Here is a 57,671-nt window from a genome sequence, read left to right as displayed (position 1 = left end):
GCGATACGTCGTAACCGGAAGACGCTTGATGTAACCTGTATGCGTAATGGTAATAACCACATCTTCACGCGGAATAAGATCTTCGTCTTCGATACTTTCTTCGCCTACGGTGATTTCGGAGCGTCGCTCGTCGCCGAATTTTTCTTTAATTTCATTCAACTCATCGCTGATGATGCCCAGAATGAGCTGCTCATCGGCGAGAATTGCTTTATATTCCGCAATTTTCTTCATGAGTTCGGCGTATTCGGCTTCGATTTTCTCACGCTCTAAGCCGGTCAGACGCTGCAAGCGCATGTCCAAAATCGCCTGTGCCTGATCAAGGCTCAAGCTGAATGTCGACATGAGCCCGTCTCTAGCCTCTTCCGTCGTTCTGGACGCACGAATGAGGGCGATAACTTGATCAAGGTGATCAAGGGCAATTCGCAAGCCTTCAAGGATATGGGCTCTTGCCTCCGCTTTACGCAGATCGTACTCCGTTCTGCGGCGGATGACCTCCTGCTGATGCTTGAGGTAGTAGTGCAGCATCTCGCGGAGATTCAGCACCTTCGGCTCACCGTTTACCAGCGCCAGCATGATGATCCCGAAGTTGGATTGCATCGCCGTATGCTTGAACAAATTATTCAAGACAACGTTCGGATTCACATCGCGGCGAAGCTCGATCACAACGCGCATACCGTTACGGTCGGACTCGTCGCGAAGATCCGTGATGCCGTCGATTTTTTTCTCACGGACAAGCTCGGCAATTTTCTCGACCAATCTCGCCTTGTTCACTTGATAAGGTAGCTCGTTGACGATGATTTTTGCCTTATTGTTGCTCTCTTCAATGTTTGTGCGGGCACGCATCGTTACGGAGCCACGTCCGGTGGAATAGGCTTGTCTGATGCCTTCCCGGCCTAGAATAAAGCCGGCCGTCGGGAAGTCAGGCCCTTTGATGACCTGCATCAGCTCCATCGGCGTTACATCCGGGTTTTGAATCAGCATTTGAATACCTTCGACAACCTCCCGCAGGTTATGCGGAGGGATATTCGTCGCCATACCGACTGCGATCCCTGAACTTCCGTTCACAAGGAGATTTGGAAAACGAGAAGGAAGCACAACTGGCTCCAGCTCTTCTCCGTCATAGTTCGGAGCAAAATCAATCGTTTCTTTGTTGATATCGCGCAGCAATTCCATCGCGATTTTGGAAAGCCGCGCCTCGGTGTAACGCATCGCAGCCGCCATATCGCCGTCGATGGAACCGAAGTTGCCATGACCGTCAACAAGCGGATACCGCAAGGAGAAGTCCTGCGCCATCCGAACCATCGTCTCGTACACAGCGGAGTCGCCGTGCGGGTGATACTTACCGATCACTTCGCCGACGATTCTCGCCGATTTTTTATAAGGCTTATCCGGAGACATCCCCAGTTCCGACATCGCATACAAGATACGGCGGTGAACTGGCTTCAGTCCGTCTCTAACATCGGGCAGTGCGCGACTGACAATGATACTCATCGCATAATCCAAGAAAGACGTTCGCATTTCCGTAGAAATGTCAATCTCCCTGATCTGCGATTGTAATTCTTCGCTCATGAACGTTCCTCCTGAAAGCTTACATCGTTAGCAACGCCCAGGCGTCTGTCCGAATAGATGAAAGTGCATAATAAATGATTCGCCGGACAGGCGCACAGGACATTAAATATCCAAGTTTTTCACGTATTTCGCATGTTCCTCGATGAAATCTCTCCGAGGTTCAACATTATCGCCCATCAAGGAATCGAACAGCGTATCCGCTTCGATGGCATCCTCAATCGTCACTTGCAGAAGCGTGCGGCTCTCCGGATCCATCGTTGTTTCCCACAGCTGCTCCGGATTCATCTCGCCCAAACCTTTGTAACGCTGTACATTCACTTTCGCGCCTTCGCCAAATTCCTGCATGATGATTTCGCGCTGCTTCTCGTTATAAGCATAGCGAACCGTTTTGTTGCGTTCCAGCTTGAAGAGCGGCGGCTGCGCAATGTACACATAACCGGATTCGATCAGTTTTCTCATGTACCGGTAGAAGAACGTGAGCAGCAGTGTACGAATGTGCGCGCCGTCGACGTCCGCATCGGTCATAATAATAATTTTGTGATAACGTGCTTTCGCAATTTCAAAATCATCGCTAATGCCTGTACCGAAAGCGGTAATCATGGCGCGAATCTCGGTATTCGATAAAATCCGGTCAAGTCTGGCTTTCTCTACGTTCAGAATTTTCCCGCGCAGCGGCAGAATCGCCTGGAAGTGACGATCGCGCCCTTGCTTCGCGGACCCGCCCGCAGAGTCACCTTCTACGATGTAAATCTCGGAGATGGATGCATCTTTGGAAGAGCAGTCCGCCAGTTTACCTGGCAGCGCGCTGACTTCAAGCGCACTCTTGCGGCGCGTAAGCTCTCTCGCTTTACGAGCAGCCTCTCTAGCGCGTGCAGCTTGAATTCCTTTTTCCAGGATACGCTTAGCGACGGCAGGGTTCTCGTCCATGAACTCTTGCAGCTTCTCAGCGAACAAGGATTCGACGATCCCGCGCACTTCGCTGTTGCCGAGCTTCGTCTTCGTCTGGCCTTCGAACTGCGGCTCCGGAATTTTAACGGATATAATCGCGGCCAATCCCTCGCGTACATCATCGCCGGAGAGATTCGAGTCGTTGTCTTTCAAAGAATTTGTTTTGCGGGCATACTCATTCAAAATACGCGTCAGTGCGCTCTTAAAGCCGGATTCGTGCGTTCCGCCCTCATGCGTATTGATATTATTGGCAAACGAATAAATGTTCTCGGTATAGCTGTCATTGTATTGCAGCGCGATCTCGATGGAGATATTATCTTTGGACCCTTCGACATAGATCGGCATTTCGTTCACAACTTCACGGTTGCGGTTCAAATGCTGAACGAAGGAAATAATACCGCCGTCATACTTGTGGGTATGCGCCGTATCTGTACGCTCATCAATCAAATTGATTTCGATACCTTTGTTCAAAAAAGCAAGCTCGCGAATCCGGGATTGAAGCGTATCGTAATCATACTCCGTCGTTTCTTTAAAAATTTCCGGGTCTGGCTGGAACGTCACCGTCGTGCCCGTTTCTTCTGTCTCGCCAATTACTTTCACGTCATATTGCGGCACGCCGCGGCGGTATTCTTGCTGATGAATTTGGCCTTTATTCTTTACTTGCACAGTTAAATGCTCAGACAGCGCATTAACGACGGAGATACCTACCCCGTGCAGACCACCGGATACTTTGTAACCGGAATCCTCGCCACCGAATTTACCACCCGCATGCAGTACGGTGAGTACGACTTCGAGCGTCGGGCGCTTCAGCTTCGCATTCTCCCCGACAGGGATACCACGGCCGTTATCGATAACGGTAACGCTATTATTTTTATGGACAATCACATCGATCCTGGTACAGAAACCGGCCAACGCCTCGTCAATACTGTTATCGACAACTTCCCAAACGAGATGGTGAAGTCCACGGGCACTGGTTGAACCAATATACATACCCGGTCTTTTGCGAACGGCTTCTAACCCTTCCAGAACCTGAATCTGACTGTCATCGTACGCATTTTGATTCACAGACATGCTATTCTTCACCTGCTTTGTCATAGTCAAAAAAGTTAATTCGTAAGCAACTGATGTGCCCTTTTCTTGAGCGTCGTAGAGGAAATGGGGGAATAATAGACCTTGCTCTTGGTGACGACAAGCGACTTAGGATCCTCTTCGCCGATCAGCTCGGTCCTTTTGTCTTTCACGGCTTGCTGTATGAACTGCTTTGATATTTTCGAAGATTTCTCGATGGAAATATCAAAGATGGCAATGAGCTCGGAAGCTCGAATAATTTTTTCTCCACCCAAATGAATAAACACACTTCTCAGCTCCTGCCGCTTACATTTCCTTTCAAAACATGAAACACAGAAGCATGATCCAGCTGGTCCAGATGAACGCTTTCCAAGCCTGTTGTCGTAATGAAAGTTTGAACTTTTTGCTGAAACGTTCGGATTAATTGTGTTTGTCTATGCGCATCCAGTTCGGATAATACATCGTCAAGCAATAAAAGCGGATATTCGCCGACTTCTTCTTGAATCAGCTCGATTTCCGCAAGTTTCAGGGAGAGCGCCGTCGTGCGCTGCTGGCCCTGGGAGCCGTACGTTTGCACTTCTTTGCCATTTATATAAAAGAGAAGATCATCGCGATGCGGCCCGACTAACGTCACGCCTCTTCGAAACTCCTGATCTTTCACCAAGGATAACTTTATCATAAATTGGTTTAATAAAACAGATTCATCTTCATCCCGGTCCATGTCGAACGAAGGCGCATAACGGATGAGAAGCTCCTCAGTGCCGTTTGTGATGCCCTGATGAATGTTTTCCGCCCATTTTTGCAGCTTCTTAATAAAGTTTTGACGTTTTTTCATAATTTTAACACCATACTGGGCTAATTGTTCGTTCCAGATGTCCAGCATGGGGTCCGGCGTGCTTTTGCCAGGGTAGTTTTGTTTTAAATAATTGTTCCGCTGCATCAGAATTTTCTGATACTGCGACAGGTCGTGGAGATAAGAGGGCTGCACCTGCCCGATCTCCATATCGAGGAACCGTCTGCGGACACCCGGCGTGCCCTTGACGATCTCGAGATCCTCCGGTGCAAACATCACGACGTTCAAAGCGCCGATGAAGTTGCTGAGCTTTTTTTGCTCCATACCGTTGATCTTCGCTTTTTTTCCCTTGTTCGAGATCGTGAGATCGAGCTTGCAGGTACCGTACTTTTTGAGAATCTCTGCCTGCAGCTGCGTCTGCTCACCGTCCCACCCGATAAGCTCTTTATCCTGATGGGTGCGGTGGGATTTCGTCATGGCGAGGACGTAGATGGACTCGAGCAGATTGGTTTTGCCCTGAGCGTTAGGCCCGATGAAAATATTGATATTGCTGTCCGTCGCCAGTTCGATCTGCTCGTAGTTCCGATAGTGGCGAAGCGCCAATCGCTGTAAAAACATGAATCGGTCATCCCCCTGGGTGATGGATCAGGAGCCAACGACCTCAAATTGTCCGAAGCCTTCCACCGTGACAACATCACGCGGAACCAGTTTCCGTCCTCTTCGATTTTCTGCCTGCCCGTTCACTTCAATTTTGTTTTCCACAACGAAAAATTTCGCTTGTCCACCTGTGGATATGCAATCCGCCAGCTTGAGAAACTGTCCGAGCGTAATGTAGTCGGTGTGGATAGATATTTTTTTCATGCTGCGCCGCGCCTCCTAGTTCGTTGTCCGATACGGCAAAATGAGCTGAATCATGTTCGTGCCGTCTTGCGGCTTCATGATGATCGGCTGCATGGCGCCGGTAAATCCGATATGGATCATTTCGGAATCCAACACTTTAAGCGCATCGAGCATATATTTCGAGTTGAACGAAATTTTGAGCAGGTCGCCGACAATATGCTGCAGCTCAATTTGCTCCGTTACTTTTCCAAGCTCGGAGGAGCTGGAGGAAACCTCGATCATCTTATTTTCGAGCATAACCATTTTAACGATATTCGTTTTCTCTTCCTTGGACATCAAATAAGCGCGATCGATCGCATCGGCGAGTTCCTTGGTCGGTACGACCATTTCCGTTTGGAATGACTGCGGAATCAGCTTAGACGTGTCCGGGTAAGAACCGTCCAGAATGCGGGAATAAAACAAAATCGATTGAATTTTGAATAAAACCTGATTGTCCGAAATAACAATATCAATAAGCGTGTTCTGATCAGGCAAAATTTTGCTTAATTCATTCAGCGTTCGGCCTGATATGACGATATTCGGAAGCTGCTGCGCGCTATCGTGATCAACGGTTACCTCGCGGCTGGCCAAGCGATGCCGGTCACAAGCGATAAATTTGAGCTTATCGCCGGAAATATTCCAAAGAACGCCTGTCAAAATCGGCGTCGATTCGTTGGTAGAAACGGCGTAAGACGTTTGTTTGATCATCGTTTTTAACAGATCGCTTGGTAAGCGAAGCATTTTGTTCTCTTCAATTTCAGGGAGCAGCGGATATTCATCCGGATCCAGACCCATGATTTGAATTTCGGAAGAACCTGAACGAATCGTTGTTTGGAAATTGGCTTTCACTTCAATTTCAATCAATTGTGCCGGAAGCTTCCGGATAATTTCGATAAAAAATTTGGCAGGCAGTACAACGCTGCCTGTTTGAATAAGATCGACAATTTTAAGGGTGTCGTTTTCGCTAGGCGTAAAGCTTTGAATGGAAATATCCGTATCGCTAGCCGTCAAGGTTATGCCGCTGATCGTAGCATCTATTTTGATTCCTGTCAGAATCGGGATGGTTGTACGTGAGGAAATGGCTTTGGAAACGTGACCAATGGATTCGATTAAATATTCCTTGAGAATCGTTAACTTCATGATTTCACTCCTGCGGTTCTTTTTTGCTGTGCGTCAGCATAATCATTATATAATAACATTTTTTATTAGTAATAGCAGTAGGGGCTCTGGATATGTGGATAGTGGACAAAACATAAAGCAGATCAAGCCTATCCACATGTGAATAGATTGTGTATAGGCTTGTTGATCAAGGGAAGTTATTAAGATGGGTTTTTGATGCGTTCGGTTAAGTTATGGACGATCTTATAGAGCTCCTGATCTTCTTTCAGCTGCTGAGAGATCTTCTCGTGCGCGTGGATGACGGTTGTATGGTCGCGGCCGCCGAAGTTCTCACCGATTTTGGGCAAGGAAAAGTCCGTTAGCTCCCGAGCCAGGTACATCGCGACCTGCCGTGGAAAGGCGACGGCTTTTGTTCGTTTGCGGGCTTTGAAATCTTCCAGCTTCAATCCATAGAATTCGCCAACACGCTGCTGAATATCCTGAATCGTAATCACTTTCGGGCGGTTGGACGGAATAATATCCTTCAGCGCTTCGGCCGTCAGATGTACGCTAATATCCTGATTAATTAGGGATGAGTACGCAACGACGCGGATCAGCGCGCCTTCGAGTTCACGAATGTTCGTGTCAATCTGATTGGCGATATAAATCATCGCTTCGTTCGGGATTTCCAGGTTCTCGGCCTTCGCTTTCTTGCGTAAAATCGCAATTCGCGTCTCCAGATCCGGCGGCTGGATATCCGTGATCAGACCCCACTCGAAGCGGGAACGCAGCCGATCTTCCAGGGTTGGGATCTCTTTAGGCGGTCGGTCACTGGAGATAATGATCTGTTTACCTTCTTCATGCAGCGCGTTGAACGTATGGAAAAACTCTTCCTGCGTTCCTTCTTTCCCCGCCAGGAACTGAATATCGTCAATTAAGAGCACATCGATGGTGCGATACTTATTCCGAAACCCTTCGCCGCGGTTATCGCGGACGGCATTGATGAATTCATTCGTAAATTTTTCAGACGAAATATAGAGAACGCGTGCGCCTGGATTGTGCTCCAGCACGTAATGACCGATCGCATGCATCAGATGCGTTTTCCCAAGTCCGACCCCGCCGTATAAAAACAACGGATTGTACGCTTTGGCCGGCGCTTCGGCGACGGCCAGGGATGCGGCATGGGCGAACCGGTTGCCGGATCCGATGACGAACGTATCGAAAGTGTAACGGGCGTTCATCATATTTTGAAAATTTTCTTCGACGGTTGTAATCGCCGGCCCTTTGGGCGGAATAACGGCAGGCATGGCTGCTGCGGCGTTCTGCGCTTTAAGCTCTTCCGTCTCCAAGATGAACTTTACCGCGACATGCCGGCCTAAATAATCGTAAATTGTGCCTTCAATTAGCTTGGTATAGCGGCTTTCAAGCCATTCCTGCGCGAAATTGTTCGGTGCGCAAATGACGACTTCCGTATCGTTAAAAACAGTTGCTTTCGTTGATTTTAACCAGGTATCGAAGCTAGGCTTACTGAGCTTGGTTTGTATGATCGTTAGTATTTGCTGCCATAAATCCGTAGAATGGCCTTCCACAGTACGTCACTCCTTTATGAAATCAACATGCGGCTTCGGCCAGGTTAGCTTCGTACGACATGTAAAACGGCTTATCTATGATCAAACTCAAGTTGAGCGGAATGCGGGGTGTTAGCGGATAACGCTTAGATGACCACGCTATATCGTTCCCCGCGGTTGTCGAAAAGAAACGGAAAGCTGCGGGAAAAAGAAGAATTTTTTTGTCGTATTATCCACAAAGTTAAGAATGGGTGTGATAGACTTATACCGATCGAGGAATTTTGTTCACATTGTTATCCACAGGGTGTTGATAATTAAGAGGGAATAACTCATATATCCACAACAGAAACATAACTATCTTATCAAAAGATACCTTGTTAATCAACGGATTGTTTGCCATTATCCACAATCACAACAACTTGTGGGTAAATATTGTTCACAACACAAGATATTGTTGATATTCTGTTAACTTTCGACAAACTGTGCACACATTCGCTAAAAACCATACACAGGTTGTCCTTTCGTGGCGCTTTGTGCGGCGATCTCCGTGGAGAACTTTCCAGTCAGCTGTACGCCCCGGCGTGTTGACTTTCTACAGGTAAAATGCTTTAATGAGTAGTAGAAATTTTGTGGGATGGGAAATCCTCATTAGGTAGGGAGGTGCTATAGATGGGTCCGACGTTTAATCCGAATACGAGAAAACGGAAGAAAAACCATGGTTTCCGTAAAAGAATGAGCACAAAGAACGGTCGTAAAGTTCTGGCAGCTCGTCGTCTTAAAGGAAGAAAAGTGCTTAGCGCGTAAAAAGAGGCTCCGGAAGGGGCTTTTTTTTTTGCAATCGAACAGACGGTTTGGAAAACGCGGGATTTGTCTATGCTAGATAAAATGCCAGGCGCGTATTTCCACTATGAATATGTGTGATCGGTTTGGAGTGTTCGCCTACGTGGAGAAGGAATATCGATTAGCGAAAAGAGAAGATTTCAGCAAAGTGTACCGGTACGGTAAGTCGGTCGCCAATCATCAGTTTGTTCTATATTATTTGCCGCAGCCCAAACTCGAGCATTTTCGGTTCGGGGTTTCCGTGAGCAAAAAAGTAGGCAACGCCGTTGTGCGCAACCGGTTAAGACGGATGATGAAAGAAATCGTTCGATTGAATAAAGAGCGAATGGCACCGCATTACGATTACATTTTGCTGGCCCGAAAGCCGGTTGTGGAGATGCCGTATGCCGAGATGGAGAAGAGCCTTTGGCATGTGGTTCGAAAAGCTTCTTTATTAAAGAAAAATGATTCTTCAAAAAAGTGAAGCAATATTTCCTTGCTGGCTTAAGATGTGATATAGTTTATGTTGGAAAAGACATTTAGGAGGATCTCATTTTGACTCGTCGAATTTATACGCTGCTTGCGCTCTCAGCGGTCATCTTGCTGCTATCTGGTTGTGGAACTTCCAGTGCGGCTTCAGCGCCAATTGATTTGAATACGGCCAATTTTTTCACGAAATATTTAACCTACCCGCTATCCAAAACGTTGGACTGGTTTGCCAATCACTTATGGGGGCAATATGGGCTGGCCATTCTGGTTGTGACCGTCATTATTCGGTTAATCATTTTGCCGCTCACGCTTAAACAATACCGCAGCTCCAAACGGATGCAGGAATTGCAGCCAGAGATGAAGAAGCTTAAAGAGAAGTACAAAGATGATCCGAAGAAACAGCAAGAAGAGACTATGAAGCTGTTCCAGTCAAATGGGGTCAATCCGTTAGCCGGATGTTTTCCGATCATTGTCCAAATGCCGATTCTCATCGCGCTGTATCAATCGATCATGCGCAACGATCACATTCGTGATCATACCTTCTTATGGTTAAATCTCGGTAAGCCGGATCACCTATATATTCTGCCGATTATTGCCGCGGCAACGACGTTTGTTCAACAGATGTTCATGTCTTCCCAAATGAATCAGCAAATGAAGAGTTTGATGTACATTTTCCCTGTCATGATTTTCGTCATGTCGATGAACTTCGCATCCGCACTTCCGCTGTACTGGGTTTACGGTAACATTTTCACGATTGTTCAGTCTTACTTTATTTATGGTTCTCCTGGTAAACAAAAAAAGCCTGGATCTCAAAATAATAAGGGTGGCCTGTCGAAATGAAGAAAATCGTGGTGACTGGAAAAACGGTTGAGCTGGCTGTGAAATCCGGACTGGCTCAGTGGCAAGTTTCGGAAGAACGGGTTCATATTCATATTTTGGAGCAGCCCTCTAAGGGGCTGTTCGGATTAATCGGTGTGAAAGAAGCGAAAGTTGAGCTTGAATTGATACCTGATCCACTTGAGGAAGCAATAGCTTTCTTACAAGATATGTTCGAAGCGATGCACATTTCCATCACCATTGATACGCACAAAGATCGTGAAGGCTACATCTTAAATATGAGTGGATCCGAACTTGGCATTTTAATTGGCAAAAGAGGACAAACGCTGGATGCGCTGCAATATTTGGTGAATATTGTGGCGAACCGGTACGCGAATTCGCATTTCCGCATTATTTTGGATGCGGAGAATTTTCGTGAGCGCCGGAAAAAGACGCTGGAGGAGCTTGCTTTGCGGCTCGCTAACCGCGTGTTGAAGTCAAAGAAGGAAGTTATTCTCGAGCCGATGAATTCGCAGGAACGTAAAATTATCCATGCGGAATTGCAAGGGCATCCGAGTATCAAAACATACAGTAAAGGCGAAGAGCCGAATCGGCGCGTCGTCATTGCTGTGAAATAAGAGAGAAGCTGCAATGACATTGGTTGGTTCTTGTCATTGCTTTTTCTTTAATTTGAGGTGTTTCAATCATGTTAATGGATACGATTGCTGCTATTTCGACACCGCTTGGCGAGGGTGGCATAGCGGTTATTCGTGTGAGCGGCTTGGATGCGGTCCCATCTGTGGAGCGCATTTTCCGCTCGAAAACGAAATTGTCTAACGCTGAGACGCATACCGTGCACTACGGATACATTGTAGAACCTGCTTCTGCCGAAAGGATAGAGGAGGTTCTCGTTACGTTAATGAAAGCTCCTCGGTCGTTTACGATGGAGAATGTCGTGGAGATCAGCTGTCACGGCGGGATTGTCTCGGTGAAAAAGGTGTTGGATTTGCTGCTGCAGCAGCCAGGGGTGCGGCTCGCAGAGCCAGGGGAGTTCACGAAGCGAGCATTCCTCAATGGTCGTATTGACCTCACGCAGGCGGAGGCGGTCATTGATTTGATTCGCGCGAAGTCGGACCGCGCTTTCAAAGTTGCCTTGAAGCAAGTCGAAGGCAACTTATCCAAGCAGATCAAGCAGCTGCGCTATGTGCTGGTTGAATTGATGGCGCATGTCGAGGTGAACATCGACTATCCGGAGCACGATGTGGAAGAGATGACGAATGCGCTCATCAAGGGAAAATGCGAGCAGGTTGGCGCGGAAATCGACCGACTGCTGATCACGGCCGAACAGGGCAAAATCTTGCGGGAAGGCATTGAAACGGCGATTGTCGGCCGGCCGAATGTCGGCAAATCGTCGCTGCTCAATGAATTGGCGCAGGAGAACCGCGCCATCGTGACAGACATTCCGGGTACGACGCGAGACGTGATCGAGGAGTTTGTGAATGTCGGCGGCGTTCCGCTGAAGCTGCTGGACACGGCCGGGATCCGCGAGACGACGGACATTGTTGAGCAGATTGGGGTCGAACGATCGAAGACGGCGCTGGCGGAAGCGGATTTGATTTTGCTGGTGTTGAATCGCAGTGAAGAGCTGCAGCTGGATGAAATCGCGATGATGAAACAGCTGGCAGATCGCCAGACGATTGTGATTTTGAATAAGATTGATTTGCCGCAGCGATTGGACGTCGATATTGTTCGGGGTTATTTTCCAAAGGAGCGTATTGTAGAGCTGTCGCTGATTGAGAATAAAGGTATCGAGCAGTTGGAGAAGGCGATTTCGAATATTTTCTTTGAAGGCAAGCTGGAGTCGAGTGATTTGACGTATGTGAGCAACATTCGGCATATTTCCTTGCTGAAGCAGGCGAAGCGATCGTTGACGGATGCGTTGGAGGCCAATGAGCAATATGTGCCAATCGACATGATTCAGATCGATATTCGCGCAGCGTGGGAGTATTTGGGGGAAATTATCGGAGATTCTGTCGGTGAGTCGTTGATCGATCAAATTTTTACACAATTCTGCTTGGGAAAATGATATTCGACGGCGTTTTCATTTTCCGTTTTCACAAAAGAGGGAGGAAGAGAGTATGGGATACCATGCTGGAGATTATGATGTTATCGTCATCGGCGCCGGGCATGCCGGCTGCGAAGCGGCACTCGCATCTGCACGGATGGGCTGTCAAACGCTGCTGCTGACAATTAATTTGGATATGGTTGCTTTTATGCCTTGCAACCCATCTATCGGTGGGCCGGCGAAAGGGCACGTCGTTCGTGAGATCGATGCACTTGGCGGCGAAATGGGCCGAAACATTGACAAGACGTATATTCAATTGCGTATGCTGAATACTGGGAAAGGGCCTGCGGTGCACGCGCTGCGCGCGCAAGCCGATAAATTTGCCTACCAGCATAAAATGAAAGAAACGATCGAGGCGACGCCGAATCTGACGCTGCGCCAAGGCATGGCTGAGGAACTCATTGTGGAAGACGGCATCTGCAAAGGTGTTGTGACTAAAACAGGTGCGCAGTATATGGCGAAGGCTGTCGTATTAACAACTGGCACGTATTTGCGCGGTAAAGTCATTATGGGCGAGCTCATGTATGAGAGCGGACCGAACAATCAGCAGCCATCTGTGAAGCTGTCGCAATCATTGAAAGACCTGGGGCTTGAACTCGTTCGTTTTAAAACGGGAACGCCACCGCGGGTGCATAAGGACACGATTGATTTTAGCAAAACGGAAATTCAACCTGGCGATGAGGAACCGAAGTTTTTCTCTTTCGAGACGAAATCGGGCTCCAATGAGCAACTGCCTTGTTGGCTGACGTACACGTCGGCGGAAACGCATCAAATTATTAATGATAATTTGCATCGCGCGCCAATGTTCTCGGGTGCCATCGAAGGGACGGGGCCGCGTTACTGTCCGTCGATCGAGGATAAAATCGTTCGCTTCAGCGATAAGCCGAAGCATCAGATTTTCCTGGAGCCTGAAGGGTACAACACATCCGAGTATTACGTCCAAGGGCTTTCGACGAGTATGCCGGAAGATGTCCAACTTGGCATTTTACGTTCCATTCCAGGTCTGGAAAAAGTAGAGATGATGCGTACTGGTTACGCCATCGAGTATGATGCAGTTGTGCCAACGCAGCTCAAACCGTCTTTGGAAACAAAGTTGGTGAGCGGGTTGTTCACAGCGGGGCAAATTAACGGGACTTCCGGTTATGAAGAAGCGGCGGGTCAAGGTATTATGGCCGGCATCAACGCTGCCCGCAAGGTGCAGAACAAAGAAGCGGTCGTACTTGACCGTTCCGAAGGCTACATCGGCGTGCTAATCGACGATCTGGTGACGAAGGGCACGAGCGAACCGTACCGGTTGCTGACGTCCCGTGCAGAGTATCGTCTGCTGCTGCGCCATGACAATGCCGACCTACGTCTAACCCCAATAGGTCATGAGATTGGACTTATTTCCGAAGAGCGCTATGCACAATTTTTGAATAAGAAGGCACTTGTTGAGCAAGAAATTGAGCGCTTGTCTACGGTGAAAGTAAGGCCTGAACCGGAGGTTCAACAGTTGTTGGAAAGCCTGGATAGTGTGATACTTACGAATTCCGTTCCGGCCATTTCCTTGCTGCGTCGTCCTGAAATCGAATATAAGCACATTGAGCAGATGACGCCGTCTCCGCTTGAGCTGGATGCCGACATGAAGGAGCAAGTCGAGATTCAAGTCAAATATGCCGGTTATATTGAGAAGCAAAGCAATCAAGTGGAGCGTCTGCGCAAGATGGAGAAGAAGAAGATTCCGGATGACATTGAATATGCGGATATTCACGGCATCGCGTCTGAGGCGAAGCAGAAGTTATCGAAAATCCGTCCGATCTCGATTGGTCAGGCATCACGGATCAGCGGTGTAACGCCGTCGGATATTTCGATTTTGCTTGTATATCTTGAACATTATAACCGCGTAACGGCGGCTAGAGGGTAGCGATGGAAGAACAATTGCGCTTTACTGAACGGTTGGCGGAGGAGGGCATTGTGCTCTCCGAGCGTCAGCTGGAGCAGTTTGAGATTTATTTTAAAACGTTGGTGCTCTGGAATGAGAAAATGAATTTAACAGGCATCACGGAGCGAGAGCAGGTATACTTAAAGCATTTCTATGATTCGCTTTCACTAGCTTTCAATTTCGATATGAAGAAGGCCGCTTCGCTTGCTGACATCGGTTCCGGAGCTGGTTTTCCGAGCATTCCGTTGAAAATTGCTTTTCCGCATCTCAAGGTGACGATTGTTGATTCGTTGAATAAGCGAATTACGTTCTTGAAAGAGGTCGTTTCGCTGCTAGGGTTCACGGACACGGAATGTGTGCATGGCAGAGCAGAGGATATTGCTAGAGTTGCAAAATATCGCGATCAGTTCGATCTGGTTACGGCACGCGCGGTTGCTAGACTCTCGGTACTGAATGAGTTTTGTCTCCCTTTTGTGAAGAAAGGCGGGACGTTTATTGCGATGAAAGGCTCCGATGTGGAAGAAGAGCTTAAGGATGCAGCTTATAGCCTATCCGAATTGCGCGGTAAGCTTGTGAAGGTAACGCGCATGACATTGCCTGTCGAGGAATCGATGCGTCATTTTATTGTAGTTGAGAAAACGGGGGCTACACCTGCAAAGTATCCACGGAAGGCTGGAACGCCGCTTAAGGAACCTTTGACAAAATGATGAAAATTGTTCCACGTGAAACATTTTGACGAATTGTTCATCTTTGCTGTGGCAGGATTATGGGCATATGTGGAGAATAGTTATATAATGTGGATCTGCTTCATAGATTCAGCTTGTGCTGTTGTTAGATGCTTCGCATAGGTCGAACAGGTCGTCTACCTTACATCGTACTGATGCTTAAACTACGGGAAGAGTTGGTGGTAAGTTTTCCTATGAAAGAACAAATTTCCAAGCTGTTTGGCCTAACGGATCGTTCAAATACGGATGAAGTTAAAAATATCCCCGTAAACAGCATCATCCCGAGTCCTTATCAACCAAGGACTGTGTTTGATGATGATCGCATTGATGAGCTTTGTCAGACTATTCGTACACATGGGGTCATTCAGCCGGTTGTCGTGCGGGTTAAAAATAATACATTCGAACTCATTGCCGGTGAGCGACGGCTGAGAGCGGTGAAGAAGCTTGGCCTGGACACGATTCCGGCGATCGTTCGTGATTTTAACGATGCGCAAGCGGCATCCATCGCGCTGATCGAAAACTTGCAGCGTGAGGGACTCACGGCTGTTGAAGAAGCTGCAGCTTATCAGCAGCTCATTGAGATGCATGATTTGACGCAGGAAAGTCTGGCGCAAAGACTGGGCAAGAGTCAATCGACGATTGCCAATAAGATTCGACTGCTTCAACTTAGCGAACCGGTGAAGATCGCTTTGATGGAACGGAAAATCACCGAGCGACATGCGCGGGCTTTGCTTGCTTTAGATCAAGAGGAGCTTCAACTTAAGCTCCTTGAAGAGATCATTTCGAAGGAATTGAATGTGAAACAAACGGAGATTCGAATCAGTTTCTTGAAGGAAGCGGCGAAAATTAAGAAGTCGCGTCGGGTTTCTTTTAGCAAAGATGTTCGCTTAGCCTTGAATACCATTCGCCAGTCGGTAGAGATGGTGACGAGCTCCGGACTCAATATTGATAAGTCTGAACAAGATCACGAAGATCATTACGAAATTATTATTAAAATTCCTAAAAGATAAATTGTAAGGATGCTTCCTACAACGGCGCAAGCCGTTTTTTTTATTGATATGATTAGGTGAAATCGGCAGCAAGCCGTTGAGCTTTGGGCTCCATCAGACGGGGAATATCCATTATAGATGATTCGGGAGTTAATTGCCGAGCGATTGACGAGAAATAGGGGCTTATTTGAGCAACTTTAGCGCAAATCTATCAAATATTGATAAGGTAACTGCTTGCTAGATATGGTAAGATAGAGCTATTGCTATTTCTATTGCTTTAAGTCGCGATCAAGAAAATAATAGACTCATGTGTTTCCCAAAAAAGCGTAGTGTGTGCATAAATCGGATAACACGAGATTCGACATTTTTAGATCGTGCGTAAGAGTCTGTCCTACGAAACGTTTCCTTCATTGGACTGACTCAAAGGTGCAAGATACACGATTGAGGTGAACAGGCTTTGTCTAAAATTATAGCGATAACGAATCAGAAGGGTGGCGTCGGCAAGACGACGACTTCTGTGAATCTGGGCGCTTCCTTAGCTTCACTCGGGAAAAGAGTACTGCTCGTTGATATTGACCCGCAAGGCAATACGACCAGTGGAATTGGCGTCAATAAAGCCGATGTCTCGAATTGCATTTATGACGTGCTTATTAACGATGTCCATGTGAAAGATGCGACCTTCGACACAAATGTCCCAAATTTGAAAATCGTACCTGCCACGATTCAGCTTGCAGGAGCAGAGATCGAGTTGGTTCCGACGATTTCGCGGGAAGTTCGGTTGAAAAAATCGCTTCAGCAAGTGAAGCATTTGTATGATTATATTTTAATTGATTGTCCGCCATCATTGGGGCTCTTAACGATCAATTCACTTACCGCGGCGGACTCGGTCATTATCCCGATTCAGTGTGAGTACTATGCACTTGAGGGTTTATCGCAGCTGTTGAATACCGTGCGACTTGTTCAGAAGCATTTGAACACAGGCTTACAGATCGAAGGCGTTCTGCTCACAATGTTTGATGCAAGAACGAATTTGGGTATTCAAGTCATCGAGGAAGTGAAGAAGTATTTTCAAACAAAGGTGTACCAGACGATTATTCCACGAAATGTGCGTTTGAGCGAAGCGCCGAGCCACGGGCAGTCCATCATTACGTACGATCCTAGATCCAAGGGTGCGGAAGTATATCTAGAGCTGGCTAAGGAAGTGATCTCAGTATGACCAAAGGCTTGTCCAAAGGGCTAGGGAAGGGATTGGACGCTTTGCTACCTTCTTTACATATTGATGAGAGCGACAAAGTGGTTCAAATTCCTTTGGCACAATTACGAGCGAATCCGTATCAACCTCGAAAAAACTTTAATGAAGACAGCATTAAAGAATTAGCGGATTCGATTAAAGAGCATGGCGTTATTCAACCGATTATCGTACGTAAGGTGTTAAAAGGTTTTGAAATTATCGCCGGAGAGCGCCGTTATCGCGCGTCCCAAGTCGCGGGCATTCCGACTATTCCTGCAGTTGAACGCAATTTCACGGATCAGCAGGTCATGGAGATTGCACTTATTGAGAACGTACAGCGAGAAGACCTAAATGCACTTGAGATTGCCGTTGCTTACCAGGGGATCATTGATCAGTTCTCGCTGACACAAGAAGAGCTCTCGGCCAAGGTTGGGAAGAGCCGTTCTCATATTGCAAATTTCCTTCGCTTGCTGCAGCTGCCGGAATCGATTAAACAATATGTTTCACGTGGAACATTATCGATGGGACATGCGAGAGCAATCGTTGGTGTGAAAGACGATAAGGTGAAGAAGGAACTGGCGGAATCGACGATTTCTAAGCAGTGGAGCGTCCGCGAGCTTGAAGAAGCGATTAAGATGCTAGAGGAAACGCCGACTGGGCAAGAAAAAGAAAAAGCGAAGCCGAAAGAGAAAAATAGAGATCCGTATATCAATCAAATGGAAGAGCAGTTGAGAGACAGATTCCATACAACGGTTAAAATCAAAAGCCAGCAGGATAAAGGCAAGATTGAGCTTCTCTATTATTCCAAGGACGACCTGAATCGTCTGCTAGATTTGCTGCAGCAAGGTAATATCTCTTAGAGTGAGTGTTCAAAAAGTCGGGTTTTCAGTACCGAGAAGGTTGCGAGTAGCTGAAGGAGGAGGAGGAGCGGAGTGTAGGCAAAACCTACATGAGCACCGCACTTCAAAGCTGAACGCAAGATTCGATGCCGAGTATGCTTCCTGAATGACTTCGTGATCAAAAGACGACTTTTTGAACTACCTCTTAAAATCGCTAGCATACCTTTGGTTTTCTTTCGGACAGAAAGATCAAACTAAGGTATGCTATATTTGTGAGGAGGGGTACCATCCGTGAATGATGTCCTATATTTTGATCAGGCTGCAACCTCTTGGCCAAAGCCGCCGTCGGTTATGGAAGCGATGCTGCAATGCATGCAGGAGTACGCGGCGAACCCCGGCAGAGGCAGCCACCAGATGGCCGTGAAATCAAGCCGAATTCTATTCGAGGCTAGAAAAAATCTTGCAAAGCTGTTCGGGGTGAGAAACCCGAATGATATATCGTTTGCTTTAAATACGACGCATGCGCTAAACCAGGCGATCAAGGGATTTGTGAAGCCGGGCGACCATGTGATCTGCACGAATGTAGAGCATAATTCGGTTCGCCGCCCGCTGGAAGATTTGAAGGCGAAGGGGTACATTGAGCTGACGTATTTATTGCATGATGCGGAGGGCAATGTCCGCATTGAGGATGTACGAGACGCGTTGCGACCGAATACGTCGCTCGTTGTCGTCAACCATAGCTCGAACCTGCTCGGTTCGATCATGCCGGTTGGCGACATTGGCGAGCTGTGCAAACGCCATGGCGCCAGGCTGCTTGTAGACGCCGCTCAGAGCGCCGGTGTCCTGCCGATTCATGTCGGGGATATGAATATCGACATGTTGGCTTTCCCGGGCCACAAGGGGCTCCTGGGGCCTCAGGGAACGGGTGGGCTTTACATCCATCCGGATCTGGAGCTGGAGCCGCTGCTGCACGGCGGCACGGGCAGTCAATCCGAATCGATCGCGCAGCCGACGGTTCGGCCTGATCGGTATGAGGCGGGGACGCAGAATACGCCGGGCATTGCCGGGTTGAACGAAGGCGTCAAGTTCGTGCTTGGCGAGACGGTGGAGCGGATTCATAAACGGGAGTGGGAGCTCACGCAGCTGTTGATGGCAGGCCTTCTGGAAATTGAAGGGATCACGATTCTTGGCCCCAAGCTTGGACAAAATAAAACAGGCATCGTTTCCTTCAATATCGAGAACGCAGATTCGTCCGAGGTTGCATTTATTTTGGACCAGTCGTTTGGCATTGCGGTGCGTTCGGGCTACCACTGCACGCCGCTTGCGCATGAGACCGCGGGTACACTGGCAACAGGGGCGGTTCGGGCGAGCGTTGGCTATTTTACCAAAGAGGCTGAAATCAAAACGTTGCTTGAGGCTGTCAAGGAGATTCAAACGCAGTATGTCTAGTAGAAAGAGGGATAGGGGATAATGGGGGAACTGTTTGGCTTGGATGCGGAAGTTGCCGGCGTGATTCTGCTGGCTTGCATGGCCTTAATTTTGGTTTTGTTTATTTTGGTTATTATCATTTCTGTGCGGCTGTCGAAGCTGCACAAGTTATACACACGAATGATGAACGGATCGTCGGCGGAAAATGTGGAGCAACTGATTGGCGAGATGCAAGAAGCCATTAACGCTCAAAAGGCTGAGTCCCAACAGACGTCAGCCCAGCTCGTATCAATTCGTGAAACGATGGCGAAAATGAAGTCCAAAGTCAGCATTCATCGATATAATGCTTTTAATGATCGCGGCAGTGATCTGAGCTTCTCGCTCGCGATATTGGATGATGAGCAAGACGGCATTGTTATGACAGTCATACATAGCAGAGAGCAAATGTACGTATATGGGAAGCCGGTAGAGAAAGGGCAATCTACGTATACGCTCAGCCCGGAGGAGAAAGAAGCGATTACTCAAACTTCACGTTCAAAGCAGGTGTAACACCGGATGAATATGTTTGAGCGCGCCGAATCGCCGCGTGTAGTGCTTCGCCAATGACGGTGGCCATGTTCATGACTAAGCTGAGCCGTGTATTTTGCAGAACGAAATATTCCATGAATCCGCCTACGTTGACGATGCCGGTGACGTGAATGTCGCCGACGGGCGGCAAGTCTTTGTTGACGCCGGCGCCAGGCTTGAGGGGACCGTGAGCGACTTGAATGCAGCCGACACTTGCAACTTGGCCTAAACAGGCGTCTACGGCGACGACGAAAGGATTGTCGAATTGCTCGCGAATTGTTTCCATCGTTTCCGTTAAATTCATCGCGTGCACAGGTTCATCGAGCGTTCCGAACAGATGGAGATTGCGCAGGGATGTGATGCGGTTCAGATGAGAGCCGACGAGGGGGCCCAAGGAATCGCCGGTGGAGCGATCGGTTCCAACACAGATAACAACGATAGGTTGATAGGATGGTAGTTTGCTGAAAATGGACTGCAGATGCTTGGCGAGCACATATGGTGTATCGGCATGTGTATGTTGAATCTTCAAGGGCTCCTGGGTTTCTTGCTTATCGCCGTCAAAACCAAATTGGAATTTCATGAGATCCCTCCAGGTTGTGAATCTTTTTTTACTAGTATATGGAGAGAGAGGGACATTTATACGTAGAAGAGAGGGATTACTTTGAAAGATTCGATCATGCTGATTGCCTTCGATTCTACGCAGCAGGCGCTTAGAGCAGAAATGCTGCTAGAGTATGCCGACATTGACATCGACATTCGCCCGACGCCGAAAGAGATTACAGCAGGCTGCGCGCTTTCGATTGAATTCCCCGGGGAGGACGTGCAGCAGGTTCAGGCGATTATCCGGTCGGAGCAGGTAGAGATTCGGGGAATCTATTTAAAACAAGAGGAAGGCTATGTTACCATAGACGAATAGAAAGGAGAGCGGTCTATGAAGCTGAAAACGCATCTTTTCCAAGATTTAATGACATGGCTCAAGGAGCATTTCGGAAATCCCGAGACGTTAATGACGCTGGTATGGATCGTTGTGAAAATTGTACTTATTTATATCATTGCTAGAATTTGCATCAAAATCGCCGACAAAACGATTTCTCATATGGTCGCTGCGAGAGAAAAATCTCCGCTGAAGTTTGATAAGCGCAGATCCGATACGATCGGCAAGCTCATTCATAATTTGATTGCCTACACCGTGAATCTGGTCGCGATTATGCTCATCCTGGGGCAGGTGGGGCTTAATCTGGGTCCGCTTCTAGCTGGGGCTGGTGTGCTCGGACTTGCGATCGGGTTTGGCGCACAGAGTTTGGTGAAAGATGTAATTACGGGCTTTTTCATTATATTCGAGGATCAGTTCGGTGTGGGCGATGTCATTCAAATCGATCAGTTCAAAGGCACGGTGGAGGAGATCGGCATTCGCGTGACGCGTATCAAGAGTTGGACCGGCGAGGTGCACATTATCCCGAACGGGAACATCAAGCAGGTAACGAACTTCTCGACCTACAACTCGATTGCGATTGTAGACGTTGCGATTTCCTACGAGTCGGACATTGATCGAACGCTGAGCGTTTTGAAGGAAGTCGTGGGGCACATTCATGAGCATACGAATAAAATCGTGAAGGAACCCGAAGTGCTGGGGGTACAAATGCTGGGCACCTCTGAGCTAAAAATTCGTGTAATCGCGGAATGCCTGCCGAATACGCAGGGTGAAGTTGGACGGATTATGAATGCGCAGATTAAAAAGCAGCTTGACGCCTACGGCATTGAAGTGCCTTATCCGCGGGTGGTCAACTATATGAAATCGGACAGAGGGGAGGGCGCTTAGTTGGACAAAAAGGAATATCAGCTCGGCGATATTGTGCAGATGAAGAAACCCCATCCGTGCGGAACGAATGAGATGGAAATTATCCGTATGGGGATGGATATTCGGATCAAATGCGTAGGCTGCAAGCACAGTGTCCTGGTGCCGAGAACGAAGTTCGAGAGCAAGCTGAAAAAGGTGCTGCGGAGCACGGCGAAGCCCGAGGGTGATACTGCGGACGAAGCCTAGAAAAAAGTTTGGACAACCACTTGCGAGAGACGGACTTTTTTGCTACAATAAGTCCTGTTCTCATTTTTCTTGGAAAGGTACCCAAGAGGCCCAAGGGGGCTGACTCGAAATCAGCTAGGCGTCGCGAGGCGTGCGTGGGTTCGAATCCCACTCTTTCCGTACTGATGATAAGAGAGCGAACAAGCCGTTAGTATCCGAATGGATGCTGGCGGCTTTTTTAAGTTTCGAAAGGCAATAGTTGTTTAGCGTTGCTCCCTTTTGGGGATATAAATAAGTGAAAGAGGTATCCTATTCTTTATGTTATGCAGGAAGGAGAATGTGAAAATGAAAGCATGGATCGTGATGGTCCTAGCCGCCGCGCTAGCCGCTTCTGGATGCTCCAAGAAGGGCGAAGAGCTCGCAGCCAGTCCAACACCGGGTGTGAGCGCACAGCCCTCCACAGGGGCTTCTGCTTCGCCTGGCGCGACGCCCAGCGCATCGCCGGGGGCAGCGGGTGGGGGAGGCGGCACATCCGCGGCGCCGACGGCGACAGCCGGCACCAATGCGGGCACGCCAACGGCCAAGCCTTCTCCGCTCACGAAGGAGCAGGTTGACAAGATCGCGATGACTGCGACGTACGATGATGTTGTGAAACAGACCGGGGCCAAAGGCACGTTGGTCAAGGACGAGAACGGGAAGAAGACGTACGAGTATGTGATTACGAACCAACCGGGGTACTACGCCGAGATTGTGTATTTCAGCGATGGAAAAATTTCCGAGAAGCGAGTTTATCAGAAGTAAGCTTCATTCGTCGGCGAGAGCATGGATAAAAAAAGCAGCGGACCTTTATAGGCCTGCTGCTTTTTTCTATAAATAAGAGGTAACCGTGTCGGCCCCTTTATCGATGATTTTGTCGCCGTTGCGCTCACCGTAATTGCCGAGCATGATGTTCTCGCCGCAGCGGTTGTCGGCGATGCGAATAGGCGCTTTGACGCTGTCGTTCACGCTGTTGTGGGCAATTTGATTGCGGTCGCAGTAGGAACCTGCGTCTTTGCCGGAAGTAGCCAGTGCGATGCCGTCAGCGGCGCTTTCATGAATGCTATTGTGGCGCAGCTGATTGGCGTAGCTGTTGACCAGGGATATGCCGGTACGACCGGCAGCCCGAAGGACATTATTCGCGATATGATTATGATGAGGGCGTTCTTTCTGGTTGGCGGCTTGTCCTTCCAAGGCGATCCCAACGTCTTCAATATTGTAAATTGTATTGCTCTGAATCTGGTTGTCCATGCAATAGCCCTGAAGGCGTATGCCGTAGGTGTAGCCAGTTTTGTTGGAAGGGTTCTTAAATTTCTCAATGAGATTGCCGGAAATCGTATTGAGCTCACAAGGTTTTTCATCCGGCTTTGCTGTAAGCAGGACACCGGATTGGTAACAGCCGGTCATGTTGTTATTCGCGATGAGGGAGCGGGTAGAGCCTTTGCTTAATGTGATGCAGGGCTGGAACAACATATTGAAGCGATTGCTTTCCAAATGATGTCGGCTCGCTTCGCTGCACCAAATCCCGAATCCTTGCGTGTCTATGTCAAGTGTGCCGATGAGGCTGTCGAATGTACAGTTGGTCACATAGACTTGATCGGAGAGGGAAGAGACGACGCCGTTGTCGATCTGGGAGAAAACGCAGTCCGTGATCTGCACGTCGACAGCCTGCTCCAGAGCGACGCCGCACTCCATACGCGGCATACTGTAGTTGTTGAAGGCACCGGTGCCCTGCAGGGCGAGCTTGCTGATCGTCACATGCTGCGCAGCCATGACGCTGATCAGCGCGAACTTGTTCATGGCCGCGCGAAGGATGCTGGAGCTGCCCGCGCCGAGCAGCGTCACGTTGGAGCGCGGACGCAGGGGCGTGCGCAAGAAGTACATGCCCGCGGGGATGTACACGATGCCGCCATAGGCCGCGGCCGTATCGATCGCGCTCTGGATGGCCGGCGCGTCGTCGAAGTCATAGCGTTGGCTGCCGCTGGCGCCAAAGTCTTTGACATTATACAGCGCTGTGTTGGCAGGCGCTTGTGCGTCTGCTTGCTTTGGTGCAGTAAGCAGCTCGCCGCCTGTGGCGATGGCGAGACCGGCGGCACCCAGCGCTGAAAGTAATTTTCTGCGGGATAGGGCCGACTTAGGAGCGGCTGTATCAGCCGATTCCATGGAAGCTAGCAGCGATGATTGGGGTGAAGTTTGCAAATCGGGTTGATCGTGAGAACGCGGATCCATGGTTAGCACCTCTTTTTCATAGAAACTGCCCTGAAATGGTAGATACCGTAAATTATAAGGCAATTCCGTTCAGGGGGGAAGCCGGAACCTATTGAGCAGTGGATCGCTCGTGTAAACGAAAAAAATGTAAATGCAGTTCGAAAGAAACGTCAACTTCGCCCGGCCGGCGATTGCTATAATAGGAGCAACGGAATGGAACTGCATGAATATGAATCCGGTTTACAAAGCCGATACCCTAGTTGACGAAAAGGAGTCCAACAAATGAAATTTGCGGCGTTCAGCGGTGTGTTAATTGACCACAGCATACAAGAGGCGATGCGGCTTACGAAGCAATTGGGCCTGGACGGCATCGAGATTACCGTCCGAGAGCACCATTTGTCGCCGAAGACGAGTAAAACCCAACTCAACGAATTACAAGCTTTATCCGAAGAGCTTCAACTTGCAATCCCCGTCCTGGCCACCTATACAGGCAGATTCTCAACGGCAAGCGATCAGGAAGCGTCCGCGACTTTTGACGACTTCCGGCGACTGTTGGAGACAGCCGACCAGTTAGGAGCCTCCATGCTGCGCGTATTGACAGGAGGGCCGAACGCATTTCTGGCGCAGGATTATCATTATGCGAAGACCGCTTATTGGCTGGAACGTTGCGCCGAAGAAGCGAAGGCCCATGACAAGGACGTGCTGGTGGAGTTGCATAACGAATCCCTTGTCGAGACCGCGGACGATGCGTTAAAGCTCCTCCGGCTCGTGAACAGCGAGCGGATCGGTTTTATTCACGATGCTGGCAACATGTACATCGCGGATACGGATTACGGTTATGAATCGGTGCGGAAGCTTGGCAAGCATTTGAAACACGTGCATGTCAAAGATGAGCGAAGAACTGCGGATGACAGAGAGCCGGGCGCTTTCATGAACAGAACCCACAGAGGCGTGGAAACGTTCGTACCCTGTCGATTGGGCGAGGGGGGCGCCGATCACGGTCCTTTATTTGAGGTGCTTAGGGAAAGTGGATACAACAACTGGGTGACATTGGAATGTCACACCCCAGAGTCCGGGATCGAGCGCCTAAAGCATGATTACCTTCATGTTCGTAAACTCGCTGTTGGCCGAGCATGACGAATATCCAAGCATCGAGGCTCCTTAGGGCCACGATGTTTTTTCTTATATAAGAAAACGTCATGTTTAATTTTGCTAGAATTGTTCAGCTTTTCGAATGTATACTGGGGAAAAACTAAAGTGGTTCGAAAGGGTGTACATGAAACGAATGGAATGGTTTTGGCAAGGAATTACCTTGATCAGAAACATGAAATTGCAAAGCAAACTGATGGTCGGGTACCTGCTGGCGTGCGTCATACCGCTGCTTGTTGTAAGCGTTAGCATCTATCGCCAATCGGCATCAGCCCTGGAAGATTCCTCGCAGGAATTCGCTGCATTATACACGTCTCAAACGGAATTATCCTTAAACAAGCTTATGGTCGAATATGACAAAATGACAAAGTCAGTATTGGTGGATAACGAGATGATCAATCGAATCGGCAAGGAGCATGAACCTACCATTGATGAGTTGGCTGCCCGTAATGAGTCGATTCAACGGGTATTGCTCCGTGTGGCGCTTCTTAAACCGGAAATTATCAGCCTGATGATGATCAGCCATGACGACACTGTCTACCAATACACGAATACGACGAATGTTATTGATGGTGCAACCTTATTAGCGCAACCCTGGTACCAACGTTCTCGCGTATCGGAAGAAACGTTCTTCATCACAGGTTTACATGACCGTTCCTATTACAGGGAAAAAAGGGAGGAAGCTGTCGTTACGGTAGGCAGAATTTTATTCCGTTCCGATGGCGCATACGCGGGGGTATTGCTAATTGATCTGGACCCTTCCACTTTGCTGGAATTGAACCCGGATTTCGACACGGCCCTAGATAAATATGGCATCAGTGTCATTATCAGCAATGCATTAGGAGAGACGGTCTATCATTCGGATGCTGCCAGCGGGCGGTTAACATGGAACGAAGTGCGGGAAACAGCAACGAACTATACGGAAGATGCCAGTAACGATGAACGGATTGTTGTTTCCGGCAGCACGCAATTAGGCCACTTAATTGTGAAGACGGAGATTCCTCGTGACAAGCTCCTTCAGAAAATCGGTAAAATCAAAGTGGTGACCGTGTCCGTTTTGCTGGCCGGCATTCTGATTCTGTCTGCCTTCTCCTTCGGTTTGAGTTATACCGTTACGCGCCCAATTAAGGCGCTGCGCAGGAGCATGAAACAAGCTGAAATCGGACACTACATGCCCATCGATAAGGTGCAGTCGAATGATGAAATCGGAAATTTGGTCCTCAGTTACAACAAAATGATTATCACCATCCGAGAATTGATTGAAGATGTCTATCTGGCCGAAATCAAACGACGGAAGGCCAAGTTTTTGGCACTGCAGAACCAAATTAACCCTCACATGCTGTATAACACGTTAGAGTCGATCCGAATGAAAGCATTGGTGAAAGAGGAAGAAGAAATCGCGAATATGATCAAAATTCTTGCCAAAATGTTCCGTCTCGCGCTGGGAAAGGAAGGGACTCGGCATTTGATCAAGCACGAATTGGCCTATACGCAAAATTATTTGCAGCTTCAAAACATTCGCTTTGACAACCAGTTCCAGCTGGAAATCGGGCTGCCAGAGGAAATGATGACATGCAGCATCATCCCGCTGGTATTCCAACCCATTGTCGAGAACAGTGTCAATCATGGGTTTCAAAACTATGGTCGTATGCTGCATATTCGAATTGAAGGAGAATGGGAGGAAGGGGATTCGATCCGAATCCGTATTTCGGATAACGGCGTCGGGATGCCGCCTGACAAATTGGAGGAGCTGCAAGCCATTTTGGAAGTCGCAAAGTCGGATAAATACAAGGTGGAGCAAGAAGATGAGTCCGCAGGTAAGGGACTTGGATTAAAGAATATAGCGGAGCGTATCAATCTGCATTATGGCGAGCGTTATGAATTAACTGTCCATTCGGACTTCGGAAGTGGAACGACGGTGGAAATATTCATCCCCAAACTCGAGGGTCAGGGAAAGGAATGATTGCCTTGTGAAGATATTTCTAATCGATGATGAAAAAGGGTTAGTGGAAGGGCTTACGAAATTAATCGGGCGCTATATCCCGGAGTGCGAAGTCGTAGGTCATGCCTACAACGGCGTCGAAGGCGCAGCGTTAATCATGGAGAACCAGCCGGACATCGTCCTGACGGATATTCGCATGCCGCAGGCGGATGGGTTGGACATGATTCAATCCTTGAAAAATCAGGGTTGTCGGTCTAAGTTCATCATTCTCAGCGGCTATGCTGATTTTGAATATGCTCGCAAAGGCATTCAATTAGGTGTTCAGTTTTATTTGAACAAGCCTGTAGAAGAGGATGAGCTGCGCGATTGTGTGTATCGGGTGATGGCTGCTATTCACGAGGAACGGGCCAAAGCTAGGGAAGTGGATACCCTTAAGCAGGAGGTCCACAGCCGTTTGATGGAAAGTCTACTACGGGATCTATTGGATGCAGGAGGCGACCCTTCCGATCACGAGGAGGAGCTGCTGCGACTAACCGGAATACCCCATGATAAAATGAAGTACGTGTGCGCGTTACTGGAGTTTGAACGCTACGCCTACGGTGCGCTGCCGTCGTCGAGTGCTTTTAAAGAATCCGAGTTGGAGCCCGTTTATTTGCAAATCGATCAGGTTTTAGAACAATATAACGGTGTATACCGATTCCGATATGCCCCTACGCAGCTTGCTGTCATGGTGATGCAAAGGGACAGCATGCTCACGATCGATGAACTGCATCATTCCTTTGATAGGTTAAAAGAAACGTTGCATCGTGAACAGAAACTCAATGTTACAATTGGTATCGGAACTGTTCAGGGATCCGCGGCTGGGATCAGCACTTCCTTCGAGGAAGCACGCCACGCCTTGAGCTATATGCTTATCAATGGAAAGGGGTCTGTGATCCCGTACTCGGAAGTGCTGCACGTGGTAAAACGTCGTCTACCTGTCCCAGAGGAGACCCTGGTCAAGTTGGAGAGCAATCTGGACAAAATGGATGAGCCTGGCTGCATTGCGGTTATCCAAGATATTTTCCGTCAAATGTCAGTCGAGCATGGATTGAGTCCAGCGGATTTTAAAATGCAGTGCCTGAACATTCTATTATCCAGCATCCGACAAATGTCGTTCCAGCCATGGCAAATGGACGATTTTTTGGGGCGCCACATTCCTTCGTTGGATGAAATGTCAAAGTTTCGCACACTCACCGAGCTGGAGGCGTGGATGATCGAGGTCGTCCGTGCGATATTGGCACTCAAGCAGGAGTTCAACATTCCGCAGAAAAAAGATGTGATCGCCGAAATCAAGGACTATGTCGCGGCGCACTACAGTGAATCCATCAGCTTGGCCGAGTTGTCGGCACGTTTTTTTCTCAATCCTTATTATTTGAGCCAGTTGTTTAAACAGAAAACAGGGGATACGTACCTGAATTATTTGGCACAGATCCGCGTCAATAAATCTAAAGAGTTATTAGAGAAAACGGATCTAAAAGTGTATGAGATTTGTGAGAAGGTTGGCTACACCGACACGCAATATTTCTCCAGGCTATTTGAGAAAATGACAGGCGTCAAGCCCAGCGAATATCGCAAAAATCTATATCGGTCCTGATCATAAGATTGTCCTTTCGACAGCATTTGGCGAAAGGGCTTTTTGTTTCCCTATAAAATGACCTAGCATAACCTTAAATTTGTCCCTTTGAGCGATTTTGGCACCGATAGTATAGTATTTGTAAGCGCGATCATTACCAAACCTCAGGAGGAAAACTAGGAGGTAAGACTATGTTTAATAGGCTATTGTCAATTGTAATTGGGCTATGCTTGTTGTTGTCGGGAGGCAACATGGCTTTAGCGGCAGCCCCGGCAAACTTCAAAGTTGTCGGTTATGTATTTTCAAATGCGGATGCCAATCAAGTTCCGTATGCAAAAGTAACGCATATTAATTATTCTTTTGCTCGTCCTACGGCAGACGGGGGATTTAATATTGATGAACCCCAGAATTTTGCGGCTATCGTCACAAAGGCACGTGCCGAAGGGAAAAAGATTTTTCTAGCGATTGGCGGCGGGCAGCAAGCAAGTACGAATAACTTCGCAACTTTCGCTGCAGTTCCCCAATACCGAACGGATTTTGTCAACAATTGTATGAATGTCATTAATCAGTATGGCTTAGATGGCATTGATATGGACTGGGAATTCCCGGCCGGCGGCGATAATCCGGCAAACTTTGCCGCGTTGATCAGTGAATTAGGCACGGCTATCCATAATGCCGGAAAGCAGCTTACTGCGGCAGTTAACGCATACGGCCCTAATGCAGATGTGATTCTGAGTTCAACCTTCAGCTATTTTGACTGGATTAATATTATGGCTTATGACAAGGGCTCGGATCCTGCCACGAAAGCCAATTATCAGGTGGCGACGACTGCCTTGAATTATTGGGCGGGTCGCGGGTTGCCGGCAAACAAAACAGTGTTGGGCGTACCTTTTTACAGCACACCAGGTCTTGTTGCGTACAAGCAGTTAGTTGCCAATGATCCAGATGCCCCAAATAAGGATATGACTACGTTCAACGGTCAAGTCGAATATTATAATGGCAAAGCTCAAATTACTTCCAAAACCAATCTTGCATTGAGCAAGGGCCTTGGAGGCATGATGGTCTGGGAATCCATGCAAGATACGACGGACGCCAGCACATCGCTGTACTCAGCTATGAATAATGCCATGGATGCCTATAATGGTATCGGTGTTGAGAAAGCAACCAGCTATCCGGTAACAGCAGATAGCTACGTAAGAGGTGGCATCTATGCAACTCAAAATTTTGGAATCGCAACGACAATTGAAGTAAAAGATGCCTCCGAGGATTTCCTGAGAGAGGGGTACGTGAAATTTACTGCAGCCGGCTTATCCAATGTATCCAGTGCAAAGCTTAGGATTTACGGAAATGCAGATTCGAGTGCAACTGTAAATGTCTATGGTGTTGATGAGACCAACTGGACGGAGACGGGAATTACTTACAATAATAAGCCATCTGTGTCCACGATGTTGTCTACCAATACGGTAACTTCTACACCCATGTATTATGAATTTGATGTAACCAATTGGATTCAAGCGAAAGCAAGCGCTGGAAATAGCGTATTTTCATTTGCATTAACAGGACCTCATACAACGCAGAATGTCGGCGTTCATTTCAACAGTAACGAGAATGCTTCCAACAAGCCGCAATTGGTCATTACATCGCCAGTGGCGGCAACCGGTGTGAGCTTGAACAAGGACACACTCGCCCTGACGGTCGGCGGGAAGGAGACGCTGACGGCGACGGTAGCGCCTGAGGATGCAACGAACAAAGGCGTGACGTGGACGTCCGAAAACGGGGCGGTTGCAACGATCGATGCGAAAGGTGTCGTAATGGCAGTTGCAGCAGGTACAGCAGTTGTTAAAGTTACAACGGCTGACGGCGGTTATACAGCAGCAGCAACTGTTACGGTGGCGGCAGCGCCGCTCGCCCAAGTGCCGAATGCGCCGACAGGATTGACGGCAACGGCGGCGGGCAAGACGAGCATCCAACTGAACTGGTCACCTGCGAATGACACGGTAAGCTATGCGGTCTATCGCGCGACCTCGCAGACGGGAACGTACACACAGATCAACAACGATCCTGTCTCCCAGACGACCTATACCGATACGGGTCTCACGAGCGGTACAAGTTATTACTATAAAGTAGCGGCAATCAATGCGGCCGGCAAGTCCGAATTATCCGCGATCGCATATGCGACGACTGAGAATTCGGGCACAAGCACGGGAGGCGGAAGCTACGGTAGCAGCAGCACAAGCAGCAATACGGACAACAACAACAGTGCGCAAGTAACGGGAAGCACGATTATCGTTAAGGCGACAACCGGCGCGAATGGTGCCATTCAGGCGACGCTAAAGGCTGAAGCGATGAAGCAGGCCGCAGCAGCCGCTTCGGACGGCAAGCTGAACATTCAGGTTCAATCGGATGGTTCTACGCCTGCCAAGACGCAAGTGACGCTTCCACTTCAAGATGCGCTCGCTTCAGGCAGCATTTCGCAAATCGCTTTGAGTGCCTCAGGCGCTACGCTGACCTTCTCAACGAATCCCTCCGACGGTCTGCTTCCGGCTGGGGCAAAGGAGATGTCGGTGAACATCTCGAAGGTCGATATCGCCACGCTTCCGGCCGGCGTACAAGCGCAAGTTGGCAGCCATCCCGTATTCGACTTCGATCTGACGGTGGACGGCACGAAAATCAGCCGTTTCGACAGCGCGGAATCGGTGATGGTCAGCGTCAAGTATGATCTGCAACCGGGCGAGAATGTGCATGAGATCGTCGTCTACTACATTGGCGACGATGGCAAACTTGCGATCGTCAAGAACGCGAAATACAACGCGACCAACGGAACGATCAGTTTCGCACCGCAGCACTTCAGCCGCTATGCGATTGGGTATAACCATGTAGGCTTAGGCGATTTGGGGCAGGCATCCTGGGCCAGAACGATGGTCGAATCGCTTGCCGCCCGAGAGATTGTTGCGGGAACAGGCACCGGCGTTTTCGAGCCGAACCGATCGATAACGAGAGCGGAATTTCTGAAGCTGCTGCTCGCTGCGCTCGATCTGAAAGCCGAGCGGGCGGCATCGAGCTTCAAGGACGTCTCGTCCGAGGCGTGGTACTACCAGACAGTCGCGACAGCTGAGAAGCTGGGTATCTTGAAGGGCAAAGAGGACGGCACGTTCGGCGCGAATGAAACGATTACGAGGGAAGACATGGCGGTCATGTTGTCCCGCGCGGCGGCGGCTGCAGGCGTGAAGCTTGGCGGAACGGGCATGTCCACGTCGTTCACAGACAGCGCAGTGATCGCGGCTTACGCGGCGGATTCGGTGAACGCTATGCAGCGGAGCGGTCTGATCGACGGCTTCACGGACGGTACGTTTGGACCGAAGCAGCAAACGACGCGCGCGCAAGCAGCGACGGTTATTTACAAGCTGCTAGATCAACATTAATAGGCCTGAAGCAAAGCAAGCCTCCGATTAGCCGGAGGCTTATTTGCTTTGGAAATCTGCCTCAAAAGCCTGGACAGAGATGAGCTGTCATTGTGTCATTTTTTATCGAAAAAGGGTTGTTTCATCTTCCTATAAAATGACATAGTAAAACCTTAAATTCGTCCCTTTGAGCGATTTTAACACCGTGCGTATACTTGAGTAGTAAGCACAATAATTGCATCAGGAGGAAGTAAGGTGAACAAAAAACAAAGGTATGGGATGAAGGTGTACTGGCCACTTTATGTGATGGCCCTTCCGGGGATTGCCTTTCTACTTATTTTTAAATACGTACCACTTGCCGGATCTGTAATCGCTTTCAAGGATTATTCCGTATTCAAGGGCTTTATCGACAGCCCATGGGTGGGCTTGGCCAACTTCAACAAATTGTTTGATTATCCGGATTTCAACCGAGTATTTACCAACACAATGATTCTCGGTTTACTGCGAATCGTGATTGTGTTTCCGATCCCGATTGTGCTGGCCATTATGCTCAACGAAATCCGTAAATCAGCCCTGAAAAAGGGGATTCAAACAGCGCTGTATTTGCCGCATTTCTTATCGTGGGTCATCGTCGCCGGCATCGTGTTTGATTTCTTTTCCCTTCAGGGATTGTATAACATCATAACCGGATGGTTCGGGCATGAACGTTCCCTTATTATGCAAGAGAGCGCTTACTTTCGCCCTGTATACGTGCTGACGTCAATCTGGCGGGATGCAGGGTGGGGAACCGTTGTGTACATGGCTGCGATCAGCGCAATCGATCCCCAATTGTACGAATCTGCGATGATGGATGGGGCCTCGAGATACAAACAAATTCGGCTGGTTACGTTTCCGCTGCTCCTGCCAACTGTGCTTGTGCTTTTCCTCTTGGAAATTGGAAACTTTCTCGATTTGGGATTCGACCAAGTCTTTAATCTGTTAACGCCAATGACGTATAGTGTGGGGGATATTCTGGATACCTACGTGTTCCGAACAGGCATTCAGCAAGCGCAATATAGTTTTGCAACAACTGTTGGCCTATTCCAGTCTGTCATTGGATTCGTCTTGGTCTATCTCTTCAATCGATTGTCGAAAAAAGTGTCGGATGGGGGGTTGTGGTAATCATGTTTGAATCGAGAGGGGAAAAAGTATTTCGAACTGGCGTGACGGTTGTACTGATTATCCTATCCGTTATAGCCATCATACCGCTTCTGAACGTCGCTTCCACATCATTGAGTTCCAAGAGTGCAGTAGAAATGAATCTGGTCACGATTTGGCCGCAGCAATTCACGCTCTCTTCCTGGGGCTATATCATGGATCGTCCTGACTTATGGAAATCGTTCTTTCTTACGCTGAGCACCACAGTAGTTGGTACTATATTGGCCCTGCTCGTTACCGCTTTAATTGCTTATCCATTATCCAAGCCGGAATTTCGATGGGGTCCTGTGATCATGATTGGCGCAGTCATCGCCATGATTTTCAAGGCGCCGATCGTACCCTACTTTTTAACCATACGCAGCATTGGGCTGTACAACAACCCGTTGGTTTTAATCGTGCCGCATATCTTGAATCCGTTTAACCTGATCATCATGCGAACGTTTTTTAAGCAATTTCCGAAAGAGCTAGAAGAAGCGGCTCACATGGAAGGGTGCGGATACTTTCGAATGTTGTTCCAATTCGTATTGCCGCTTTCCAAGGCCGTGCTGGCTACGTTGACCTTATTCTACGGTGTTGTGTTATGGAATCAGTTTCAACATCCGCTCCTCTTTTTACAAGATCCGAACTGGTTTCCGCTTCAGATTAAAATTCGACAATTTATTACGGACGACAATGTTTTACATATAGGCAGAGCTTCGACGGCCAACCTGACTTACAATGACCAAACCTTGCGCTCAGCCACTGTTATCTTTGCCATGCTCCCGATTATCGCCGTATATCCATTTCTTCAAAAATATTTTGTCAAGGGAGCCATGTTGGGCTCTGTTAAGGGGTAAACACTGTTCGGTTTTAAGGCTAATTTAGCTTAAACATATAACACTATTACTAAGGGGGAAACAAGGCATGGCCGTCAAAAAACTATGGGTGCTGCTTGCTGTAAGCGCGCTGAGCGTATCAGCTTTATCTGCTTGCACCGACAAATCGAATGCTCCAACTGCATCTCCATCAGCCGCAGCGCAACAAAATCAAAGCACGTCGCCCAAAGCAGAGGAAATCGTCGATCTTGAGGTGTGGTATACGAACGTGGGCTTCAAACCGATCTCTAAAGGCAGCAAAACGTATGAGTTTTATAAGAATTTGCTCGGCGTCGGCGTCATTCATCCTTACGTGGAATGGAACGGCGGCACCACGTACCTGGAGCAATTGAATCTTAAAATAGCAGCCAACGAAATGCCGGATCTGTTCCTGCCTGTTCAAGGTATTGAAAGCAATTTGGCCAAGAATGGAGCGATTGCCGATTTAACGGAACTGCTCCCGAAATATGCGCCAAACTTGTGGAATCTGATACCGAAAGATGTGTGGGACGTCGTCAAAGCGAACGATCCAACGGGTCAGGGAAAAATTTACTATATTCCAAGCATCGTTGATTATGAAAGAGAAGCGGGCCTCATTCGCAAAGATTGGCTCGACAAGCTCGGATTACAAATGCCTAAAACGCAAGATGACTACGTAAAGGTGCTCGAGGCATTCCGGGACAAGGATCCGAACGGCAACGGCAAGAAGGATGAAATTCCGACCGGTGGCCGGCAACAATTAACGTGGATGAACCATTTATTTGCTATGTACGGGGTCGCAATGTCCGGGGGCAAGCAAGATTGGGATATCTATGACGGTAAGTTAACGTATTCCGCCGTAACGCCGAACATGAAAGCAGCTTTGGAATTCGCGGCAAAGCTTTACAAGGAAGGACTTATCGATAAAGAGTCCCTGCTGAACGACAAAGCGAAGTGGGAGGCGAAAATCGATACTGGCTTGGTCGGGAACTACTACCATTGGGAAGAGACTGTTTTCGAGCGCCTCGAGCCGATCTATAAGAATACCGGTGTGAAAGGTGATTTTTCTGTACTTCCGCTTCCTCAAGCCCCAGGCTTTCAAGGCTATTATTCCATCAGGAAAATACAGAATCCGGTTTGGGTAGTTAAAAACACGAAAGACCAAAAGAAATTGATGGCTGTCTTGAAATTGCTGAACAACATGTACGATAAGAAAAATTGGAATGCGCTTTATCTGGGCGTAGACGGTATGCATTCCACGACGAAGGACGGCAAATCCGTAAGACTGCCGCAAGATAAAAGCACACAGGAAAATCTTCCGCTCGTGCCATATGAAGACATAGCAACGGCAGACTTCTCCGGTCAATTGCTGAAGAGCACGGCTTCCGACGATCGGATGTGGGCGATTGATCAAGGTATCCGAAACATTACGGAGGCCCAAAAATACGCCAAAGTCATCGCGGGCGACGGCATGCCAGCCAGCGTCTACGATAATTATCCTGACATCAATAACCGTACTTTATTTGTGGAATACGCATCTAAAATCATTCTCGGTGAGTACCCAATCAGCAAATTCGACGAGTTCGTTGACAAGTGGAACAAGTCCGGCGGCGAAGAAGTCACCAAACGCGCTAGAGAGTGGTACGCAAAGGTGAAGAAGTAAAGGAAGGGACACGCTAGCAGAAGATCTATTCCGTTCGACACGCATGACCAGCTTGCCATCGGCACAGCCGGGGATGCGGTCGAAGCGGGGTAGTGCTGGCGATTGCCCCATTTGACGTCATATGAAGGAGAACTGGCAATGACAGAAATTCGATTGGTGGCGGCGGAGGAAATGGAAGCTGCGGTCCGCGGGTCGGACGCCGTCTTCCGCGATGCGGAACAAACGTCGATGGGGATTGCTTTTCCAGCCGTTTTTTCGGCGGCTTTCTCGCAATCGTTCGGTGCTTATGAAGAAGGCAAACTCGTTTCATTCATGGGGCTTGTCCCGGCTGATCTGCGCATCGGCGCCGCACGGGTGCCAATGTTTTCGATTGGCTCGGTCTTTACGCTGCCGGCGTTTCGCGGCCATGGGTACGCCGGCGACCTGCTGCAAGCGGCCAAAGCGCATATTCGCGCGTCCGGTGGGGTTCTCGTTTACATTTCCGGCGAACGCTCGCTATATATGCGCAATCAGTGCCACCTGTTTGGCGCGATCAATCGCTACACGATCGGACCGGAGCATGGGGAGCAGCTGCTTCAAGCCGGAGCCGGATTCGCTATTCGCGAGCTGTCGCTGACGGATTGGCTTCATGTGGCCGAACTAGCTGCTGCGCGTCTTGTCGCCTACGAACAAAGCGTGCGCGAGCTCGCTGAGTTGATCGCAAGTGAAGCGTACGCAAGCTGCCTGAAGCTGCGCCATCGCACGCTTGTCGCGACGCAAGGCGGCCGCATGGTCGCATTCGCCGTTGTGGCGACGCCGGATGCACGCGGCAGCGGGCGAACGCCTTTCGCTGTCGAATGGGCGGGCGCTGCCGACGCTTTGGCCGCGTTGTTCGGCAATGCCGTCGTTGCGTACGGCTTGCCGCAGCTCGATGTGCCGGTCGCCTGGCACGAGCAGGCCCTGATAGAAGCGCTCTCGAGCGTGCCGTCCACTGCGTGCCGGAATCTCGGCACGATCTACGTCGCTGACGCGGAGCGGCTGTTCGCGTTGCTGGAGCCGTACTGGCATGCGAACACCGCCAGTGCTTTGCCACGCATCCGCACGCTGGCGGATCACCGCTATGGGCTGACGGCGGCAGACGGCCAGACGTTCGAGCTTGATTCCGAAGCGCTGGTTTCGCTGCTGTTCGATCCAATGCCCTCGCTGCCTGATGCGCAGGCAGCACGAGCTGCGCTGCACGATCTGTTCCCTGTGCCGCTGCCCTACGCCGGCGGGTTGAATTATGTCTGATCGATTGTAAGAAGGGGGGTGATTACGCACGATAAAGCTTTGCCTCTAGAGCATGCAGCCAATGATAGCCCGCAGGATTGATCTGTACGGATGTGCATCGGAAAAGTGAGCATGGAAATTTCGAATTAACAGGAGGTAAGTTTATGATGAGAAGGTTACTGTCAGCCCTATTTACGTTCTGTCTGTTGTTGTCCTTAAGTAGTATAGCTGCTGCTGGAGCTCCAGCGGACTTCAAGGTTGTCGGTTATGTTTTCTCAAGTGCTGATGTGAACGCGGTTCCCTACGCGAAGGTAACGCATATTAATTACGCCTTTGCTCGTCCTACGGCAACCGGAGGATTTAATATTGATAATCCTACAAACTTTGCTTCGCTCGTTTCCAAGGCACATGATCAAGGGAAAAAGGTGTTTCTATCCATTGGCGGCGGGCAGCAATCAAGCACAGACAATTTCGCAGCTTTTGCTGCAAATGCCTCATACAGAACGGCTTTTGTGAATAATTGTATCAGTGCCATAAACCAGTACGGCCTGGATGGCATTGATGTCGACTGGGAATTCCCCGCAGGGGGTAACAATCCGGCGAATTATGCCACGTTGATCGGCCAATTGGGTACAGCTGTTCATAATGCGGGCAAGCTGCTTACGGCTGCAGTGAATGCATACGGAGCAAACGCGGATGTTATCCAGAGTTCAACATTCAGTTCTTTTGACTGGCTGAATATTATGGCTTATGACAAGGGGACGGGTGCAGCAAATTCCCCATATCAAGTTGCGGTTGACTCAATCAATTACTGGAATGTTACGCGTGGATTGGCAGCAAGTAAAATTATTTTGGGACTGCCTTTTTATAGCTCCCCTGGTTTAGTCGCCTATAAGGATTTAGTTGCTAATGATGCACAAGCTCCTAATAAGGATTCGTCTACGTATAATGGGGTAGTCGAATACTATAATGGCAAAGCGACAATTACATCCAAGACCAATCTTGCGTTAAGTAAGGGGCTCGGGGGCGTTATGGTTTGGGAATCGATGCAAGATACGACGGCCGCGGGTACATCGCTCTATTCAGCTATCAACACAGCAATGGCTGCTTATAGTGGTGGCAGCGGTGGGGGATCAACGACTTATAGTCCAATAGCAGATACTTATGTAAGAGGCGGAGCTTATGCATCTCAAAATTTTGGAACAGAAACGACGGTTGAAATTAAGGATGCCTCAGGAGATTACCAACGAGTGGGGTATGTGAAATTTACTGCAACAGGCTTGACCAATGTAACAAGTGCAAAGCTTAGACTATACGGGCTGGCCGATTCAAATGCAACCATCAATGTGTATGCCGTTGGGGACGATAGCTGGACAGAGACGGGGATTAATTTCAACAATAAGCCTGCTGTAGCCACCCTGCAGTCTACTAAGACAGTAACGTCTACATCCCAATACTATGAATTTGATGTGACCAATTTTGTCCAGTCTGAAGTAAGCTCTGGTTATCAAATATTTTCATTTGCTATAACGGGGCCCAATACAACACAAAATATAGGTGTTCATTTCAACAGCAAAGAGAATTCCGCTAACAAACCGCAATTGGTCATTACGAATTAGAGTTAAAGAAGGGGGCTGGCTTCCCTAAGCCGCCCTCCTTTTTCTTGTAAAGGCAAGTTCCCTAGACATCCTTACGATGCCACTTGCGATTATGATTGCTCGTTGCCGGGAATTTGTCTCCCTTTTTCAACGTAACGGTCTTGGGATTGTTCACGCCCATATGAACGGAATTCTCGCCGACCTCAATATAATTGCCGTCGTTAGGAACGTGGTCGCCCTCATTAAACATGGTCCACTCACCCATTCGTATCACCTCATTCGTTGGAATAACGTTCGTTATTAATGTGGCCCCGCGGCATGCGATGCATACAGGGTGATCGTTGCCAGCTTCCACCTGTGTATGGCGTTAAGAAAAACTTGAATTGTGATCCGTGATTTGCTATAGTATTCAGGTGCGAGTTTTGAAAGAGAATCCTCGCTCCTTGCTCCCTAGCTGCAGAAATGCCAGCTTACTAGGAGCCGCTTAGTCCAAAAGGAGGTGACATACATGCGCAAATATGAATTGATGTTTATCATTCGTACAGACATTGAGCAAGAAGTTGTTCAATCTACGGTAGAAAAGTTCCAAGCTATCATCTCGAACGGTGGAGGCGAAATCGCCAAAACGGATCTGATGGGCAAACGCCGTCTTGCGTATGAAATCAATAAGTTCCGTGACGGGCACTATGTGCTGGTTAACTTCAACGCAGAACCTGCTGTTGTAAGTGAGCTTGATCGCGTACTTAAGATTTCTGACGAAGTGATTCGTCACTTGATCGTTAACGACGTAGCTTAATTGCAGAACCAGATCTTCGTCAGGAGGGTGATTTCATGTTGAACCGTGTTATTCTGATCGGTCGCTTGACCCGAGATCCAGAGCTTCGCTATACACCCGCGGGTGTAGCCGTGACACAATTTACACTTGCTGTAGACCGTCCTTTCACCAGTGGTGGTTCCAAGGAACGGGAAGCGGACTTTATCCCGGTCGTGACGTGGCGGCAGCTTGCCGAGACGTGCGCGAACTATTTGCGTAAAGGCCGTTTGGCAGCGGTGGAAGGCCGAATTCAAGTGCGTAACTACGACAATAACGAAGGCAAGCGTGTTTACGTCACCGAAGTTATTGCCGATAACGTTCGTTTCTTGGAATCAGCGAACAGCGGTAACCGCGAAGAGGGCGGATATTCAGGTGCTAATGCCGGTGGAGCCAGTGGCGGAAGCTACGGCGGCGGCGGAGGCAATCGCAGCGGTGGATCGCGCGGACAGCAGGATCCTTTCATTGATGACGGAAAACCGATCGATATTTCCGATGATGACTTGCCATTCTAAAGTAGAAAGGACTGAGAAGACACAATGGCTTTCCAAAAAAGAGACAACAATGGTGACGATCGTGCAGATCGTAAATTTGCTCCTCGTGGCAAAGGCGGTAAAGGTAAACGCCGTAAGGTTTGTTACTTCACAGTAAACAAAATCAAACACATTGACTATAAAGATACGGAAACGCTGAAGAAGTTCATCTCCGAGCGTGGAAAAATTCTTCCTCGCCGCGTGACTGGCACTTCCGCGAAATACCAACGTGCACTGACAATCGCGATCAAACGCGCGCGTACAGTGGCATTGCTTCCTTACACAACGGAATAAGCTTTCAACAAGAACAGTCGGGAAACCGGCTGTTTTTTTGTTTTCTGGCAAGCATCGGATGCGCTCATTACCGAATGGTTCTGCAACTAGGAGTTTATACTTTGTTAATAAATGATTTAGAGGGATGCAATATGCTTGGTTTACAATAAGACATAAGGAAACGTTTCCCCTAATTATGGTTTCAAAGGAGAATGGACATGAAATTAAGTAAAAAAGGATTGACCGTCCTCTCGTTCACTGTCGGCGCTTGTCTCTTCGTCTCCACGGCGTTCGCTGATTCGCTGCTGGGTTCCGGCTATGACCGGCTCAAGGATTCTGCCAAGAAGACAGCTTCGATGATGGAGGGCGGCTTGGGCAACTACACGGTAGAGTCGCTTTTTACACTCAAAGATAATGATAAGATTCTCGAGCAGTCTTCTGCAACGCAGAAATTCGACACGTCCGGTAAACGGAAGGAAAACATAACGGTTTCCACAGGAAGAGACGGCAAAACGTCGACCAACTATTCGTATGAGGATTCGACAATTTCCGCATGGAAGAATAGTGTGGAAAATAAGTACTATGTGACGGAGTATCCGTCTGACTTTGGACGTCGTACGCCTGGCGAGTTCAAAAATCCTTTTAATGAAAACGGAGCCTCCGAGGTTGAAAAGATTGTCGACGCCGTCGTTGGCAACCTGAAGGATTATGTACAGGTGGAAGAGGGAGCGAACGGCAGCAAGGTATATGCGGGAAGCTTGTCCGAAGCGCAAGTACCTGCCTTGGCCAATGCGGTGGCGTCCTTCGGCTTTAAGCGCAGCCTCCACGATGATTCAGACCTTGCCGTGGTTCAGAGCGATATTTTTGTGAAAAAGGTGGTAGGATCCGCTGTTGAGAACAAAGCTGGCTACCTAGAGAACGTGACTGGTGATATTACGTTATCAGGGAAAGACAAAAATGGCGTGCAGCATGAACTGACGCTGAATGTGGTAGCCAAACTCTCGAACGTCGGCTCGACGACTGTCGTTAAACCGGATTTAACGGGTGCCGAGGTGCAAAAAGCGAACTACAACGGCCTCAGCAGCAAATATGTCGGTACCTACAAAAACAACATCATTATGGAGAAAGACGGCAAGTTCGTTAAAATTGGCGAACGTACCCTTCAAATTACGAATATCGATGGGGACAAAGTAAAAGGCACTTTTGCAGAAACGGTACTTCCAGGCTTCGAGAAAGATTATCCGGACAAGGATCAGTTCAGCTTCGAGTACACACTGTCCCAGATGAATCAGGCGTTTACATACACGAACGCCAAAGGTGAGACGAAAAATGGCATGATCCACCCAAGCGGCACAGGCAAAGTTTACGTCGAGCTTAACCTGGAGATGAAAGGCAACAATTCGTACCGATCCGAAATGAAGCCTTTCTACGATAATGAGTTTAATCGCGCATTTGAATAAGCAAGGAAGCGTCAGGAGGCTGCGATAAGCAGCTTCCTGCGTATTTGTGAGGAGGGTGCAAGTTGACCGTCAAGGCGATAGAAGTTAGCGCATTAACCAAGTCGTTCAAGAACGGCCGGGGTATCAGCGATTTGAATTTAGATGTAGATCAAGGCGATGTGTACGGCTTTCTTGGGCCCAATGGTGCAGGGAAAACGACTGCGATGAAGATGATCACCGGGCTGATGAAGCCGGATCGCGGCGATGTGAAAATTTTTGGCGCGAGCGTTACGGAAGATTATGTTGGGGCGATGAAGCATGTCGGCTGTGTCATTGAGACAGCGGAGTCGTATCCGTATTTAACGGCGAATGAGAATCTCAAGCTGTTTGCGCGTTACTATCCGGAAGTCGATCAGCGAAGAATTGATGAATGCCTGGAGATTACGGGCATCTTGAAATATAAAAACGAGAGGTCCCAGAAGTTCTCACTCGGGATGAAGCAGCGCTTAGGGATTGCCGCGGCCATTCTGTCGAAGCCCAAGCTGCTGATTCTGGACGAGCCGCTCAACGGGCTGGATGTCGAAGGGATGCTGGACATGCGGAAGCTGATTAAGCAGTTGTCCGCTGAAGGAACAACGTTCTTCATTTCCAGTCACTTGATTCACGATGTAGAGCTGACCTGCACCCGCATCGGCATCATTTATGGCGGCAAGCTGGTGAACGTGGAGTATACAAGCAACATTCTTTCGTATTACTCATCGCTCGAGAATTATTTTGTAAGCGAGGTGGATCGCAATGGTCGGGTTTAAAGCCGCATTCCTCAATGAAGGGGTGAAGCTGCGTAAAAAGAAAAAGCTGCTGGCGGCCGTCATTTTGTCCACGTTAGCGGTCATGATCGGGCAAATTGCTGTGACCACAATCAAGCATGGGCTGGGTTTGCGGATCGTCGGCAGTGTGGAGTTCCCGCTCGTCGTGCTTCAATTTTTCTCCTATACGATTCTGCCGCTGTTTGCGACGTTTGTGGCGATCGATATGTTCAATGGCGAAACCTCGTCGAACACGATGAAAATTACGCTGCTCAGGCCGGTGAGCCGATTCGGCGTTTTCAGCGCGAAGGTGTTGAATTTGGCGCTTTTTATCGCGGGTATGCTGCTGTTTGTGATGGTCATTTCGCTCCTGGCGGGGCTAATCTTTAACCCATCGACGGCAAGTCTCAGCGGGATTTTTAAGGTCATTCTGTCCTATATCCTAACGTTTTTCCCGGTCTTTGTGTTTGCGCTGATCGTCGTGCTCCTTGCCAATCTCATTCAGGGCGGATTAGCGGTCTTTTTCTTATCGATTCTCGTGTTTATTGCGTTTAATTTCCTGGGGATCATCTTCTCCGCGTATTCGAGTTTCTTCGTAACGTCGATGTTCGATTGGTACATGCTTTGGATCTCCGAGACGACGAATGTGTTTAAAATCTTCCGGGAAGTTCTCATTATAGCCGGATGTGGTATCATGTTATTTACAACTGGGTATTATCTGTTTGACAGGAAGGATCTATAGAGAGGCGTTAGCTATGAACTTCACAAAACGTTTTTTTACGATGAATGCGTTGGCGCTGCTGGCCACGATCGGCCTTACGCTGCTAGCTGTCGTTATCTTTATCGCTGCCTATACGCGCATGTTCGGACAAGAAGTGCAGACAAAGGAGTTCCAGCGCGCTTTCGAGGTTCGAGCGGCCATTAGCGATATTCAGCAGCGAGCGCAAGCGTTGAGCTTCGATCAACTGCTCGACAAGCAGTATCAGACGGATCTGGCGAGGCAAATGAGCGCTTTGGGAGCCAGTGCTGTCATCGTAAAGAACCGCGAAGTGATCTATGCGACAACCAATTTCACCAAAATGGACATTGAAAAAAGCTTGATTCTCTCCAGCCAGCCATCGGGTCCGAGTACGCTCGAGCTGCATGGGGATAATTATCAGCTGGCCCGCGTTGATTACAAGCTGCCATTGGGCGAAGCCGGGGTGCTTCTGCTGTTGGCGCCGATCAAGATGAACACAGCATTTTTCTGGCTGCTTGGCGGGTTTACGCTCGGATTCTTCACGCTGGTGTTCCTGGCGATGAATTTCTGGGTTTCGTACCGCTTTGCCCGCGGGATCGTTTCGCCGATCTCCAGGTTGAAAGACGCAGCGAGGGCGATCAGCGAAGGCGACCTTAGCCGCGGCATTGCCGAAGAGGGCGAAGGGGAAGTACGCGAGCTGTGCCGAACGCTGGAGCTGATGCGCATCAAGCTGAAGGAATCCGTCTATTTGCAGGAAAAATATGACGATAACCGCAAGTTTCTGGTGTCCAGCATTTCACACGATTTGAAGACACCGGTAACTTCGATTAAAGGATATATCGAGGGTATTATCGACGGGGTGGCCAAGTCGCCGGAGAAGCTGGCGGAATACTTGGACATCGCCCGGTCGAAAGCGATTCTGGTCAACGCGATGATCGATGACCTGCTGCTGTACTCCAAGCTGGATCTGAACCAGCTGCCGTATCATTTTGAGAAGAGCGACGTGGTCGCCTATTTCGAGGATTGCATAGCGGATTACAGATACGAGTTTGAGAAAGCCAATGTGGCGATCGAACTTATTAATGAGCTTGAATCGCAGGTAGCGGTACGGATCGATCGGGAGCGGCTGCGCCGAGTCATTCAAAATATTTTGGACAACGCGCTCATGGTTGTAGAGAAAGACCGGGGCCGCATTGCGATCATTCTTCGCGAGACGCGGACTTCGGCGATTATAGAGATTCGAGATAATGGAAAAGGGATACCGGAAGCGAAGCTGCCTTACATCTTTGAACGCTTTTATCAAGCAGACCCTTCAAGAAAGAGCGGCAGCGGATTGGGCCTGGCCATCGCCAAGCAAATTGTGGAGGGGCATGAGGGGAAGATTTGGGCGACGAGCCAGGAGGGCGAGGGCACCCGGATCATGATTTCCCTGAAAAAGTTGTAGCGTGTGGGGAGAGTTAAGGATGAAAACAATTCTTATCGTGGAAGACGATCAAAGCATCGCCAATCTGCAGCGGGACTACCTGGAGCTGAGCGGCTACGCGGTGAAGATCGTAAACAGTGGAGAAGAGGGACTGAAGGCGCTGGAAGCGGAGACGTTCGCGTTGATTCTTCTGGATATTATGCTGCCGGATATGGACGGCTTCGAGGTGCTGCGAACGGTGCGGGAGCGGGACGATATTCCGGTGCTGCTCGTGTCGGCGCGGGCGGAGGAGATTTATAAAATCAACGGACTGGGCCTCGGCGCGGACGATTACATCACGAAGCCGTTCAGCTCCGGCGAGCTGGTCGCCCGGGTAGGGGCGCATCTCAAGAAGTTTGAGCGGATGAAAGAGCGGTTCGGTAAGGATCACGAAGGCAGCAAGCTGCAGGTGCGGGGGCTGGAGGTTCATAAAGATGCCCGCCGGGTGTTCGTGAACGGGCAAGAGGTGTTTCTCGCGCAAAAGGAGTTCGACCTGCTGCTGTTCCTGCTGCAGAACGCTAACCGGGTGTTCGGCAAAGAGGAGCTGTTCGAGCGTATCTGGGGCCTCGACAGCTTGGGGGATGCGTCTACGGTCACCGTCCACATCGCCCGCATCCGCGAGAAGATTGAGGAGACCCCGTCCAAGCCGCAATATATCGGAACGGTGTGGGGCTCGGGATATCGATTCATCGTATAAGCAGGACCACATACAGAGGGTGAGAGGCAGCCGGAGACGGCTGTTTTTTCTTATTTTCGAAGCGGCATATGGCGGCTTTGTAGGGACTTTCTTTTCTAGTCCCTTTTTGTGGTATAATTGATCATAATGTCAGGGGACATGAGGAGAGATGACGGGTGCTGAATCGGGAGAAAGAAGTTGACTTAGCCAGACGGGCCAAAGTGATTGAGTGGCTCAAGACCGAAGTTGTCGATCACGTTGCTCATCTGCTCAAAGGCATTTGGGAAGGAAGCCATGCGAAGATTCTCGATGGATTGGCGAGCTTGATTTCAAGCGGCTATATTTTAGGCAGAAGACTTGGCATTTCTTATAAACAGCTAGACGAAGCCATCGTCGAGAAAATGAAGCAGCACCGCCAAGAGGGACATCAGCTTGAGGACTGGTACGGCGACATTTCCTCGCTCGAAGAACATTTACGTAAGAGGTGAGCCCGGTTGGGGAAACGAGGTTGGCAAAGCATCATATGGAGCGCGGTAACGGTACTTTTTCTGCTATCCTTTATGACGCCTTTTATTGTATTCACATTTAGTTTTTTGCTTGTGCCGATGGTGATGCTGTTTGTCAAATCGAGTACGAAGCGCTTTATCATCAGCTATGTGGTCAGTCTGCTCGTGATCGTGCTGTTGACCCAGTGGCATAGTTGGTTTCTGATTACGCTCTCGCTGCTCATGCTCCCGACGGTGCTAGCGATGGGCACGCTGTATAAGCGGAAAGCTCCGGCCCGCTCGGTACTGACGGCGGGAATTGTCACCATCATCGCGGAGGCGCTCCTTGGCCTCGTCTGCGGCTACTTGTTCGGCTTCGATCCCGTGGCTCGGTTCAAAGATTTCATGCAGTCCAGCATCGATACGATGCCGCCTGCCATGAAAGAGCTGCTGCCGACCGATATGGAGGTCTACCTGAACTTTATCGTGCAGGTGATTCCGCTGTATTTGATTTTCTTTGCGCTGTTCTACGCGTTTGTTACGCATGGCGTCAGCCGTTGGCTGTTGAACAAATCCGGGGAAGGCATTCCCGGGCTGCGGCCGATGCGGGAGTGGATGCTGCAGAAATCGCTCGTCTGGATTTATTTGGTCGCTTTTGTGCTGGATATGTTTACGACGCCGGATGCCAGCTCGCTCATTTCGACGCTGCTCATGAACGCGATGCCGCTCTTGATGCTGGTGTTCGCGGTGCAGGCGATCGGGTTCCTGTTCTTCGTGTCTTACGCGAATCGCTGGAAACCGGTTCTGCCGATTATCGGGATCGTAATTCTATGTGTGATGCCGCCACTCTTTCTCGTATACAGCTTATTAGGGGTATTTGATGTTGCGTTTCCAATCCGTGAGCGGTTCAAGAAAAATCTATAGGATTAGGAGCTAGTTCGAATGCCGAAGTTCCTTCTAAAGCGGTGGCACGGTCAACACATCGTGTGGATGTTCATTCTGCTTTTGTGCTTGACGATCCTCCTGTATTTGTTCAAATGGTGGCTGGGCCTGACGGCTTTCCTGCTGTGCGGGGTTATGGCATACTTCACGCTGCAAGCGGAGGCTGCGTTCCGCCGCGATTTGAATACGTATGTCGGCACGATTACGCATCGGGTCAAAAAGGCGGGCACCGAAGTGATGAGCGGCCTGCCGATCGGTATTATTTTATATAATGAGGAAAAGCGCATTGAGTGGCACAACCCGTTCGTCGCCAAAATGCTGGAGCAGGATTCGGTGATCGGGGAGCCGCTGCTGGAGTTTTTTCCGGATTTGAAAAATAAGAAGGAAAAGACCGACAAGCTCGAAATGACGATCGGCAAGCTGATTTATCAGGTGTGGCACCGTCCTGAAGAGCGGCTGCTTTTCTTCCGGGAAGTGACGGAGCAGGCGCTGCTTGCGAAAAAGTACGAGGATTCTAAGGCAGCCATCGGCATCGTGATGATGGATAACCTGGACGAGGCGACGCAGGGGCTGGACGATCAGACGCGCAGCATCATGCTCGCGAAGGTCACGGGGGAGATTACGGAGTGGGCGCAGAAGCACCAGCTGTACCTTCGCCGGACGGCGTCGGACCGTTTCCTTATTCTGATGGATCAAAAGGGGCTGCGCCAGCTCGAGCAGACACGGTTCGAAATTCTGGATGACGTGCGCGACCTCACGATCGAGAATAAGCTGCCGCTCACGCTAAGCATCGGGATCGCCTCCGGCGCCGAGCAGCTGGCAGAGCTCGGTCAGATGGCGCAGATGAGCCTTGACATGTCCTTGGGCCGCGGCGGCGACCAGGTGACGGTGAAGGTCGGGCAGCGGCTCTCCTTCTACGGCGGTCGGACGAATGCAGTCGAGAAGCGTACACGTGTTCGGGCAAGGGTCATTTCCCATGCGCTGCGCGATCTGATGAAGGACAGCGACAAGGTCATCATCATGGGCCACCGGTTCCCCGATATGGATTCCATCGGCGCCGCGATCGGCGTGCTGAAGGCCGTCCAGGTCGTGGGCAAAGAGGGGTACATCGTGCTGGAGGGCGTCAATCCTTCCATTCAAAAGGTGATGGAAACGATCGCCGCCGACGAGCGGCTGCACCGTTGGTTTATCACGCCGGAGCAGGCGATGATTATCACGACGCAGCGCTCTTTGGCTGTCGTTGTCGATACGCATAAGGCGTCGATGGTGGCGGAGCCACGGCTTCTGCAGCAGACGCATCGGGTCGTCGTCATCGACCATCACCGGCGCAGCGAGGAGTTCATTCACGATGCGACGCTCGTCTACATGGAGCCGTATGCGTCCTCGACGTGCGAGCTTGTGACCGAGCTGCTGCAGTATTTGAACGATAAGCTGTCGATGGAAGTACTCGAAGCGACGGTGCTGCTGGCGGGAATCGTCGTCGACACGAAAAGCTTCAGCTTGCGCACCGGTGCAAGAACGTTCGAGGCTGCGTCGTACTTGCGGCGGAACGGTGCGGACTCCGCGCTGATTCAGCGCCTCATGAAAGAAGATCTCGACTCGTACATTGAACGAGCCGAGGTCATGAAGCATACAGAAACGCTGTATGAGCATATCGCGCTTGCGGTAGCGGAGTCATCGCGCACCTATTCGCAGTTGATGATCGCGCAAGTTGCTGATACATTGTTGAATATGACCAATATCATGGCTTCCTTCGTGATCGCGGTGCGGCCGGACGGCCTCATCGGCATCAGCGCCCGCTCGCTCGGACAGATGAACGTGCAGGTCGTCATGGAGCGGATGGGCGGCGGCGGGCATTTGACGAATGCCGCAACGCAATTGGAAGGCACCCTCGAGGAAGCCGCAAATCGATTAAAACAAGTCCTAGCAGACATGCAGGAAGAGGAGGGACTTTTCGAATGAAAGTCGTATTTTTGAAAGATGTGAAGGGTCAAGGCAAAAAGGGCGAAATCAAAGAGGTATCTGAAGGCTACGCACAGAACTTTCTGATTGCACAAGGGCTGGCGGCTCCGGCCACGCAAGGCGCGGTGAAGACGCTGGACAATCAGAAGAAAGCGGAGCAGCGCCGCAAGGATGAAGAGAAAGCGGCCGCGCAGGCGCTCGGCGCGAAGCTTGCGGAAATGACGGTTCAGATTAAAGCGAAAGCCGGCGAGGGCGGCCGTTTGTTCGGCGCGATTCCGAGCAAGCAGATCGCCGAAGTGCTGGAGAAGCAATATAAAATTGCGCTCGACAAACGCAAAATCGTGCTCGACGAGCCGATTCGGACGCTGGGCGTCACGAAGGTTGTCGTGAAGCTGCACACCGATGTCACGTCGAGCTTGAACGTGCACGTGATTGAAGAGAAGTAAGCCGCTCGGTTGACGTCGGCTGATCGAGGAGAAGAGCCCCGGGAGGGGCTCTTTTTGCGGTGTTTGTCCCGAAGCATGCGAGCTGGTAGATAACAGCATTCGACAAAAGTAATAGATTCGAGCGCGGCGGAATGGTAGAATAGATTGTCTAAGACATAAGAAAGGCGGGCTATAAGCATGGCAGGAGATAATATGTTTATGGATCGTGTACCGCCTCAAAATATAGAAGCGGAGCAGGCCGTACTGGGTGCGATTCTCATTCACAGCGACTCCCTGATTACGGCTATGGAGCGCATCACGAGCGATGACTTCTACCGCGGGGCGCATCAGCGCATTTTTGAGGCGATTGTGGAGCTGGCGGAAGAGCAAGAACCGGTGGATCTCATCACACTCACGGCACGCTTGCAAAACAAAGCGCAGCTCGAAGAAATCGGCGGCGTCACGTACTTGTCGGAACTTGCGAACGCGGTGCCGACGGCCGCCAACATCGACTACTACGCGGCGATCGTCGAGGAAAAATCGATGCTGCGGCGGCTCATTCGCACCGCCACGCAAATCGTCTCGGATGGCTATGCCAACGAGGATAATGTGGGGTCAATGCTGAGCGAGGCGGAAGCCAAAATCCTCGAGATCTCGCAGCGCCGCAGCTCGACCGGGTTCGTCGTCATTCGCGACGTCCTCATGGAAGTCTTCGAGAAGGTCGAGACGCTCTACTCGAACAAGGGCAGCTCGACGGGCGTGCCTTCGGGCTTCATCGACCTTGACAAAATGACGTCGGGCTTTCAGCGCTCCGACCTCATCATCCTCGCCGCGCGGCCTTCCGTCGGGAAAACCGCCTTTGCGCTGAACGTTGCGCAAAATGTCGGCGTTCGCGCGAAGGAAACCGTCGCGATCTTCTCGCTCGAGATGGGCGCCGCGCAGCTCGTTCAGCGTATGGTTTGCGCCGAGGCCAACGTCGATGCGAACCGGATGCGGACGGGGATGCTGGAGGGGGACGACTGGGAGAAGCTGACGATGGCGATCGGCGCCTTGTCGGAGGCGAACATTTATATCGATGACGCCGCGCAGATTACCGTCGCCGATATTCGGGCGAAGTGCCGCCGTCTCCAGCAGGAGAAGGGGCTCGGCATGATCCTGATCGACTACCTGCAGCTCATCGCCGGCCGCGGCAAAGGCGACAACCGTCAGCAGGAAGTTTCCGAGATCTCGCGGACGCTGAAGCAGATTGCGCGTGAGCTGAACGTGCCGGTCATCGCGCTCTCGCAGCTCAGCCGGGGCGTTGAGCAGCGGCAGGACAAGCGGCCGATGATGTCCGACCTTCGGGAATCGGGTTCGATCGAGCAAGATGCCGACATCGTCGCGTTCTTATACCGGGACGATTATTATGATAAAGAATCCGAGAAGAAGAACATCATCGAGATTATCATTGCCAAGCAGCGGAACGGCCCGGTCGGGACGGTGGAGCTGGCGTTTTTGAAGCAGTTCAACAAATTCGTGAATATGGATCGCACGCATCAGGAAGCAGCCGGGCATTGACGCCGCGGCTGTTTTTGCGATGGTATTGGAGGGCGGTCGTATTGCAGGTTGTAGGCGAAGCGGTCGGCGCCGCCGCAAGATTATTGTTCCGCAGACAGGGGACGATGACATATTTCTCTCCGCCCCTGGGAACCTTAGGAAGAGATTGGGTTTGAAAGACCGCTATGCACCTGCAAGGCAACACTCGCCCAGGATTCGTGCGGGTTGGAACGTGGGCGGTGCAGTCAACCGCATCAGGGCTGCTGTTCAGCGGACAGGTTTCTGCGCGAACCGCACAATCCGGGGCTATTCGCGTGTTCAGGAAACACTTGGAACAACGCGTTTTGTTTTTGCCTAAATTCCGAACATTCATACATACCCTCTTATAATCGTTCGCATTTCATTGACTTTGCCAAGGGTGACTGCTAAACTAGATAGGGCGGAAAAACCTTGATCGAGAGGCTCTTGAGGAGTACTTGAGGGAAGCGCGTTTTCGTACAACGAAATGGATATTCTGGAAAGTAACTCCATGACGCCAGTCTAAACGCTAACGCTTCTGATAGAGCGGTGAAGGCGTTTATCTTTGTGCCGTGGGCGACTTAACTCTGAACACTTTAGTGCTTTAATGAAGTCCAACTGAGTTCTGTGGATTTACAGCCAATATGGCTTATTATGGGTGAACTGTCACCGTACGGAGGTCGTGCATTATGTCAACGGTTGTTGTTGTCGGAACGCAATGGGGAGACGAAGGAAAAGGGAAAATTACTGACTTTCTCGCGGAATCTGCTGAGGTGGTCGCTCGTTACCAAGGCGGTAACAATGCGGGCCATACGATCATTATTAGCGGGAAGAAGTATAAGCTGACGATGGTTCCTTCGGGCATTTTTTATAAGGATAAAGCTTGTGTAATCGGCAATGGCATGGTCATCAACCCGGCTGCACTTATTGAAGAAATCAATTACATTCACGATAACGGTTTTACAACGACGAATCTGCATATCAGCAACCGCGCGCATGTCATCATGCCGTATCACCTGGTGCTGGACGGTCTGGAAGAAGACCGCAAAGGCGACAGTAAAATCGGCACAACCCGCAAAGGGATCGGCCCTTGCTATATGGACAAGGCGGCTCGCAACGGCATCCGCATCGCGGATTTGATGGATCCGGAGGAGTTCGAGCTGAAACTGCGCCGCATTATGGCGGAGAAAAACGTGCTCATTCAACAGGTGTACGGCTCCGAGCCGCTTGACGTTGAGCCGATTCTGAAGCAGTACCTGGAATTTGCGGAAGTGCTTCGCCCTTACGTGAAGGACACATCCGTCATCCTGAATAACTACATTGACGAAGGCCGCCGCGTGCTGTTCGAAGGCGCGCAAGGCGTCATGCTGGACATCGACCAAGGCACATATCCGTATGTAACGTCTTCGAACCCGACGGCAGGCGGCGTATGTATCGGTTCCGGCGTAGGTCCAACGAAGATCCACAACATCATCGGGGTCGCAAAAGCGTATACGACACGTGTCGGCGACGGTCCGTTCCCAACGGAACTAAACAACGAAATCGGCGACTGGATCCGTGAAAAAGGCTTCGAATACGGCACTGTAACCGGCCGTCCGCGCCGCGTGGGCTGGTTCGACAGCGTCGTTGTGCGCCACGCTAGACGCGTGAGCGGCATCACGGGCTTGTCTTTGAACTCCATCGACGTGCTCACCGGTCTTGAGACGGTGAAGATCTGCACAGGCTACATGTACCGCGGCGAGCTGATCGAGCACTATCCGGCAAGCCTCAAAGCAATCTCCGAGTGCGAAGCGGTGTACGAAGAAATGCCGGGCTGGTCGGAAGACGTGTCTGAAGCACGCACACTGAGCGATCTGCCTGAGAATGCGCGGCACTATGTGGAGCGGGTTTCCCAGCTCACAGGCATTCCGATCGCCATCTTCTCTGTCGGCCGCAACCGCGAACAAACGAACCTGGTGCGTCCAGTTTACGCTTAATCGACAAATACGGCGGGCAGCAACCCCGTCATCTATAGCAAATCCCCCGAGCTCTTGGCAGCTTGGGGGATTTTTCTTTTGCCTGCAGGGATTTAATGGAAGGAATTTCGTCCATACTGGGAGGAGGAGCGCGTAAAAGCTTTAGGCGAAATTAGGAGTGAGCAGAGCGAATGAAATGGATGACCTGGCTGAGCAAAATCGTGATCGGCACCGTCCTTATAACGATGATTTCGATGTTTACGACGTGGTTTGTCGTAAATATGTACGTGGAGGATATTTTTCGACAATATCAGATCCCGGCATTGGGCAAAAAGATTCATTTTGGTGAATTTACATCAAGATTGGCGGAAGAGCTGAATATAGTTAAGCGTAAAGACGGGGGGAAGCAAGCTGCCCAGGGAGGAGACGCCTCTGGCGCATCGCCTGCTCCTAGTCCCAGCCCGTCCGGCGCCCAAGTGAGCCCCTCGCCAAGCCCGGCGACGAGCATGGGAAGCACACAGGGCACCGACAGCCTGGCCGCGAGTGGAAGCGGATCGGGAGTATCGCCAAACGACGACGATGCCGTCGCCGTCATGGGCCGTGCCCAAGTGGAGGATAACGAGCAGAAGAAGCAGCTGGTCATGTCGGAGCAGGATTTTACCAAGAAGAAGGACGCCTTAACCAGTGAGGATAAAATGAAAATCTTCTCCTTGGTCGTGGCGAAGCTGCCGCAGGATGAGGTGCAGAAGCTGTCTCTGCTGCTAGAGGACGGCATTACAGCCGAAGAAATGGATCAAGTGAACACGACGCTCAAAAAATATTTGTCGGACCAGGAAATGTCGCAGTTGATGGTCATTTTAAATAAATATTAGGGCTGAAGCAGCTGACCGCCGTATTTGAGGAGCGTGTCCTCCGCTTGTCGGTAGCGTGACTTTTCCACATAGACGTGGAGGACGTAGCTTGCGGCAGCAGGCGCCGGCTCGGTTCCAGCATCGGGTGGCCATTGGCTTGTCAGCTGCGCCTCCGCTTGTCCCTGATAGGCGTCAGCTTGCAGGCTTAGCACCCCTTGCTCTTTCAGCGCTTCGGTCGCGCGCATCAATTGGTCCTCCTGTGTAAACGCTGCGGCAACATTCATTTCCATGCGAATCAACACTCCTTTCAAATTTCGATCCAAGTCGACAGAGAGGGGGGATGAGGATTGGCAAATCGGCCAAAAAACCTGTCGAAATCACGGCTTCTTTTGGTGGTGGACACGAATCTATCACATGGTTGTCTAGTAACGTGTTGAAATAACCACGGAAAGTGTGTTAAATTTAACAAAAGAAAGACAACTCGATGGATATTATGTCTAATCAAGGTTAATTTATGTACCTCTGAAGTAAGGTAATTACTTCATGGATGCAAAACCGTTCAAAGGGAGAAGATCATGACAGGTTTCAGGGGAATGCGTTTTGTCATGGATCTCGTTAAGAGATTCACGCCTAAGCGAGAAAGCTTGACCGTTAATGAATCCATATCAGACGAGCAGCAGCCGGATGAGGTTTCGACATCTAAGACACTAACGGTTATCAAACGACATAAATGGTCACTTGCGCTAGGCGTCGGTGCGGTAGCGCTGGCAGGCGTTATTACGTTTACCGGACATCAGTATGTAGAAGCAGGAATGGTAAGTGTATACCATGTCATGCTGAATAACGAAGAGGTTGGCATTGTCAGTGACAGCAAGCTCATTGATGAGTATAAGAAGAATAGACTGAAAGAAGTGCAGAACAATTTTCCAAATGTACACGTTGTGCTCAAAACGGACGGGATCACCTACACGTCTGAAAGGGCTTACAACCTGAAAGCGGACGACCAGGCGGCCATTGCCAAGCTGAACGAGCTGATCGTGCCGCAGCCGGTGGGCGTAGCCCTTAAGGTTGACGGGAAAACGATCGCGATCGTGAAGGATCAGGCGACGGCGGATGATATTTTGAATAAGGTCAAGGAACCGTTTGTTTCGAAAACGAAGAATGAGAGCAAAGTTGCCGTGTTGTCGGCCAGCATGAGCGACGATATTTCAACGGCTCCGTCAGAAGTGGAGAAGTCGGAATTCGTGCAGCAGGTCGATACGACGGAAGTGCCGATCGATCCGAAGGAGCTGGCGAATCCGGAAGAGGTCGTGAAGTCGCTGCAAACGGGCGATGTCGCACCGGCGAAATATACGGTTGTGGAAGGCGACTGCGTCTCCTGCATCGCGAAGAAGCTGGGCATTACGAAGCAGTTCATCTATGATAACAACCCGGGCATTCAAGACGATAAGCTGAAAATCGGCAATCAGTTGGATGTGACGGTGCTGAAACCGACGCTATCTGTGAAAACCACGGAGAAGGTCGTGAAGAATCAGGAAATTCAATATGATACAGAGTACGTGTTGGACGATTCCATGCGAGTCGGCGAATTGAAGCCGATTTCCCCAGGGAAGAACGGTCTCAAGAAGGTCACTATTCAGGTGACGAAGGTTGACGGTCTGATGACCGACGAGCAAGTGGTGAACGAGGAAATCATCGATCAGCCTGTGACGGCGAAGGTGAAAAAAGGAACGAAAGTGATCAAAGGCGAGGGCACTGGCAAGTTTGCATGGCCTGTCATTTCGCCGAGTATCTCCAGTACATTCGGCTACCGTTGGGGCAAGCTGCACAAGGGCATCGACATTACAGGCAACCGCACGATCATGGCGGCGGATAACGGCAAAGTCATCGAAACCGGCTACAAATCGGATTATGGCAATTATATTATCATCAATCATTTGAACGGTTATGAGACGCTGTACGGTCACCTCAGTCAGATTACGACCAAGACAGGCACGATCGTGGAGAAAGGCGATAAAATCGGCATTATGGGCAGTACAGGCGATTCTACCGGCGTGCATTTGCACTTCGAAATACATAATCAGGGCAGCCTGGAAAATCCTTTAAAATATTTGAACCGTTAAGCTGCGCGAAGCGGCGTGATGAGGCAGGGTCGAACCGGACAACCCGGGGGAGACCTTGTCTCTTTTTTCATCAATATATGTTAAGATAAAGAAGGATATGTAGGGAAAAAATGGACTTGCTTGCCGATGAAGATAATTGAGGCGGTGAAACGTATGTTTGGAAAAATTCTAGTGGTTGACGATGAGCAGCCGATTGCAGATATTTTGAAATTTAATTTGGAAAAAGAGGGCTACCAGGTCATCTGTGCCTATGATGGCGGGAGCGCGGTCGAACTGGCGTTCTCCGAGCAGCCGGACCTGATTTTGCTGGATCTCATGCTGCCGGTGAAGGACGGCATGGATGTGTGCCGGGAGGTGCGTTCGAAGCTGAACACGCCGATCATTATGCTCACAGCGAAGGACACGGAGCTGGACAAGGTGTTAGGGCTTGAAATGGGCGCCGACGACTATGTGACAAAGCCCTTCGGCACACGGGAGCTGCTGGCGCGCGTGAAGGCGCATCTGCGCAGACAGACGAAGGCGCAGGCTGCGCCGCCGAGCGAATCGGATACGCAGCGCAACGGGATGCGGATCCATGGGCTTTTTATCGATAACGATATGTATATCGTGTACAAGGATGGTACGCCGCTGGACCTCACGCACAGGGAGTTCGAATTGATTCAGTACTTGGCCAAGAACTCCGGCAAAGTGATGACGCGCGAACACCTGCTGCAGGCGGTGTGGGGCTTCGAGTATTTCGGCGACGTGCGGACGGTCGACGTGACGATCCGGCGTCTGCGCGAGAAGCTGGAGACGGACCCGAGCCGTCCCGAGTACATTATGACGCGCAGAGGGCTTGGCTATTTGATGCGCAGTCCTAAGGCCGGTGGCTTCTGAGCATGAGAGGCATTCGCTTCTTCCAGTCGATCCAGGCGAAGCTGATCATTATTTACGTACTGCTCATCTTGATCGCGATGCAGCTGATCGGCGTCTATTTTTATAAGACGGTGGAGACGTATTTTAAAAATGATTTCTTGGCCTCGCGCAACAGTCAGGTAACGCTGCTCGCCGGCTTCGTCGAGTCGTACATGACCGGCGATCCCGACAGCAAGAATGCGGCGGAAGGCAAGAAAACGTACGCCGATCTGAACGAGTTTGTGAGCGGTTTATTTTCGATTAATAATGCGGAAATTCAAATTATCGATGCGAACGGGAACGTCATCTCGACGTCTGTGGCGTCGCATCTCAAGCAAAAGAATACGCAGCCGGAAGTCATCCGGGCACTGCAGGGGATTAAGGAGAATCAGCGGATTTTCACCGATGAGGACGGATACCGGAAGGTCATTATGGCCAAGCCGGTAGGCAGCGGCGTGCGCGTGCTGGGGGCGGTGTACATTATCGCTTCGATGGAGGATGTGTACAAGACGATCCGCTCCATCAACCGGATTCTGATTTCCGGCACGCTGATTGCCCTGGGGCTGACGGCGTTTCTGGGTGTGCTGCTGACGAGTACGATTACGAACCCGATCAAGGAGATTACGAAACAAGCAACGGCCGTGGCTGAAGGGAACTTCGACCAGCAGGTCGTCATTCAAGGCCGCGACGAGATCGGCCAGCTCGGACAGACGTTCAATTTCATGATGAACCGGCTGAAGGAAGCTCTTTCCCTGAATGAGGAGGAAAAGGAGAAGCTGGCGTCGATTCTGACGAATATGAACGACGGGGTCATCGCGACGGACGACCAGGGACACGTCATTGTGCTCAACCGCAGGGCGAAGCAAATCCTGCAGGTTGAGGAAGCGACGACCCTCGGCCTGCCGATCTCCGAGGTGCTTGGCATCCCGCTCGGGACGATCCGCGAGTTCACGGAG

The 57,671-nt window shown here is 50.0% G+C and carries 54 protein-coding genes and 1 tRNA gene (1 of these 55 running past the window's edge); 44 read left to right on the top strand and 11 right to left on the bottom strand.

The annotated features are described in order from the left end of the window. The 7 genes from gyrA to dnaA form a co-directional block, all read right to left on the bottom strand. Positions 1 to 1,569: the 5' portion of a DNA gyrase subunit A gene (gyrA, locus tag EJQ19_RS22765; protein ID WP_126143535.1), read on the bottom strand. 912 nt of this gene lie to the left of the window's left edge; the window shows 1,569 of its 2,481 coding nt (coding positions 1–1,569); the start codon lies at positions 1,567 to 1,569; its stop codon lies off the left edge, out of view. 102 nt (positions 1,570 to 1,671) lie between these two features. Beyond that, entirely contained in the window at positions 1,672 to 3,588 is a 1,917-nt protein-coding gene (gene gyrB, locus EJQ19_RS22760) for a DNA topoisomerase (ATP-hydrolyzing) subunit B (RefSeq protein WP_126143534.1), read from the bottom strand. Positions 3,589 to 3,623: 35 nt separating this feature from the next. After that, a complete protein-coding gene (remB, locus tag EJQ19_RS22755) occupies positions 3,624 to 3,872 on the bottom strand; it encodes an extracellular matrix regulator RemB (protein WP_126143533.1) in 249 nt (82 codons plus the stop codon). A gap of 5 nt (positions 3,873 to 3,877) precedes the next feature. Next, the gene (gene recF / locus EJQ19_RS22750) at positions 3,878 to 4,996 is read right to left on the bottom strand and encodes a DNA replication/repair protein RecF (protein WP_126143532.1); all 1,119 of its coding nucleotides are present in this window, start codon (positions 4,994 to 4,996) and stop codon (positions 3,878 to 3,880) included. A gap of 27 nt (positions 4,997 to 5,023) precedes the next feature. Continuing rightward, on the bottom strand, positions 5,024 to 5,239 hold the full coding sequence (gene yaaA, locus EJQ19_RS22745; protein ID WP_126143531.1) for a S4 domain-containing protein YaaA: 216 nt from the start codon (positions 5,237 to 5,239) through the stop codon (positions 5,024 to 5,026). A gap of 15 nt (positions 5,240 to 5,254) precedes the next feature. Next, the gene (dnaN, locus tag EJQ19_RS22740) at positions 5,255 to 6,397 is read right to left on the bottom strand and encodes a DNA polymerase III subunit beta (RefSeq protein ID WP_126143530.1); all 1,143 of its coding nucleotides are present in this window, start codon (positions 6,395 to 6,397) and stop codon (positions 5,255 to 5,257) included. Between the two features lie 179 nt (positions 6,398 to 6,576). Then, positions 6,577 to 7,944, bottom strand: coding sequence for a chromosomal replication initiator protein DnaA (gene dnaA, locus EJQ19_RS22735; RefSeq protein ID WP_126143529.1), 1,368 nt, complete (start codon positions 7,942 to 7,944; stop codon positions 6,577 to 6,579). Positions 7,945 to 8,592: 648 nt separating this feature from the next. Between dnaA and rpmH the strand changes: the two genes are divergently transcribed. The 12 genes from rpmH (at position 8,593) to EJQ19_RS22675 (ending at position 19,854) form a co-directional block, all read left to right on the top strand. Further along, complete coding sequence (gene rpmH, locus EJQ19_RS22730) at positions 8,593 to 8,727, top strand: 50S ribosomal protein L34 (protein ID WP_126143528.1); 135 nt, start codon at positions 8,593 to 8,595, stop codon at positions 8,725 to 8,727. A gap of 139 nt (positions 8,728 to 8,866) precedes the next feature. Next, a complete protein-coding gene (gene rnpA / locus EJQ19_RS22725) occupies positions 8,867 to 9,226 on the top strand; it encodes a ribonuclease P protein component (protein ID WP_126143541.1) in 360 nt (119 codons plus the stop codon). 71 nt (positions 9,227 to 9,297) lie between these two features. Continuing rightward, a complete protein-coding gene (yidC, locus tag EJQ19_RS22720; protein WP_126143527.1) occupies positions 9,298 to 10,071 on the top strand; it encodes a membrane protein insertase YidC in 774 nt (257 codons plus the stop codon). Beyond that, positions 10,068 to 10,685, top strand: coding sequence for an RNA-binding cell elongation regulator Jag/EloR (gene jag / locus EJQ19_RS22715; protein ID WP_126143526.1), 618 nt, complete (start codon positions 10,068 to 10,070; stop codon positions 10,683 to 10,685). The genes yidC and jag overlap by 4 nt, the downstream gene beginning before the upstream one ends. 68 nt (positions 10,686 to 10,753) lie before the next feature. Next, entirely contained in the window at positions 10,754 to 12,133 is a 1,380-nt protein-coding gene (mnmE, locus tag EJQ19_RS22710) for a tRNA uridine-5-carboxymethylaminomethyl(34) synthesis GTPase MnmE (RefSeq protein WP_126143525.1), read from the top strand. 52 nt (positions 12,134 to 12,185) lie between these two features. Continuing rightward, positions 12,186 to 14,075 carry a tRNA uridine-5-carboxymethylaminomethyl(34) synthesis enzyme MnmG gene (gene mnmG, locus EJQ19_RS22705; RefSeq protein WP_126143524.1) on the top strand — a complete coding sequence of 630 codons (1,890 nt, stop codon included), beginning with the start codon at positions 12,186 to 12,188 and terminating at the stop codon, positions 14,073 to 14,075. 2 nt (positions 14,076 to 14,077) lie between these two features. Continuing rightward, on the top strand, positions 14,078 to 14,800 hold the full coding sequence (rsmG, locus tag EJQ19_RS22700; RefSeq protein WP_126143523.1) for a 16S rRNA (guanine(527)-N(7))-methyltransferase RsmG: 723 nt from the start codon (positions 14,078 to 14,080) through the stop codon (positions 14,798 to 14,800). A gap of 212 nt (positions 14,801 to 15,012) precedes the next feature. Further along, positions 15,013 to 15,828, top strand: a complete 816-nt coding sequence (noc, locus tag EJQ19_RS22695; protein WP_126143522.1) for a nucleoid occlusion protein — start codon at positions 15,013 to 15,015, stop codon at positions 15,826 to 15,828. A 436-nt stretch (positions 15,829 to 16,264) separates the two neighbouring features. Next, positions 16,265 to 17,023 (top strand): ParA family protein, encoded by a 759-nt coding sequence (locus EJQ19_RS22690; RefSeq protein ID WP_126143521.1) that lies wholly within the window; start codon positions 16,265 to 16,267, stop codon positions 17,021 to 17,023. Between the two features lie 8 nt (positions 17,024 to 17,031). Beyond that, positions 17,032 to 17,898, top strand: coding sequence for a ParB/RepB/Spo0J family partition protein (locus EJQ19_RS22685; RefSeq protein ID WP_126143540.1), 867 nt, complete (start codon positions 17,032 to 17,034; stop codon positions 17,896 to 17,898). A 330-nt stretch (positions 17,899 to 18,228) separates the two neighbouring features. Beyond that, positions 18,229 to 19,326: an aminotransferase class V-fold PLP-dependent enzyme gene (locus EJQ19_RS22680; protein WP_241243045.1), complete on the top strand. Its 1,098-nt coding sequence runs from the start codon at positions 18,229 to 18,231 to the stop codon at positions 19,324 to 19,326. Between the two features lie 21 nt (positions 19,327 to 19,347). Further along, on the top strand, positions 19,348 to 19,854 hold the full coding sequence (locus EJQ19_RS22675) for a DUF4446 family protein (protein WP_126143519.1): 507 nt from the start codon (positions 19,348 to 19,350) through the stop codon (positions 19,852 to 19,854). On the opposite strand, the gene yyaC is transcribed toward EJQ19_RS22675, so the two are convergent. Beyond that, positions 19,823 to 20,452 (bottom strand): spore protease YyaC, encoded by a 630-nt coding sequence (gene yyaC, locus EJQ19_RS22670; RefSeq protein ID WP_126143518.1) that lies wholly within the window; start codon positions 20,450 to 20,452, stop codon positions 19,823 to 19,825. The genes EJQ19_RS22675 and yyaC overlap by 32 nt on opposite strands. Positions 20,453 to 20,548: 96 nt before the next feature. Here yyaC and EJQ19_RS22665 point away from each other — a divergent pair, with 96 nt between their 5' ends. From EJQ19_RS22665 to EJQ19_RS22645, 5 genes are all read left to right on the top strand, one after another. After that, entirely contained in the window at positions 20,549 to 20,788 is a 240-nt protein-coding gene (locus tag EJQ19_RS22665) for a putative Se/S carrier protein (RefSeq protein ID WP_126143539.1), read from the top strand. A gap of 15 nt (positions 20,789 to 20,803) precedes the next feature. Next, positions 20,804 to 21,691, top strand: a complete 888-nt coding sequence (locus tag EJQ19_RS22660) for a mechanosensitive ion channel family protein (protein ID WP_126143517.1) — start codon at positions 20,804 to 20,806, stop codon at positions 21,689 to 21,691. Continuing rightward, on the top strand, positions 21,692 to 21,916 hold the full coding sequence (locus EJQ19_RS22655) for a DUF951 domain-containing protein (protein WP_126143516.1): 225 nt from the start codon (positions 21,692 to 21,694) through the stop codon (positions 21,914 to 21,916). 71 nt (positions 21,917 to 21,987) lie between these two features. Then, a tRNA-Ser gene (locus tag EJQ19_RS22650) sits at positions 21,988 to 22,075 on the top strand. A gap of 165 nt (positions 22,076 to 22,240) precedes the next feature. Continuing rightward, positions 22,241 to 22,696 (top strand): hypothetical protein, encoded by a 456-nt coding sequence (locus EJQ19_RS22645; RefSeq protein ID WP_126143515.1) that lies wholly within the window; start codon positions 22,241 to 22,243, stop codon positions 22,694 to 22,696. 66 nt (positions 22,697 to 22,762) lie between these two features. Here EJQ19_RS22645 and EJQ19_RS22640 read toward each other — a convergent pair whose 3' ends face one another. Next, positions 22,763 to 24,160 carry a right-handed parallel beta-helix repeat-containing protein gene (locus EJQ19_RS22640; protein WP_126143514.1) on the bottom strand — a complete coding sequence of 466 codons (1,398 nt, stop codon included), beginning with the start codon at positions 24,158 to 24,160 and terminating at the stop codon, positions 22,763 to 22,765. Between the two features lie 261 nt (positions 24,161 to 24,421). Between EJQ19_RS22640 and EJQ19_RS22635 the strand changes: the two genes are divergently transcribed. From EJQ19_RS22635 to EJQ19_RS22595, 9 genes are all read left to right on the top strand, one after another. Next, complete coding sequence (locus EJQ19_RS22635) at positions 24,422 to 25,276, top strand: sugar phosphate isomerase/epimerase family protein (RefSeq protein WP_126143513.1); 855 nt, start codon at positions 24,422 to 24,424, stop codon at positions 25,274 to 25,276. Between the two features lie 148 nt (positions 25,277 to 25,424). After that, the gene (locus EJQ19_RS22630) at positions 25,425 to 27,251 is read left to right on the top strand and encodes a sensor histidine kinase (RefSeq protein WP_338143346.1); all 1,827 of its coding nucleotides are present in this window, start codon (positions 25,425 to 25,427) and stop codon (positions 27,249 to 27,251) included. 7 nt (positions 27,252 to 27,258) lie between these two features. After that, positions 27,259 to 28,866, top strand: a complete 1,608-nt coding sequence (locus EJQ19_RS22625; RefSeq protein ID WP_126143512.1) for a response regulator — start codon at positions 27,259 to 27,261, stop codon at positions 28,864 to 28,866. 230 nt (positions 28,867 to 29,096) lie between these two features. Further along, on the top strand, positions 29,097 to 32,267 hold the full coding sequence (locus EJQ19_RS22620; protein WP_164716674.1) for a CBM96 family carbohydrate-binding protein: 3,171 nt from the start codon (positions 29,097 to 29,099) through the stop codon (positions 32,265 to 32,267). Between the two features lie 258 nt (positions 32,268 to 32,525). Next, positions 32,526 to 33,407, top strand: a complete 882-nt coding sequence (locus tag EJQ19_RS22615) for an ABC transporter permease (RefSeq protein ID WP_126143537.1) — start codon at positions 32,526 to 32,528, stop codon at positions 33,405 to 33,407. A 2-nt stretch (positions 33,408 to 33,409) separates the two neighbouring features. Next, entirely contained in the window at positions 33,410 to 34,279 is an 870-nt protein-coding gene (locus EJQ19_RS22610) for a carbohydrate ABC transporter permease (RefSeq protein ID WP_126143510.1), read from the top strand. 67 nt (positions 34,280 to 34,346) lie between these two features. Beyond that, the gene (locus tag EJQ19_RS22605) at positions 34,347 to 35,939 is read left to right on the top strand and encodes a type 2 periplasmic-binding domain-containing protein (RefSeq protein WP_126143509.1); all 1,593 of its coding nucleotides are present in this window, start codon (positions 34,347 to 34,349) and stop codon (positions 35,937 to 35,939) included. Positions 35,940 to 36,077: 138 nt separating this feature from the next. Continuing rightward, the gene (locus EJQ19_RS22600; RefSeq protein WP_126143508.1) at positions 36,078 to 37,208 is read left to right on the top strand and encodes a GNAT family N-acetyltransferase; all 1,131 of its coding nucleotides are present in this window, start codon (positions 36,078 to 36,080) and stop codon (positions 37,206 to 37,208) included. A 143-nt stretch (positions 37,209 to 37,351) separates the two neighbouring features. Next, positions 37,352 to 38,806, top strand: a complete 1,455-nt coding sequence (locus EJQ19_RS22595) for a CBM96 family carbohydrate-binding protein (protein ID WP_126143507.1) — start codon at positions 37,352 to 37,354, stop codon at positions 38,804 to 38,806. A gap of 61 nt (positions 38,807 to 38,867) precedes the next feature. On the opposite strand, the gene EJQ19_RS22590 is transcribed toward EJQ19_RS22595, so the two are convergent. Next, positions 38,868 to 39,050, bottom strand: coding sequence for a YjzC family protein (locus tag EJQ19_RS22590; protein ID WP_126143506.1), 183 nt, complete (start codon positions 39,048 to 39,050; stop codon positions 38,868 to 38,870). A 243-nt stretch (positions 39,051 to 39,293) separates the two neighbouring features. Between EJQ19_RS22590 and rpsF the strand changes: the two genes are divergently transcribed. The 15 genes from rpsF (at position 39,294) to EJQ19_RS22515 (ending at position 53,719) form a co-directional block, all read left to right on the top strand. Further along, on the top strand, positions 39,294 to 39,581 hold the full coding sequence (rpsF, locus tag EJQ19_RS22585; RefSeq protein WP_126143505.1) for a 30S ribosomal protein S6: 288 nt from the start codon (positions 39,294 to 39,296) through the stop codon (positions 39,579 to 39,581). Positions 39,582 to 39,616: 35 nt separating this feature from the next. Further along, positions 39,617 to 40,111 (top strand): single-stranded DNA-binding protein, encoded by a 495-nt coding sequence (gene ssb / locus EJQ19_RS22580; RefSeq protein ID WP_126143504.1) that lies wholly within the window; start codon positions 39,617 to 39,619, stop codon positions 40,109 to 40,111. Between the two features lie 24 nt (positions 40,112 to 40,135). Then, a complete protein-coding gene (gene rpsR / locus EJQ19_RS22575) occupies positions 40,136 to 40,423 on the top strand; it encodes a 30S ribosomal protein S18 (RefSeq protein ID WP_126143503.1) in 288 nt (95 codons plus the stop codon). 197 nt (positions 40,424 to 40,620) lie between these two features. After that, positions 40,621 to 41,862 carry a hypothetical protein gene (locus EJQ19_RS22570; protein ID WP_126143502.1) on the top strand — a complete coding sequence of 414 codons (1,242 nt, stop codon included), beginning with the start codon at positions 40,621 to 40,623 and terminating at the stop codon, positions 41,860 to 41,862. A 62-nt stretch (positions 41,863 to 41,924) separates the two neighbouring features. After that, positions 41,925 to 42,650 (top strand): ABC transporter ATP-binding protein, encoded by a 726-nt coding sequence (locus EJQ19_RS22565; RefSeq protein WP_126143501.1) that lies wholly within the window; start codon positions 41,925 to 41,927, stop codon positions 42,648 to 42,650. Beyond that, entirely contained in the window at positions 42,637 to 43,389 is a 753-nt protein-coding gene (locus tag EJQ19_RS22560; protein ID WP_126143500.1) for an ABC transporter permease, read from the top strand. The genes EJQ19_RS22565 and EJQ19_RS22560 overlap by 14 nt, the downstream gene beginning before the upstream one ends. Before the next feature lie 13 nt (positions 43,390 to 43,402). Then, complete coding sequence (locus tag EJQ19_RS22555; RefSeq protein WP_126143499.1) at positions 43,403 to 44,830, top strand: sensor histidine kinase; 1,428 nt, start codon at positions 43,403 to 43,405, stop codon at positions 44,828 to 44,830. A gap of 19 nt (positions 44,831 to 44,849) precedes the next feature. Continuing rightward, the gene (locus EJQ19_RS22550; protein WP_126143498.1) at positions 44,850 to 45,545 is read left to right on the top strand and encodes a response regulator transcription factor; all 696 of its coding nucleotides are present in this window, start codon (positions 44,850 to 44,852) and stop codon (positions 45,543 to 45,545) included. A 155-nt stretch (positions 45,546 to 45,700) separates the two neighbouring features. Further along, positions 45,701 to 46,012 carry a MazG-like family protein gene (locus EJQ19_RS22545; RefSeq protein WP_126143497.1) on the top strand — a complete coding sequence of 104 codons (312 nt, stop codon included), beginning with the start codon at positions 45,701 to 45,703 and terminating at the stop codon, positions 46,010 to 46,012. A gap of 6 nt (positions 46,013 to 46,018) precedes the next feature. Next, the gene (locus EJQ19_RS22540; protein ID WP_241243041.1) at positions 46,019 to 46,933 is read left to right on the top strand and encodes a DUF2232 domain-containing protein; all 915 of its coding nucleotides are present in this window, start codon (positions 46,019 to 46,021) and stop codon (positions 46,931 to 46,933) included. An 18-nt stretch (positions 46,934 to 46,951) separates the two neighbouring features. After that, positions 46,952 to 48,913 (top strand): DHH family phosphoesterase, encoded by a 1,962-nt coding sequence (locus tag EJQ19_RS22535; protein ID WP_126143496.1) that lies wholly within the window; start codon positions 46,952 to 46,954, stop codon positions 48,911 to 48,913. Then, the gene (gene rplI / locus EJQ19_RS22530; RefSeq protein WP_126143495.1) at positions 48,910 to 49,359 is read left to right on the top strand and encodes a 50S ribosomal protein L9; all 450 of its coding nucleotides are present in this window, start codon (positions 48,910 to 48,912) and stop codon (positions 49,357 to 49,359) included. Before EJQ19_RS22535 ends, rplI begins: the two co-directional genes overlap by 4 nt. Before the next feature lie 192 nt (positions 49,360 to 49,551). After that, complete coding sequence (gene dnaB, locus EJQ19_RS22525) at positions 49,552 to 50,895, top strand: replicative DNA helicase (RefSeq protein ID WP_241243043.1); 1,344 nt, start codon at positions 49,552 to 49,554, stop codon at positions 50,893 to 50,895. 686 nt (positions 50,896 to 51,581) lie between these two features. Continuing rightward, positions 51,582 to 52,868 (top strand): adenylosuccinate synthase, encoded by a 1,287-nt coding sequence (locus EJQ19_RS22520; protein WP_126143493.1) that lies wholly within the window; start codon positions 51,582 to 51,584, stop codon positions 52,866 to 52,868. A 170-nt stretch (positions 52,869 to 53,038) separates the two neighbouring features. Further along, the gene (locus EJQ19_RS22515) at positions 53,039 to 53,719 is read left to right on the top strand and encodes a hypothetical protein (protein WP_126143492.1); all 681 of its coding nucleotides are present in this window, start codon (positions 53,039 to 53,041) and stop codon (positions 53,717 to 53,719) included. Here the strand turns inward: EJQ19_RS22515 and EJQ19_RS22510 are convergent. After that, positions 53,716 to 53,988 (bottom strand): hypothetical protein, encoded by a 273-nt coding sequence (locus tag EJQ19_RS22510; protein WP_126143491.1) that lies wholly within the window; start codon positions 53,986 to 53,988, stop codon positions 53,716 to 53,718. The two genes, EJQ19_RS22515 and EJQ19_RS22510, sit on opposite strands and share 4 nt — an antisense overlap. A 315-nt stretch (positions 53,989 to 54,303) precedes the next feature. On the opposite strand from EJQ19_RS22510, the gene EJQ19_RS22505 reads away from it, so the two are divergent. The 3 genes from EJQ19_RS22505 to EJQ19_RS22495 form a co-directional block, all read left to right on the top strand. Then, a complete protein-coding gene (locus EJQ19_RS22505; RefSeq protein ID WP_206438470.1) occupies positions 54,304 to 55,821 on the top strand; it encodes a M23 family metallopeptidase in 1,518 nt (505 codons plus the stop codon). Between the two features lie 153 nt (positions 55,822 to 55,974). Then, a complete protein-coding gene (gene yycF, locus EJQ19_RS22500) occupies positions 55,975 to 56,697 on the top strand; it encodes a response regulator YycF (RefSeq protein ID WP_126143489.1) in 723 nt (240 codons plus the stop codon). A gap of 2 nt (positions 56,698 to 56,699) precedes the next feature. Then, the coding region (locus tag EJQ19_RS22495; RefSeq protein ID WP_126143488.1) for a HAMP domain-containing protein at positions 56,700 to 57,671 on the top strand (972 nt) is incomplete at its 3' end.

This window comes from Paenibacillus whitsoniae (genome assembly GCF_003955665.1).
GTDB classification, from domain to species: Bacteria; Bacillota; Bacilli; order Paenibacillales; family NBRC-103111; genus Paenibacillus_E; species Paenibacillus_E whitsoniae.
The sequence above is the reverse complement of the archived record's forward strand: the minus strand, read 5'-3'. Positions and strand labels throughout refer to the sequence as shown.

Coding starts and splice junctions, on each gene's coding strand:
- yycF (WP_126143489.1), top strand. CDS start 55,975: ATGTTTGGAAAAATTCTAGTGGTTGACGATGAGCAGCCGATTGCAGAT.
- EJQ19_RS22645 (WP_126143515.1), top strand. CDS start 22,241: ATGAAAGCATGGATCGTGATGGTCCTAGCCGCCGCGCTAGCCGCTTCT.
- EJQ19_RS22615 (WP_126143537.1), top strand. CDS start 32,526: ATGAAGGTGTACTGGCCACTTTATGTGATGGCCCTTCCGGGGATTGCC.
- EJQ19_RS22630 (WP_338143346.1), top strand. CDS start 25,425: ATGGAATGGTTTTGGCAAGGAATTACCTTGATCAGAAACATGAAATTG.
- rpsF (WP_126143505.1), top strand. CDS start 39,294: ATGCGCAAATATGAATTGATGTTTATCATTCGTACAGACATTGAGCAA.
- rsmG (WP_126143523.1), top strand. CDS start 14,078: ATGGAAGAACAATTGCGCTTTACTGAACGGTTGGCGGAGGAGGGCATT.
- EJQ19_RS22665 (WP_126143539.1), top strand. CDS start 20,549: ATGCTGATTGCCTTCGATTCTACGCAGCAGGCGCTTAGAGCAGAAATG.
- dnaB (WP_241243043.1), top strand. CDS start 49,552: ATGTTTATGGATCGTGTACCGCCTCAAAATATAGAAGCGGAGCAGGCC.
- ssb (WP_126143504.1), top strand. CDS start 39,617: ATGTTGAACCGTGTTATTCTGATCGGTCGCTTGACCCGAGATCCAGAG.
- EJQ19_RS22675 (WP_126143519.1), top strand. CDS start 19,348: ATGGGGGAACTGTTTGGCTTGGATGCGGAAGTTGCCGGCGTGATTCTG.
- rplI (WP_126143495.1), top strand. CDS start 48,910: ATGAAAGTCGTATTTTTGAAAGATGTGAAGGGTCAAGGCAAAAAGGGC.
- yyaC (WP_126143518.1), bottom strand. CDS start 20,452: ATGAAATTCCAATTTGGTTTTGACGGCGATAAGCAAGAAACCCAGGAG.
- EJQ19_RS22550 (WP_126143498.1), top strand. CDS start 44,850: ATGAAAACAATTCTTATCGTGGAAGACGATCAAAGCATCGCCAATCTG.
- EJQ19_RS22520 (WP_126143493.1), top strand. CDS start 51,582: ATGTCAACGGTTGTTGTTGTCGGAACGCAATGGGGAGACGAAGGAAAA.
- gyrB (WP_126143534.1), bottom strand. CDS start 3,588: ATGTCTGTGAATCAAAATGCGTACGATGACAGTCAGATTCAGGTTCTG.
- rpsR (WP_126143503.1), top strand. CDS start 40,136: ATGGCTTTCCAAAAAAGAGACAACAATGGTGACGATCGTGCAGATCGT.
- EJQ19_RS22635 (WP_126143513.1), top strand. CDS start 24,422: ATGAAATTTGCGGCGTTCAGCGGTGTGTTAATTGACCACAGCATACAA.
- EJQ19_RS22620 (WP_164716674.1), top strand. CDS start 29,097: ATGGCTTTAGCGGCAGCCCCGGCAAACTTCAAAGTTGTCGGTTATGTA.
- mnmE (WP_126143525.1), top strand. CDS start 10,754: ATGTTAATGGATACGATTGCTGCTATTTCGACACCGCTTGGCGAGGGT.
- dnaN (WP_126143530.1), bottom strand. CDS start 6,397: ATGAAGTTAACGATTCTCAAGGAATATTTAATCGAATCCATTGGTCAC.
- recF (WP_126143532.1), bottom strand. CDS start 4,996: ATGTTTTTACAGCGATTGGCGCTTCGCCACTATCGGAACTACGAGCAG.
- EJQ19_RS22570 (WP_126143502.1), top strand. CDS start 40,621: ATGAAATTAAGTAAAAAAGGATTGACCGTCCTCTCGTTCACTGTCGGC.
- mnmG (WP_126143524.1), top strand. CDS start 12,186: ATGGGATACCATGCTGGAGATTATGATGTTATCGTCATCGGCGCCGGG.
- EJQ19_RS22640 (WP_126143514.1), bottom strand. CDS start 24,160: ATGGATCCGCGTTCTCACGATCAACCCGATTTGCAAACTTCACCCCAA.
- EJQ19_RS22515 (WP_126143492.1), top strand. CDS start 53,039: ATGAAATGGATGACCTGGCTGAGCAAAATCGTGATCGGCACCGTCCTT.
- EJQ19_RS22555 (WP_126143499.1), top strand. CDS start 43,403: ATGAACTTCACAAAACGTTTTTTTACGATGAATGCGTTGGCGCTGCTG.
- jag (WP_126143526.1), top strand. CDS start 10,068: ATGAAGAAAATCGTGGTGACTGGAAAAACGGTTGAGCTGGCTGTGAAA.
- EJQ19_RS22660 (WP_126143517.1), top strand. CDS start 20,804: ATGAAGCTGAAAACGCATCTTTTCCAAGATTTAATGACATGGCTCAAG.
- noc (WP_126143522.1), top strand. CDS start 15,013: ATGAAAGAACAAATTTCCAAGCTGTTTGGCCTAACGGATCGTTCAAAT.
- EJQ19_RS22535 (WP_126143496.1), top strand. CDS start 46,952: ATGCCGAAGTTCCTTCTAAAGCGGTGGCACGGTCAACACATCGTGTGG.
- EJQ19_RS22605 (WP_126143509.1), top strand. CDS start 34,347: ATGGCCGTCAAAAAACTATGGGTGCTGCTTGCTGTAAGCGCGCTGAGC.
- EJQ19_RS22590 (WP_126143506.1), bottom strand. CDS start 39,050: ATGGGTGAGTGGACCATGTTTAATGAGGGCGACCACGTTCCTAACGAC.
- EJQ19_RS22560 (WP_126143500.1), top strand. CDS start 42,637: ATGGTCGGGTTTAAAGCCGCATTCCTCAATGAAGGGGTGAAGCTGCGT.
- EJQ19_RS22510 (WP_126143491.1), bottom strand. CDS start 53,988: ATGGAAATGAATGTTGCCGCAGCGTTTACACAGGAGGACCAATTGATG.
- EJQ19_RS22680 (WP_241243045.1), top strand. CDS start 18,229: ATGGAAGCGATGCTGCAATGCATGCAGGAGTACGCGGCGAACCCCGGC.
- rpmH (WP_126143528.1), top strand. CDS start 8,593: ATGGGTCCGACGTTTAATCCGAATACGAGAAAACGGAAGAAAAACCAT.
- EJQ19_RS22595 (WP_126143507.1), top strand. CDS start 37,352: ATGATGAGAAGGTTACTGTCAGCCCTATTTACGTTCTGTCTGTTGTTG.
- EJQ19_RS22600 (WP_126143508.1), top strand. CDS start 36,078: ATGACAGAAATTCGATTGGTGGCGGCGGAGGAAATGGAAGCTGCGGTC.
- yaaA (WP_126143531.1), bottom strand. CDS start 5,239: ATGAAAAAAATATCTATCCACACCGACTACATTACGCTCGGACAGTTT.
- EJQ19_RS22610 (WP_126143510.1), top strand. CDS start 33,410: ATGTTTGAATCGAGAGGGGAAAAAGTATTTCGAACTGGCGTGACGGTT.
- EJQ19_RS22505 (WP_206438470.1), top strand. CDS start 54,304: ATGGATCTCGTTAAGAGATTCACGCCTAAGCGAGAAAGCTTGACCGTT.